This is a genomic window from Streptacidiphilus anmyonensis, assembly GCF_000787855.1.
GTDB classification, from domain to species: Bacteria; Actinomycetota; Actinomycetes; order Streptomycetales; family Streptomycetaceae; genus Streptacidiphilus; species Streptacidiphilus anmyonensis.
Genome location: NZ_BBPQ01000007.1, coordinates 151891 through 208854, shown reverse-complemented (window position 1 = coordinate 208854; position 56964 = coordinate 151891). Strand labels below are relative to the sequence as shown.

51 protein-coding genes (1 of these 51 only partly in view) are annotated in these 56964 nt (G+C 72.2%); 24 read left to right on the top strand and 27 right to left on the bottom strand.

Translation table 11 applies throughout. The annotated features are described in order from the left end of the window. A protein-coding gene (locus TR50_RS10680; protein WP_042418257.1) for an MOSC and FAD-binding oxidoreductase domain-containing protein crosses the window boundary here: on the top strand, positions 1-1790 show its 3' portion. 4 nt of this gene lie to the left of the window's left edge; the window shows 1790 of its 1794 coding nt (coding positions 5-1794); the start codon falls outside the window, past its left edge; the stop codon is at positions 1788-1790. A gap of 109 nt (positions 1791-1899) precedes the next feature. On the opposite strand, the gene TR50_RS10675 is transcribed toward TR50_RS10680, so the two are convergent. The 4 genes from TR50_RS10675 to TR50_RS10665 form a co-directional block, all read right to left on the bottom strand. Further along, a complete protein-coding gene (locus TR50_RS10675; protein WP_152648342.1) occupies positions 1900-2412 on the bottom strand; it encodes a hypothetical protein in 513 nt (170 codons plus the stop codon). Positions 2413-2663: 251 nt separating this feature from the next. After that, positions 2664-2909, bottom strand: coding sequence for an MMPL family transporter (locus TR50_RS10670; RefSeq protein WP_042418248.1), 246 nt, complete (start codon positions 2907-2909; stop codon positions 2664-2666). Between the two features lie 27 nt (positions 2910-2936). Next, a complete protein-coding gene (locus tag TR50_RS48635; protein ID WP_269084789.1) occupies positions 2937-3089 on the bottom strand; it encodes a cytochrome ubiquinol oxidase subunit I in 153 nt (50 codons plus the stop codon). Between the two features lie 148 nt (positions 3090-3237). After that, a complete protein-coding gene (locus tag TR50_RS10665) occupies positions 3238-3741 on the bottom strand; it encodes a MarR family winged helix-turn-helix transcriptional regulator (protein WP_042418244.1) in 504 nt (167 codons plus the stop codon). Positions 3742-4125: 384 nt separating this feature from the next. Between TR50_RS10665 and TR50_RS10660 the strand changes: the two genes are divergently transcribed. Continuing rightward, a complete protein-coding gene (locus TR50_RS10660) occupies positions 4126-4431 on the top strand; it encodes a hypothetical protein (RefSeq protein WP_042418242.1) in 306 nt (101 codons plus the stop codon). Positions 4432-4494: 63 nt separating this feature from the next. Further along, entirely contained in the window at positions 4495-4749 is a 255-nt protein-coding gene (locus tag TR50_RS10655; protein WP_052440909.1) for a hypothetical protein, read from the top strand. Between the two features lie 188 nt (positions 4750-4937). On the opposite strand, the gene TR50_RS10650 is transcribed toward TR50_RS10655, so the two are convergent. After that, complete coding sequence (locus tag TR50_RS10650; protein ID WP_042418239.1) at positions 4938-5546, bottom strand: membrane protein; 609 nt, start codon at positions 5544-5546, stop codon at positions 4938-4940. A 271-nt stretch (positions 5547-5817) separates the two neighbouring features. Between TR50_RS10650 and ppdK the strand changes: the two genes are divergently transcribed. Continuing rightward, positions 5818-8505 carry a pyruvate, phosphate dikinase gene (gene ppdK, locus TR50_RS10645; protein ID WP_042418236.1) on the top strand — a complete coding sequence of 896 codons (2688 nt, stop codon included), beginning with the start codon at positions 5818-5820 and terminating at the stop codon, positions 8503-8505. A 17-nt stretch (positions 8506-8522) separates the two neighbouring features. Here the strand turns inward: ppdK and TR50_RS10640 are convergent, their stop codons facing one another. Further along, a complete protein-coding gene (locus TR50_RS10640; RefSeq protein WP_042418231.1) occupies positions 8523-10298 on the bottom strand; it encodes a sensor histidine kinase in 1776 nt (591 codons plus the stop codon). Positions 10299-10440: 142 nt separating this feature from the next. Beyond that, entirely contained in the window at positions 10441-12045 is a 1605-nt protein-coding gene (locus tag TR50_RS10635) for an oleate hydratase (protein WP_042418229.1), read from the bottom strand. Between the two features lie 375 nt (positions 12046-12420). On the opposite strand from TR50_RS10635, the gene TR50_RS10630 reads away from it, so the two are divergent. The 7 genes from TR50_RS10630 (at position 12421) to TR50_RS10600 (ending at position 19016) form a co-directional block, all read left to right on the top strand. After that, complete coding sequence (locus tag TR50_RS10630; protein ID WP_084700058.1) at positions 12421-13938, top strand: amino acid permease; 1518 nt, start codon at positions 12421-12423, stop codon at positions 13936-13938. 45 nt (positions 13939-13983) lie between these two features. After that, positions 13984-15204: an arginine deiminase gene (locus TR50_RS10625; protein ID WP_042418226.1), complete on the top strand. Its 1221-nt coding sequence runs from the start codon at positions 13984-13986 to the stop codon at positions 15202-15204. Between the two features lie 50 nt (positions 15205-15254). After that, a complete protein-coding gene (gene argF / locus TR50_RS10620; RefSeq protein ID WP_042418389.1) occupies positions 15255-16259 on the top strand; it encodes an ornithine carbamoyltransferase in 1005 nt (334 codons plus the stop codon). Position 16260: 1 nt separating this feature from the next. Next, a complete protein-coding gene (locus TR50_RS10615) occupies positions 16261-17220 on the top strand; it encodes a carbamate kinase (RefSeq protein ID WP_042418223.1) in 960 nt (319 codons plus the stop codon). Between the two features lie 156 nt (positions 17221-17376). Continuing rightward, complete coding sequence (locus TR50_RS10610; RefSeq protein WP_042418220.1) at positions 17377-17643, top strand: universal stress protein; 267 nt, start codon at positions 17377-17379, stop codon at positions 17641-17643. 184 nt (positions 17644-17827) lie between these two features. After that, positions 17828-18559 (top strand): response regulator, encoded by a 732-nt coding sequence (locus tag TR50_RS10605; RefSeq protein WP_042418217.1) that lies wholly within the window; start codon positions 17828-17830, stop codon positions 18557-18559. Between the two features lie 88 nt (positions 18560-18647). Continuing rightward, positions 18648-19016, top strand: coding sequence for a pyridoxamine 5'-phosphate oxidase family protein (locus TR50_RS10600; RefSeq protein ID WP_052440908.1), 369 nt, complete (start codon positions 18648-18650; stop codon positions 19014-19016). 256 nt (positions 19017-19272) lie between these two features. Here TR50_RS10600 and TR50_RS10595 read toward each other — a convergent pair whose 3' ends face one another. Continuing rightward, positions 19273-19824 (bottom strand): flavodoxin domain-containing protein, encoded by a 552-nt coding sequence (locus tag TR50_RS10595; protein ID WP_042418214.1) that lies wholly within the window; start codon positions 19822-19824, stop codon positions 19273-19275. After that, complete coding sequence (locus TR50_RS42445) at positions 19821-20567, bottom strand: CBS domain-containing protein (protein ID WP_052440907.1); 747 nt, start codon at positions 20565-20567, stop codon at positions 19821-19823. Before TR50_RS42445 ends, TR50_RS10595 begins: the two co-directional genes overlap by 4 nt. Before the next feature lie 483 nt (positions 20568-21050). On the opposite strand from TR50_RS42445, the gene TR50_RS10585 reads away from it, so the two are divergent. From TR50_RS10585 to TR50_RS10575, 3 genes are all read left to right on the top strand, one after another. Continuing rightward, the gene (locus tag TR50_RS10585; RefSeq protein WP_042418211.1) at positions 21051-22031 is read left to right on the top strand and encodes an Acg family FMN-binding oxidoreductase; all 981 of its coding nucleotides are present in this window, start codon (positions 21051-21053) and stop codon (positions 22029-22031) included. Between the two features lie 120 nt (positions 22032-22151). Continuing rightward, positions 22152-24902, top strand: coding sequence for a bifunctional acetate--CoA ligase family protein/GNAT family N-acetyltransferase (locus tag TR50_RS10580; protein WP_042418208.1), 2751 nt, complete (start codon positions 22152-22154; stop codon positions 24900-24902). A 51-nt stretch (positions 24903-24953) separates the two neighbouring features. Then, entirely contained in the window at positions 24954-25808 is an 855-nt protein-coding gene (locus tag TR50_RS10575) for a universal stress protein (protein ID WP_042418205.1), read from the top strand. Positions 25809-25915: 107 nt separating this feature from the next. On the opposite strand, the gene TR50_RS10570 is transcribed toward TR50_RS10575, so the two are convergent. After that, positions 25916-26611: a CBS domain-containing protein gene (locus tag TR50_RS10570; protein WP_042418201.1), complete on the bottom strand. Its 696-nt coding sequence runs from the start codon at positions 26609-26611 to the stop codon at positions 25916-25918. 48 nt (positions 26612-26659) lie between these two features. Continuing rightward, positions 26660-27115 (bottom strand): universal stress protein, encoded by a 456-nt coding sequence (locus tag TR50_RS10565; protein WP_042418199.1) that lies wholly within the window; start codon positions 27113-27115, stop codon positions 26660-26662. Positions 27116-27513: 398 nt separating this feature from the next. Between TR50_RS10565 and adhE the strand changes: the two genes are divergently transcribed. The 3 genes from adhE to pflA all read left to right on the top strand — a co-directional run bounded on the left by adhE (position 27514) and on the right by pflA (position 33427). Further along, positions 27514-30228 (top strand): bifunctional acetaldehyde-CoA/alcohol dehydrogenase, encoded by a 2715-nt coding sequence (gene adhE / locus TR50_RS10560; protein ID WP_084700056.1) that lies wholly within the window; start codon positions 27514-27516, stop codon positions 30226-30228. 26 nt (positions 30229-30254) lie between these two features. Further along, on the top strand, positions 30255-32522 hold the full coding sequence (gene pflB / locus TR50_RS10555) for a formate C-acetyltransferase (protein WP_042418196.1): 2268 nt from the start codon (positions 30255-30257) through the stop codon (positions 32520-32522). 185 nt (positions 32523-32707) lie between these two features. Further along, positions 32708-33427 carry a pyruvate formate-lyase-activating protein gene (gene pflA / locus TR50_RS10550; RefSeq protein WP_063775050.1) on the top strand — a complete coding sequence of 240 codons (720 nt, stop codon included), beginning with the start codon at positions 32708-32710 and terminating at the stop codon, positions 33425-33427. A gap of 223 nt (positions 33428-33650) precedes the next feature. Here pflA and TR50_RS10545 read toward each other — a convergent pair whose 3' ends face one another. The 8 genes from TR50_RS10545 to TR50_RS42440 form a co-directional block, all read right to left on the bottom strand. Then, complete coding sequence (locus TR50_RS10545; RefSeq protein ID WP_042418190.1) at positions 33651-34745, bottom strand: baeRF2 domain-containing protein; 1095 nt, start codon at positions 34743-34745, stop codon at positions 33651-33653. Between the two features lie 62 nt (positions 34746-34807). Beyond that, positions 34808-36433, bottom strand: coding sequence for an FAD-dependent monooxygenase (locus tag TR50_RS10540; protein WP_063775047.1), 1626 nt, complete (start codon positions 36431-36433; stop codon positions 34808-34810). A 75-nt stretch (positions 36434-36508) separates the two neighbouring features. Then, complete coding sequence (locus TR50_RS10535; protein WP_042418185.1) at positions 36509-36961, bottom strand: CBS domain-containing protein; 453 nt, start codon at positions 36959-36961, stop codon at positions 36509-36511. A gap of 7 nt (positions 36962-36968) precedes the next feature. Then, positions 36969-37640, bottom strand: coding sequence for a CBS domain-containing protein (locus TR50_RS10530; protein WP_042418182.1), 672 nt, complete (start codon positions 37638-37640; stop codon positions 36969-36971). 465 nt (positions 37641-38105) lie between these two features. Beyond that, positions 38106-38810, bottom strand: a complete 705-nt coding sequence (locus TR50_RS10525) for a helix-turn-helix domain-containing protein (RefSeq protein ID WP_042418179.1) — start codon at positions 38808-38810, stop codon at positions 38106-38108. Between the two features lie 268 nt (positions 38811-39078). After that, positions 39079-39339: a dsRBD fold-containing protein gene (locus tag TR50_RS10520; protein ID WP_052440905.1), complete on the bottom strand. Its 261-nt coding sequence runs from the start codon at positions 39337-39339 to the stop codon at positions 39079-39081. A gap of 154 nt (positions 39340-39493) precedes the next feature. Next, positions 39494-39736 carry a hypothetical protein gene (locus TR50_RS10515; RefSeq protein ID WP_042418177.1) on the bottom strand — a complete coding sequence of 81 codons (243 nt, stop codon included), beginning with the start codon at positions 39734-39736 and terminating at the stop codon, positions 39494-39496. 252 nt (positions 39737-39988) lie between these two features. Beyond that, on the bottom strand, positions 39989-40738 hold the full coding sequence (locus TR50_RS42440; protein WP_052440904.1) for a hypothetical protein: 750 nt from the start codon (positions 40736-40738) through the stop codon (positions 39989-39991). Between the two features lie 201 nt (positions 40739-40939). On the opposite strand from TR50_RS42440, the gene TR50_RS10505 reads away from it, so the two are divergent. Both TR50_RS10505 and TR50_RS10500 read left to right on the top strand, forming a co-directional pair. Further along, the gene (locus TR50_RS10505) at positions 40940-41935 is read left to right on the top strand and encodes a daunorubicin resistance protein DrrA family ABC transporter ATP-binding protein (protein ID WP_042418371.1); all 996 of its coding nucleotides are present in this window, start codon (positions 40940-40942) and stop codon (positions 41933-41935) included. After that, positions 41932-42762: an ABC transporter permease gene (locus TR50_RS10500; protein WP_236654362.1), complete on the top strand. Its 831-nt coding sequence runs from the start codon at positions 41932-41934 to the stop codon at positions 42760-42762. Before TR50_RS10505 ends, TR50_RS10500 begins: the two co-directional genes overlap by 4 nt. Positions 42763-43402: 640 nt before the next feature. Here TR50_RS10500 and TR50_RS10495 read toward each other — a convergent pair. From TR50_RS10495 to TR50_RS10480, 4 genes are all read right to left on the bottom strand, one after another. Next, positions 43403-44284, bottom strand: a complete 882-nt coding sequence (locus tag TR50_RS10495) for a universal stress protein (protein ID WP_042418174.1) — start codon at positions 44282-44284, stop codon at positions 43403-43405. A 287-nt stretch (positions 44285-44571) separates the two neighbouring features. Then, positions 44572-45198 carry a CBS domain-containing protein gene (locus TR50_RS10490; protein WP_439654211.1) on the bottom strand — a complete coding sequence of 209 codons (627 nt, stop codon included), beginning with the start codon at positions 45196-45198 and terminating at the stop codon, positions 44572-44574. 22 nt (positions 45199-45220) lie between these two features. Next, positions 45221-45451, bottom strand: a complete 231-nt coding sequence (locus tag TR50_RS10485; protein WP_052440903.1) for a DUF1918 domain-containing protein — start codon at positions 45449-45451, stop codon at positions 45221-45223. Positions 45452-46229: 778 nt separating this feature from the next. Continuing rightward, entirely contained in the window at positions 46230-46529 is a 300-nt protein-coding gene (locus TR50_RS10480) for a hypothetical protein (protein WP_042418168.1), read from the bottom strand. 642 nt (positions 46530-47171) lie between these two features. On the opposite strand from TR50_RS10480, the gene TR50_RS10475 reads away from it, so the two are divergent. Continuing rightward, positions 47172-48272 (top strand): glycoside hydrolase family 19 protein, encoded by a 1101-nt coding sequence (locus TR50_RS10475; RefSeq protein ID WP_042418165.1) that lies wholly within the window; start codon positions 47172-47174, stop codon positions 48270-48272. Positions 48273-48353: 81 nt separating this feature from the next. Here the strand turns inward: TR50_RS10475 and TR50_RS10470 are convergent, their stop codons facing one another. Together TR50_RS10470 and TR50_RS46645 are read right to left on the bottom strand one after the other, a co-directional pair. Then, on the bottom strand, positions 48354-49106 hold the full coding sequence (locus TR50_RS10470) for a maleylpyruvate isomerase family mycothiol-dependent enzyme (RefSeq protein WP_042418163.1): 753 nt from the start codon (positions 49104-49106) through the stop codon (positions 48354-48356). A 166-nt stretch (positions 49107-49272) separates the two neighbouring features. Further along, on the bottom strand, positions 49273-49446 hold the full coding sequence (locus TR50_RS46645) for a hypothetical protein (RefSeq protein ID WP_160311102.1): 174 nt from the start codon (positions 49444-49446) through the stop codon (positions 49273-49275). Positions 49447-49719: 273 nt separating this feature from the next. On the opposite strand from TR50_RS46645, the gene TR50_RS10465 reads away from it, so the two are divergent. Next, on the top strand, positions 49720-49971 hold the full coding sequence (locus tag TR50_RS10465) for a hypothetical protein (protein ID WP_042418160.1): 252 nt from the start codon (positions 49720-49722) through the stop codon (positions 49969-49971). Positions 49972-50002: 31 nt separating this feature from the next. Here TR50_RS10465 and TR50_RS49715 read toward each other — a convergent pair whose 3' ends face one another. Together TR50_RS49715 and TR50_RS10455 are read right to left on the bottom strand one after the other, a co-directional pair. Further along, the gene (locus TR50_RS49715) at positions 50003-51460 is read right to left on the bottom strand and encodes an Ig-like domain-containing protein (protein WP_052440902.1); all 1458 of its coding nucleotides are present in this window, start codon (positions 51458-51460) and stop codon (positions 50003-50005) included. A gap of 158 nt (positions 51461-51618) precedes the next feature. After that, positions 51619-52281 (bottom strand): deoxynucleoside kinase, encoded by a 663-nt coding sequence (locus TR50_RS10455; protein ID WP_042418157.1) that lies wholly within the window; start codon positions 52279-52281, stop codon positions 51619-51621. 361 nt (positions 52282-52642) lie between these two features. Here TR50_RS10455 and TR50_RS10450 point away from each other — a divergent pair, with 361 nt between their 5' ends. From TR50_RS10450 to TR50_RS10440, 3 genes are all read left to right on the top strand, one after another. Then, positions 52643-54346: an alpha-keto acid decarboxylase family protein gene (locus TR50_RS10450; protein ID WP_042418154.1), complete on the top strand. Its 1704-nt coding sequence runs from the start codon at positions 52643-52645 to the stop codon at positions 54344-54346. Between the two features lie 288 nt (positions 54347-54634). After that, positions 54635-55738: a right-handed parallel beta-helix repeat-containing protein gene (locus tag TR50_RS10445; protein WP_174514824.1), complete on the top strand. Its 1104-nt coding sequence runs from the start codon at positions 54635-54637 to the stop codon at positions 55736-55738. A 122-nt stretch (positions 55739-55860) separates the two neighbouring features. Next, positions 55861-56889, top strand: a complete 1029-nt coding sequence (locus tag TR50_RS10440) for a methyltransferase (protein WP_042418153.1) — start codon at positions 55861-55863, stop codon at positions 56887-56889. Positions 56890-56964: the final 75 nt, after the last annotated feature.

The following is a 56964-nucleotide window of genomic DNA, read 5'->3' as shown; positions in this document are numbered from 1 at the left end:
CCACCTTGGTGTCGGTGAACGTCGGCCTGCCCAGGGACGTGGCCTGGCACGGCCAGACCGTGCACACCGGCGTGTGGAAGCATCCCGTGACCGGCCCCCGTCTCGTGCGCCGACTGAACATCGACGGCGACGGACAGGGCGATCTCGCCGGCCACGGAGGCGAGCAGCGCGCGGTGCTGGTGTACCAACTGGACTCCTACCGCCACTGGCAGGAGGAGTTGGGGCGCGACGACTTCGAACTGGGTCAGTTCGGGGAGAACTTCACCGTCGACGGGCTGCCCGACGACGAGGTCTGCATCGGGGACCGGTATCGCATCGGTGATGCCGTGTTCGAGGTCACCCAGCCGAGGGTCACCTGCTACCGCGTCGGGATCCGGTTGCGCGAGCCCCGGATGGCCTCACTGCTGGTCTCACACGGCAGGCCCGGCTTCTACTTCCGCGTGCTGACCGAAGGGAACGTGCGGGCCGGGGACGAGATCGTCAAGCTCGGGACGGGGCCCGAGGCTCTGAGCGTCGCGGAGATCAACGCCCTGCTCTACATGCCCGGCCACCCCAGGGAGCTACTGGAGCGGGCACTGCGGATCGACGCGCTCAGCCCCGGCTGGAAGGGCTCCTTCCAGGCGTTGCTCGACGGTGCAGGGGCCGGGGGCAACGTGGGCCTCGGCAACGTGGGCCTCGGCAACGTGGGCCTCACAGCCGCCGCGGCCGGTGGTCCGCCGGCCTGGACGGGATTCCAGCGGCTGCGCGTCTCCCAGGTCACGGCCGAGAGCGACACCGTGTTCTCCTACACGCTCGCCACCACGGACGGACGTGCCCTGCCCGCCGCATCGGCTGGCCAGTTCGTCACCGTGCGACTGCCCCGCACCGACGCGAGCGCGCCGCTGATCCGCACCTACTCCCTGTCCGGGGCACCCGGCACGCCCGAGTACCGCATCAGTGTGAAGGCCGAACCCCACGGCGCCGCCAGTGGCTGGCTCCACGACCACGCCGCCCCCGGCCTCGAACTCGACGTCGCCGCTCCCCGAGGCGTCTTCACCCTGGCGGGCGGCTCCGGCCCCGTGGTCCTGGTCTCCGCAGGGGTCGGGATCACGCCGGTCCTGGCCATGCTGCACCAGCTCGCGGCCACGCGGGCGCAACGCCGCGTCTGGTGGCTGCACGGGGCCCGCAACAGCGCCGACGCGATCTTCGCCGAAGAAGTCCGGGAGCTGCTGGCCCAGCTCCCGGACGCCCAAGCCCGGGTCTGCTTCAGCCGCCCCCTGCCCACCGACCGCATCAGGGTCGACTACACCGATCCCGGACGGCTCAGCGCCGACCTGGTCGAGGCCCTCGGCCTACCGCCGGACGCCACCGCCTACGTGTGCGGACCGGCGACCTTCATGGACGACATGGTGCAGGCCCTGGCCGGCAGCGGCCTGGACCCGGCCCGCGTGCGCACAGAGGCATTCGGTGCACAGGCGGCCTTGACCCCCGGAATCGCTGCCGGCGCTCCCGACCGCGCCCCGCACCCACCGGAAGACCAAGGCGACGGGCCGGTGCGCGCGACGGTGTCGTTCAGCCGCAGCGGACTGACCGTGCCATGGCGCGAGAACGGACCGACCCTGCTGGAACTCGCCGAAGCCTGCGACGTCCCGGTGAGGTGGTCGTGCCGCACCGGGGTCTGCCACAACTGCGAGACGGCGGCCCTGTCCGGCACGGTGGACTACAACCCCGAACCGGTCGACGATCCCGCAACCGGAAACGTTCTGCTGTGCTGCTCACGACCGCTGACCGACGTCGTACTCGACCTCTAGAACCAGCGCGGGGACGTGCCAGGCCTGTGGCCGGAGCCGGGGCCTGGCACGTCCACGTATCGGCGAAAGCGTCTGAGTCACCGAGCTTGTGAGGGCCAGGCGGCGCCGGTCAGACCTTCCGGGCGAACTGCCGGAAGAACTGGTGGCGTTTGCGCTCACTGAAGCCGTTCACCTGCACCATACCGGCGACAAGGTGCGCAGCCGCGAGGAGCAGTTCAGTGACGTCTTCGACCTTGGTGAACGCGTCCGCCAGGGGGGCCGGGATCTCCTCCTCCCGCGCCAGAAAGGCGGGGATGGAGTCGATCACGGCCCCCGCGCACAGCTCCCACTCTGCGGCGGATTCGCCCATCTGGGGCAGGATGGCGTCGATGAAGCGGGTGCGCCACCTCGCCGCGATCTGCTGCGATGAGTCGCCGGAGTCCTCCGCCTGGGCCTGCATCAGCCCGGCGAGGGTACCCATCATGTCGGTGAGCAGCCGGGATTGCTGCTCCGGATCGGTGCGGTCCAAGAACCCCTCGACAGCCTCCGGGGTGTCCGCGTCCACGGCGATCAGCAGGTCGAAGTAGAGCTGCTGGTGCGGGTTGAGGGGGTCGCTCTTCCTGAGTCCGCCAAGTATCGCCATGGTGGGTAGCGTAGCGATCACCAGTGACGGCCGAGCACGCTACGCCGCCAACACCCGTTCTCCGGCCAGCACTTGCGCGTTCCAGGCCTGTCCGGTCCTCGGGGTCGGCGCGGTGGCGCCAAGTCTCGGCGTGCACGCCCACCGCACCTGCCCATCCGCCCGGTCACCGCCGGCGTGACCCTCGCCGCGCCCGTCAGCTGGATCCCCGCAGGCTGCGGCAGGTTCACCGCCAAGTCCCGCCTGACGCCCTTTCAGTGGTTGAAGTAGAAGCCCGCGTCGAGGGGAACCGTGGGCGCGCTGGTCGTGCTGCGCGGGCGGGGGCGCAGCCGGTTGCCGAACAGGGCCAGCACGGCGGGGACGAGGCTGATCGCGACAAGCACGGCCAGCAGCACGGTCGCAGCGGCGGAGAGGCCCATGATCGTCAGGAACGGGATGCCCGTGACCGCGAGTGCGGCCAGCGCGATGATCGTCCGGTCGCCTACGGAGAAGTCGGGCATACCACAACCCTGCCGGTTCTTCCCTGCTCAGGGGCGTGTCGCACGCTCCGCGGCCGGCAAAAAGTCAGCGCCGGTCGCGGAGGTGTCCCCGAGCAAGGTCATCACGGTCCCGGCGACCACGCCGAGGCCGAAGCCCACCGCGAAGATCTTCCGCCAGAAACGGAAGATCTGCTGGTACAGCGGGTTGCCGGTCGTTCAGAGCGGAGCAGCCCGCAGGAGATCCGCGTACCAGTCATCAAAGCCAGGACGCTACCCGGATCCTCGCAGACGTCTCTACTGCCGTTCCTGCCGGTTGAAGGTCCGCCTGGATTGGTGCACGATCGCCAAGTCAGAGCGGCATACCGGAGTTCCCGCCGCCCTCGACGTTGGCGACCATCTTGCGCAGCACCTTGAGCGCGGCCGCGTACTCCTGGTCGCTGATGCCCTGGTGGACCAGGGCTCGCACCTCGGTCACCAGCTCACGCAACCGCGCTCGGGCAGTTTCCCCGGCACCGGTGAGGCGAAGGCGCTGCCCGGCATCCATCCAGAGCCATTCGCGGTGGAGCAGTTGATCGACGACCCGACTGATCTCGTTCTGCCCGTCGGCAAGAGGCGCCAGCTGGGCGATCACCTCCTCGCGGCTGGGTGCCGCGGTCCCGCCGTTCACGCGATTGAGCACCCAGTACTGGGGCTGTGTGACGTCTACCCTGGCCATGGCGTCCCGCAGATGCCCGGTCACGGCCGCGAGCGCCCGGCCGCTCCAGTAGCCGACCGGCTGGGTGGCGAGCATGTCGTCCGTGGCGGCCGGATCTGCCGGCGCCTGGTCGGTGGTCGTGCCATTCAGCGACTTCATGATCGCGACGCTACCTCTCCCTGACGCCCGAACACGACGTCTTCTACGAGAAGGGCGCCCCGAAGCCGATGGGTGCCGACTCCCTCGGGATCGCGGTCTCCCCCGGCTGAAACCGAGTGCCCGTGGCGCCGACGGGGCCCGAGTGGTCGGGGCGATCGCACCGTCCACCCCGGAAGACCTGCACGGCCTCGCTCAGGACCCTCGTGACGGGGAGCAGCGCAGGGCACGCCGGCCGGTGGGAACGCGGGTCGAGGAGCCGGGCCGCCTGCCGTGTGTTCGCCGCCTCTCGGCCCGGTCCAACGGCATCCACGAGGGACCTTCGGCCCTATCGCCGTCGCCGGCGAGCGATGGACCGTGAGGTGAGGTCCCGGAAGGCGGTGCGACATGGACACCGACATCGACCGTGTGATGACCAGATACTTCGCTGCGGCACTGATCGAAGCCGGCGGCCCCGACGCATCGACGACCGCAGCCGAATACCTGCGGCAGCGACAGACGCTCTGGCGGGAGCGCGCGGCCATGGAGCCGTCCACCGCCGCGCAGGCCCTGCGGTGGGCCGGCCACCGCGTCACCACGGCGAAAGACGCAGCACACCGGGAGGCCCTGGAGGACCGCGCCGCCCTGGAGGAGTGGATGGCCGAGCGAAGGATCAACGGGTTCCGTCATGTCGGACGCTCCCTGCGGGTCTGAGGGGACGCACAGGCCGTAGGCAGCGGCGGAATCCGGAACGTCGAAAAGTGGAAGGTGAACAGCATGCTGATCGGAGTCACTCACACCATCACCGACCCGCAGAAGTTCTTCGCGGGCGCCCAGGAGCTTCTTGGGAACCTCCCGACGGGCCTGGCGTGCCACCAGGTGCTCCCGGCCGTGGACGGGAGCCACGCCCATTGCCTGTGGGAGGCCACATCGGTCGACGAGGTCCGCAACCTGATCGACCCGGCCACCGTCGGGATCGCCGACAACGACTACTTCGAGATCAACACCGAGAGCGCCATCGGACTCCCGTAAGGGACGTCCCCAACGGCGGCCCTTGCCCGCTGCCGGCTCGCTCTCTGACAACGGCGAGCTCGGCTTCGCTGATCGCCCCGCCCCGCCCCGGGGCCTCGTGCCGGACATGTCGGTCTGGCCCGTCGCAGGGCAGTGCCTTCATGTCCGGTCACCCTTCGAGGCTGGTGCGGTCGCGGTGTGGCGGGACGTCAGCGCAGCCAGGCGTGGTCGCGGACGACGGGCAGGCGGGCCCACAGGCGGCCGAGGCCCAGCTTCGAGCCGGTGGTGGTGGCGGCGACCGCGACGAGGGCGGCGGCGTAGGCGACGTGGTAGTCGACGAAGGGGTTGGAGGACATGCTCGGCGCGCCGGTGGCGAGGTGCTGCGCGGGCGGGAACTCCGCCAGCCACATGAGGCCGAGGAGAACCGTGCCCGCGAGGGCGGAGACGCGCAGCGCGACACCGCTCATGACGGCGAGTCCGATGCCGAGCAGGCCGAGCATGAACAGCCAGTCGGCCCAGCCCTGGCCGGCCCAGCTGTGGAAGGTGGACTGGAGTGGGCCGACGGCGACGCTGCCGAGGAAGCCCTTGGTCGGCGAGCCGCCGTGGATCCACGCCTTCGCGGAGGGGGTGGCGTAGCCCAGGCCGAAGGCCTTGTCCAGGAACGCCCACAGGAAGACGAACCCGACGAGCACACGGAGCGCCGCGAGAGCGCAGTCCGCGGCGGACAGGGTGGTGACAGCGCTCGTCTCCTGGGTGTGCTGCCTGCGGGCGAGGGCCGGCAGGCGGAAGCCGCGGGTCGCGTGGGAGTGCATGGACATGGCTGTGGTTCCCTTCTGGCAGAACGGGGCGGAGCAGGACAGGTGCGGATCGGTGCACGGGCCCGAACGGGTGCGGCGCTGCGGGCGGTCAGGGCGCGGAGTCGAGGGCGAAGGCCCCGTCGACGAAGCCGCCTTGTCCCTCCAGGGTTCTCCGGCGGACGCACCGGGTCCTGAGCCGAACCGGCCCTGCCGCCGGGGCCGATCGGCCCTTCGCCCGGGACGGCCGGGAGCGGAGAGTTCGAGGAAGGAGAACGGACGGAGGGAGGCGACCATGAAGCGCTACGTCTACGACTTCGCGGACGGGAGGGCGGAGGAGGCGGATCTGCTGGGCGGCAAGGGCGCCGGGCTGGCGGAGATGACGCGCTTGGGTCTGCCGGTCCCGCCCGGCTTCACGGTCACCACCGAGGCCTGCCGGTTCTTCCTCGCGCAAGGGCACGTCCCCGAGGGCCTGGACTGGGAGATCGACGACCGCCTCGCCACCCTTGAAGCAACGATGGGGCGCGATTTCGGGGATCCCGACGAGCCGTTGTTGCTGTCGGTCCGTTCCGGCGCCCGCTTCTCCATGCCGGGGATGATGGACACGATCCTCGATCTGGGCCTCAACGACGTCACGGTGACCGGCTTCGCCAAATCCCTGGGCCAGGAGCGCGCCGCCTGGGACTGCTACCGCCGCCTCGTGCAGATGTTCGGAGCGACCGTCCTCGGCGTCCCGGACCGGCTCTTCGACGACGCCATCACCGCTCAGCGCAAGCGGCGCGGCGCCGCGAGCGACATCGAGCTCACCACGGAGGACCTGCGCGAGCTCACCGGGATCTTCCGCCGCATCCTGTGCGACGAGGTCGGCCGCGACTTCCCGCAGGACCCGCGCGAGCAACTGCGCCTGGCCGTGCGCGCGGTCTTCCGTTCCTGGCAGGGCGAGCGCGCCCGTGTCTACCGGCGCCGCGAGGGCATCCCGGAGGACCTCGGGACCGCCGTGAACGTGCAGGCCATGGTCTTCGGCAATCTGGGGCCCGACTCCGGCACCGGTGTCGCCTTCACCCGTGACCCGGCCACCGGCCGCCCCGGCGTCTACGGCGACTACCTGGCCGAGGCGCAGGGCGAGGACGTGGTGGCCGGCATCCGCAACACCGTGCCGCTGCAGCGACTCGCGGAGCTGGATCCCAGCTGTCACCGCGAGCTGCTCGGGCACCTGCACGTCCTGGAAGAGCACTATCGTGACCTGTGCGATGTGGAGTTCACCATCGAGCGCGGCCGGTTGTGGATCCTGCAGACCCGGATCGGCAAACGCACCGCCGAGGCCGCCTTCCGGATCGCGGCGCAACTGGTCGTCGAGCGGACGATCAGCCTCGACGAGGCGCTGCTGCGGGTGAACGGCGAGCAGTTGACCCGCCTGATGGTCCCCCGGTTCACCGCAGCCGCGGACCACGCTCCGCTGGCCACCGGCCTGGCCGCGTCCCCGGGCGCGGCCGTGGGCGCGGCGGCGTTCAGCTCCGCCGAGGCTGTGCGGCGGTCCGCCGCGGGTCAGCGCGTCGTGCTGGTGCGGCCCGAGACCTCGCCGGACGACCTGCCGGGCATGCTGGCGGCCGAGGCCGTGCTCACCAGCCGCGGCGGACGGACCAGCCACGCCGCCGTGGTGGCGCGCGGCCTGGGCAAGGTCTGCGTCTGCGGCGCGGAGTCGCTGCGCGTGGAGCCCGGCCACGAGCGCTTCACGACGGCGGACGGCACCGTGGTGTCCGCCGGGGACGTGATCTCCGTCGACGGCACGCTCGGCACCGTCCACCTCGGCGCGCTGCCGCTGACGGACTCACCGGTCAGCGCTCATCTGCTCGGCGGACTGCCGGAGGTCGAGGACAGCGACACCGTCGACCTGGTCGGCGCGGTCGGCATGATGCTGCAGCACGCCGACCGCTCGTCCCGGATGCAGGTCCGCGCGAACGCCGACACCCCCGAGGACGCCGCCAAGGCCCTCACGCTGGGTGCACGCGGCATCGGGCTGTGCCGCACCGAGCACATGTTCCTCGGGGAGCGCCGGCAACTGGTCGAGGACATGGTCCTGGCCGACACCGCCAGTGGACGCGACGCGGCCCTCGCGCGCCTCCTCCCGCTGCAGCGCGGCGACTTCGAGGCGATCCTGGCTGCGATGGACGGCCTTCCGGTGACGGTGCGTCTGCTGGACCCGCCGCTGCACGAGTTCTTGCCGGACCGCACCGCGCTGGCCGTCTCCGTCGCCGCCGACCGCGCGGCCGGCCGGCCGGTCTCCCCCGACCGCGAAAGGCTGCTGGCGGCGGTGGAGCGCATGCATGAGGAGAACCCGATGCTGGGCCTGCGCGGCGTTCGGCTCGGGCTGCTCGTCCCCGGCCTGGTCGCCATGCAGGTGCGGGCGCTGGCCGAGGCGGTCGCCGCCCGGCGGCTGGTCGGCGGCGACCCGCACGCGGAGCTGATGGTTCCTCTGGTCGACACGGTCGAGGAGCTGCGCCAGGTCCGCAAGGAGGTGGACCGGGTCCTGGCCGAGGTGTCCACCGAGACCGGCGTCCCGGTGGACCTGCCACTCGGCACGATGATCGAACTGCCGCGAGCCGCCCTGACCGCCGGAACCATCGCGGCCGAAGCCGAGTTCTTCTCCTTCGGCACCAACGACCTGACCCAGACCACCTGGGGCCTGTCCCGCGACGACGCTGAGGCGGCCTTCCTCACCGCCTACCTGGAACGCGGCATCCTGCGTGTCTCCCCGTTCGAGACGCTGGACACCGAGGGCGTCGGACGCCTGGTGGAGCTCGGCGTCCGCGAAGGCCGCGCCACCAGACCCCACCTCGGTACGGGTGTGTGCGGCGAACACGGCGGCGACCCGGCGTCGATCCGGTTCTTCCACCGCGCCGGGCTCGACTACGTCTCGTGCTCGCCGCTCCGTGTGCCGGTCGCCCGCCTGGAGGCGGGCCGCGCGGCGGTCAGCGCGTCCTGAGTGGTCCGCCCGAGCGGTCACACGGTCGTCGACAGCGGCACCCGCCACACCAGGCGGGTACCGCCCCCGGTCGGGGTCCCGGTGTCCAGCGTTCCGCCGTGCTTGGCGGCGCGCTCCGCGAGGTTGACCAGTCCGCTGCGGCGGCCGCCCTCCGGCAGGCCGACGCCGTTGTCCGTCACGATGAGCACGACCTCGGGGGCGGCTCCGCCGGTGACCTTGGCCGAGACCTCGACCGCCTTCGCCGCCGCGTGCCGCGAGGCGTTGCTCAGCGCCTCCTCCAGCACGCCGAGCACGTCCTCGGCGATCTCCACGGGGACGTCGGTGTCGAGCAGCCCCTCCAGGCGCAGCGCCGGCGTGAAGCCGAAGGTGGGGACGAAACGGGAGACGACGTCGACAAGGCGCGCGCGCAGGCCGGCGGACTCCTGCGAGGAGGCGCGCGAGCGCAGACCGAAGATCGAGGTACGGATGATCTTCACCGTCTCGTCCAGGTCGTCCACGGCGCGTCCGACCCGCTCGGCGGCCTGAGGGTGGGTGATGAAGCGCTGCGCGCTCTGCAGGGTCATGCCCGTGGCGAAGATCCGCTGGATGGCGAGGTCGTGCAGGTCCCGGGCGATCCGGTCGTGGTCCTCCAGCAGCGCCAACTGCTCGGCGTCGCTGCGGCGCGCCGCCAGTTCCAGGGCCAGCGCCGCCTGGTCGGCGAAGGACTTCAACGGCGCCACGTCAAGCGCCGAGAAGGGGTAATGGCCCGCGCGGCGGGCGAGCATCAGCACGCCGCGCGGCCCTCCTGGGCCGGAGCCCATGGGCACGGCCACCGCCGGACCCAGCCCCTGCCAGCGTGGCGGTCCGGCGGTCACCCTCTGGTCAGTGGAGATGTCGGTGCTGGTCACGGGGGCCTGTTCGCTGTAGGCCGTGCCCATGAACGTGCCCTCCAGGGGCAGCAGCAGGCCGCGGTGCGAGTCGGCGTCGACGCCCTGGGCGAGCTGGACCGCCAGACCCGTGCCGCCTGCGGCAGGAAGCGCCAGGGCGATGACGCCGAGGTCGGCCTCGAGGATCTCCAGCGACGCCTGGACCAGCTCTGCCAGCACATCCTGCTCCGCCGCGCCGGACAGCAGCCGACCGGTGATCTCGCCGCTCGCGAGCAGCCAGCGCTCGCGCAGCCGGGCGTCGCGGTACAGGCGGGCGTTGTCGATGGCCACTCCGGCGGCGACGGCGAGGGTCTGCAGCACCGACTCGTCCTCGGCGTCGAAGTCGCCGCCGCCGCGCTTCTCGGTCAGGTAGAGGTTGCCGAAGACCTCGCCCCGGACCCTGATCGGCACGCCGAGGAAGCTGTGCATCGGCGGGTGGTCGGCCGGGAAGCCGACGGAGGCGGCGTGCTCGGCGATGTCGTGCAGGCGCAGCGGCTCCGGATGCCGGATCAGCTCGCCGAGGATGCCGTGCCCGGTCGGGAACGGGCCGATCGCCTTGACCTGCTCGTCGGTGAGGCCGGTGGTGAGGAACTTCGCCAGCATGGCGTCGTCGCCGATGACGCCCAGCGCCGCGTAGCGGGCGTCGACCAGCGTGGCGGCGGACTCGATGATCTGCTGCAGCGCCTGGTCCAGGTCGAGTTCACGGCCGACGGTGAGCACCGCCTCCAGGAGCGAGTGCACTCGATCGCGGGTGCCACGGGCCGCGTCCAGCCGGGTTTGGAGCTCGGCCAGAAGCTGGTCCAGGCGCAGGTCCGGAAGCCCCAGGGCTCCCTTGTCCGTCGCCGGCGATTCCTCGGGCACGGGCCCCTCCACCCCAGATGGCTTCATCTGACTTTCCCCCGGTCAGGGCCACGGTACCGATCCCGCGAGTGTTGCGCGAGCAGCACCGTCCGCCGTCGCGCCCGGAGACGGTGATCGTCGGGCACGGCCGGGGTGGGAGTCCGGACCTCCGTGCGCCGCCGGACACGCTTCAGCCGGGACAGACCCCGGTGAAGGCCGTCTCCAGGGCGTGGAAGGCCACCTTCGGGTCGCCCAGGGCGTGGTAGACGGACGGGATGGGCCGGTCCACGCCCAGCAGGCCGTAGACGGCGTGCATGGCGCCGCGCACGGAGTACTCGACGGTGAAGACCACGTCCTCGGGAATCTCGACGAACTGCCCCAGGAAGGCGAAGTTGGTCGAGCCGACCGGCACCACCTCGGGGCGGTCGTGGGCGGAGCGGCGCAGGAACTGGCTGGTGATGTAAGGCATCATCACGGTCGTCACCGTGGTGGTGGCACGGACCTCGTCGGCGATGTCGTCGAAGCCGAGGTGGCCGAGCAACTCGTCCAGGATCTCGCGGCCGGTGGCCTCCGCCATGCGCTTGGGCACGTAGTCGCCGACGGTGTCGGTGAACAGGCTGTACCCCCACAATGTGAAAACCCCGTCGGGCTGTCCGTCGAAGTGCGGCTGGTGCGGGACCACGACGGACAGCAGCCAGTTGGAGTCCTTGAAGGTCATCAGCGCGCCGGTGCCCGGGGCGTTGCCGGTGTACTCCTCGATCCGCTTCAGCAGCGCCGGGCTGCGCATCGTCAGCGTGAACGACTCCCACTTCGCCTCGCCGATGTTGCCGTTGAAGACCCCGGGCCGACCGAAGTCCGGGGCTTTGCGCGAGATCGTCTCCCACAACTCCCAGCCGCCGTCGCGCTTGTCGCGGATCAGCTCGGGCACGGTGTCGTCGCCGCCGTAGCCGGCGTCGGCGGTCATCGAGCCGAGGGTGAGAAAGACCAGGTCGGTGCGGCGCGGCTCGATCGTGTCCGGCACGCCCTCGCGCAGCAGGCGCAGCCGCTCGCAGCGACGGCCGTACTCGTCGTGCGTGAAGTCCGCGTCCACCACCCGCACGCCGTGCTCGATGCGGACGCCCTGCTCGCCCAGCCATGCCTGCAGCGGGCGCACGATCGAGTCGTACTGGTTGAACCTCGTCCGGCGCACTCCGGCGAGGGTGTGAATGCGCGGGAACTCCTGGAGGAACCGCAGGAAGTAGCGCTTGAGCTCGATGGCGCTGTGCCAGTTCTGGAAGGCGAACGTGGTGCGCCACATCGCCCAGAAGTTGGTGGCGAAGAAGTGCTCGGAGAAGAACTCGTCGATGCGTCGGGCACCGATGGCGCTCTCCGGCAGGGCCAGCAGCCGGGCCAGCTCGATCCGGTCGCGCTGGTCGAAGCCGAGGCGGGAGGCGTCGACGATCGTGTGGTCGGCGTCGATCAGCCGGGCCTGGGCGTGGGTGGGCCAGCGCCGGTTGAAGTCCAGGATCTCCTGACGCACCGACACGGTGCGGTCGGTCAGGGTGGGGACGCTCTCCAGCAGGTCCCACAGGCAGGTGTAGGCCTCCTCCTCCAGCATCCGGCCGCCGCGCGTCACGTACCCCCGCTCGGGACCACCACCGCCGTCGAGTGATCCGCCGGTGAGGGGCAGCTCCTCCAGGATCGTGATGTTCCCGGCCGGAAAGCCGGCGTCCCGGATCAGGAAGGCGGCTGCGGCGAGCGAGCCGATCCCGCCGCCGACCAGGTAGGCCCTGTCGGTCCGCTGCGCGTGCTCCATGACGACTCCTCAGTGGTGCGGGTGGGGCCCGCCGGTGACCTGACTGTGCCTCCAACCCTTGTGCGCGCCGTACGGCCGATGCAGGGCCGCCCGGGACCGGTATCGGGGCCGATGGTCCCCAACACGCCTCGGTGCCGCCTGGGGAAGACAGCCAGGCCATGCCTGTGGCCTGCGGTGACGCTCCCCCGGCCTGCGGCCGGGAGGTGCCCGCACGAAGGCCGGATCGGGTCAGGGCCGACCGGCGCGGGACAGGGACCTTCGGGCCCTGCTGCCGGCGACCCGTATCGACCGACGATCATCACGGCCACCCCGGCTCCGGTACTGACCGGCGAGACCGGGGTCGCCTTGTGCCCGTCCCTTGTGTGAGGAGCAGCCATGTCCCCCAGCGATCCCGCGTCCCGGGCCGGGACCGATCCGGCCGATCCGGCCGACCGACGCTCGACCTTCGGCCTGCCGGCGGCCACCGCGCTCGTCGTGGGCAGCGTCATCGGCACCGGCGTCTTCGCACTGCCCTCGGCGCTCGCGCCGTTCGGGCCGATCGCGCTCGTGGCCTTCGTGGCCGTCACCGTCGGCGCGCTCGCGCTGGCGCTGACGTTCGGCTCCCTCTCGCGCCGGGTGCCGGGCAGCGGCGGTCCGTACGTCTACGCCCGGCAGGCGTTCGGCGAGTTCGCCGGCTTCCTGACCGCCTGGTCGTACTGGATCACCGCGTGGGCGGGCAACGCGGCCATCGCGGTCGCATGGGTGGGCTACGTCGAAGTGTTCGTCGACAAGGGCCACCACACCGCCGGTTCGATCGCCGTCGCGCTGGCCGGGCTGTGGCTTCCCGCCGTCGTCAACCTGACCGGGATCCGGAACATCGGCGTGGTGCAGGTGGTCACGACGGTGTTGAAGTTCGTGCCGCTGCTGTTCATGGCCACGATCGGCCTGCTGTTCATGAAGTCCGGCAACTTCGGGTCGTTCAACGCCACGCACGGCTCCGCGTTGAGCGCGGTCTCGGCGGCCGCGGCGATCGCCCTGTTCAGCTATATCGGCCTGGAGACAGCCTCGGTCGCCGCAGGACGGGTCCGCAACCCACGCCGCAACGTCCCCCGGGCCACCGTCTACGGGACGCTCGCCTGCGCGGTCATCTACCTGCTCGGCACACTCGCCGTCTTCGGCACCGTCTCCCACAGCGGCCTGCTCACCTCGACGGCGCCGTTCACCGACGCGGTGAACAACATCGTCGGCGGCAGCTGGGCCGGCGACCTCGTCGCCGTCGCCGCGATCGTCTCCGGCCTCGGCGCACTGAACGGCTGGACGCTGATCTGTGCCGAGATGCCGATGGCCGCCGCCCGCGACGGCCTCTTCCCGGCAGCGTTCACCCGGACCACCGGGGCGAGCCGCGTCCCCGCCTTCGGCATCGTCTCCTCGACCCTGCTCGCCTCGGTCCTGACGGTGGTCAGCTACACCCGGTTCACGAACGTCTTCACCGAAATCGTGCTGCTGAGCGTGCTGACGGCCGTCGTGCCCTATCTCTTCTCCGCCGCCGCGCAGTTGTTCTGGCTGCTCGTCAACGGGCACGGCGCGCTGTCGCCCCGTCGCCTGGTCCGGGACGTGGCGATCAGCGGTGTGGCACTGGCCTTCTGCTACTGGTCGATCCAGGGCAGCGGCTACCAGACCGTCTACTACGGCCTGTTCGCGATCCTGCTGGGCGTTCCGGTCTACATCTGGCGCAAGCGCGGCCAGGGCGAGTACGGCGAGGCCGCGACGCCGGAGCCCACGACCGCGGACACGGTCGCGACCCGGCCGGTGGAGGCGGCGTCACCGCTGCCCCACGGCCTGACGGCGCGTCGCGCGCGCCCGGTGCGCCTCACGACGCTGCTGCGCTCGCTCGCCCTCCACGTCCGCCACTGAGCCCAGCCCCTCACCCGCATCATGCGCACCCGCGCAGGAGGAACCATGAACGCCCTCAACGTCGCCTCGGAATCCGGCCGCCTGCGCCAGGTCGTGCTGCACAGGCCCGGCCTGGAGCTGACCCGACTCACGCCGGGCAACGTCGACGCCCTGCTCTTCGACGACATCCTGTGGGCCAAGCGCGCCCGCGAGGAGCACGACGCCTTCGCCCAGGCACTGCGCGACCACGGCGTCCGGGTCCACCACTACGCCGCGCTGCTCGCCGAGACGCTGGACCAGCCCGCGGCCCGTGCCTGGCTGCTGGACCGGGTCGTCAGCCCCGGGATGGTCGGCCCCGCGCTGGTCGACCCGGTCCGCGAGCTGTGCGAGCAGCTCGACGGCGAGACCCTCTCCGGCTACCTGATCGGCGGCGTCCTCAAGGACGACCTGCCCTTGACCCACCCCGACAGCCTGGTCTGGAAGACCCTCGGCGACCAGGACTTCGCCCTGCCGCCACTGCCCAACCACCTCTTCCCCCGTGACAACTGCTGCTGGATCGGCGACCGCTACTCGCTCAACCCGATGGCCAAGCCGGCCCGCCTGCGCGAGACCGTGCACACCGCCGCCATCCACCGCTTCCACCCGCTCTTCGCCGAGACGCCCCCGCCGCTGCTCGACGGCACCGCGCCCATCCCCGGCACCACCCTCGAAGGAGGCGACGTCCACGTCATCGCCCCCGGTGTGGTCATGGTCGGCATGGGCGAGCGCACCACCCCCCAGGCGGTCGAGCAGCTGACCGCCGCCCTCTTCGCCACCGCCACCGCCCACCGCGTGATCGCGGTCCGGCTGCCCAGCAGCCGCGCGTTCATGCACCTGGACACCGTGATGACGATGATCGACCGAGACGCCTTCGCGCTCTACCCCGGCCTCGCGGACCGTCTGCGGTCCTGGACGCTGACCCCCGCACCGGAGCGGCCCACCGGCTTCGCCGTCCGCGCCGACGCCGACCTCGGCTCCTCCCTCGCCGAGGCACTGGGCCTCGACAAGGTGCGGTTCCTGTCCGCGGCGCAGGACGTGCGCGCGGCCGAGCGCGAGCAGTGGGACGACGGCAGCAACTTCCTCGCCCTGCAGCCGGGCGTGGTCGTCGGCTACGAGCGCAACGTCACCACCAACACCTACCTGCGACGCCAGGGCATCGAGGTCGTCACCATCGCCGGCTCCGAGCTCGGCCGCGGACGCGGCGGCCCGCGCTGCATGTCCTGCCCGATCCAGCGGGACCCCGCATGACCGCCCCCGCCGACTTCTCCCGCTCCTCTCAACCGATCCGAGGCACCGTCATGACCATCGACCTGCACGGCCGCTCGTACCTTCACGAGCTGGACTACACCGCCAACGAGATCCGCTACCTGCTCGACCTGGCCGCCGAGCTCAAAGCGGCCCACCACGAGCAGCGCGAGACCCCGCGCCTCACGGGCTTGCGGATGGCCCTGGTCTTCGAGAAGAGCTCGACCCGCACCCGCTGCGCCTTCGAGGGCGCCGCTGCCCACCAGGGCATGACCACCACCTACCTGGACCCCTCCGGCTCGCACATCGGCCACAAGGAGAGCGTCGCCGACACCGCGCGCGTGCTCGGCCGGATGTTCGACGCGATCGAGTACCGGGGCTACGACCAGGGCGTCGTCGAGGAGTTGGCTCGCCTGGCGGGGGTTCCGGTCTACAACGGCCTGACCGACACCGCGCACCCCACCCAGAGCTTGTGCGACGTCTTCACCATGCGCGAGCACAGCGGCCGCCCCCTGCACGAGATCTCGTTCTGCTACCTCGGCGACGCCTCCGACAACACAGCCGCCTCCCTGCTGGCCATGGGCAGCCTCCTCGGCATGGACGTCCGGCTCGCGGCGCCGCGCGAACTGTGGCCCGACGAGGCCCTGCTGGACCGATGCCGAGTGGTCGCCGAGGGCAGCGGCGCCCGGATCACGGTGACCGAGTCCGTCGAGGAGGGCGCGGCCGGCGCCGACTACCTCTACACCGACGTCTGGGTCTCCATGGGCGAGCCCGCCGAGCTGTGGAAGGACCGGATCACCCAGTTGCTGCCCTACCAGGTGAACGCGAAGACGCTGGCCGCCACCGGCAACCCGGACACGGCCTTCCTGCACTGCCTGCCGGCCCTGCACGACCGCCGCACCGAGCTGGGCGCGGACCTGTACGAGCGCTACGGGCTGGACGGCCTGGAGGTCACCGACGAGGTCTTCGAGTCCCCAGCCTCGCTCGTCTTCGACCAGGCCGAGAACCGCCTGCACACCATCAAGGCGATCCTCGTCGCGACCCTCGGAGGGCAGTGAGATGCGCATCGTCGCAGCGTTGGGCGGCAACGCCCTGCTCCAACGCGGGGAGCACCCCGACGCCGACATCCAGCTCCGCCACGTGCACGAGGCCGGCCTGTCCCTCGCCGAGCTGGTGCTGGCTGGGCACGAGCTGGTCGTCACGCACGGCAACGGGCCCCAGGTCGGACTGCTGGCCCTGGAGAGCGCCGCTGACGCCGACCTGACCGCGCCCTACCCGCTCGACCTGCTCGGCGCCGAGACCCAGGGCCTGATCGGCTCCCTCCTGGTCCGCGAGCTGCGCGACCGGCTGCCGGACCGCGAGGTCGCCGCCCTGGTCACGCACACCGAAGTCGACCCCGGCGATCCCGCGTTCGACCACCCGACCAAGTTCATCGGCCAGCAGTACACCCCGGAGCAGGCACAGCGGCTCGCCGCCGAGCGCGGCTGGACGCTGGCCCCGGACGGGGACTCCCTGCGCCGGACCATCCCCTCCCCCGCGCCCGCACGGATCCTCGAACTCCCGGTGGTGCGGACCCTGCTGGCAGCGGGCGACGTGGTGGTCTGCGCCGGAGGCGGCGGCGTCCCGCTGATGCGCGACCCGGCGACCGAGCGGCTGCGCGGCGCGGAGGCCGTGGTCGACAAGGACCGCACAGCCGCGCTGCTGGCCGAACAGCTGGACGCGGACGCACTGCTGATCCTCACCGACGTCCCCCACGTCTACCGCCGCTTCGGCCACAGCGACCCGGGACCACTCACCCACACCACCCCGGCCGAACTGCGCTCGTTGACCCTGCCCGAGGGCTCGATGGGCCCCAAGGCCGAGGCTGCGGCGTCGTTCGTCGAACGTACGGGCGGCCTCGCGGGCATCGGGCCGCTCGACGACGCACTGGGCATCCTGCTCGGCACGGCGGGCACACTCGTGCGTCCCGACGGCGCAGGGGTCACCGTGCCCGGGCGCGCCGCCGATTCCGTGCGCTGACGGCGTCGGCGAGGGCCCGGGCCGGCCACTGCCCGGCAAGGGCCGCCCGGGCGCCCCGGGCCGACCGGCCCCGCGGCCAGGTCCGCTCAGCCCTCGGCACCAGCCGACAGCGGTGCCGACCTGAAGGCGAAACCTTGCTACACCGCAGTCCCGCCGATGGACCAGGTCCGGCATGAGGCGGACGAGGCCACCGAAGTGGAGGAGCTGCTGGCCCCGTGGCGCGCCGCGCACCCGGACGTCACGGTCAGCGTCCAGATCGAGCTGGGTCCGGCGAAGGAGGCCATCGTGAACGCGTCGAAGGACGCGTCGCTGGTCGTCGTCGGCGCACACCGCGAGCACACCCGCTTCGGCCTGCCTGTCGGCCGCGTCTCGCACCGCGTCCTGCACCTCGCCCACGCCCCGGTCGCCGTGGTCCCCCACTGACCCGGGTTGGTCGGAGCACCGCGCCCGACCGGCGGGCTGTCCCCGCAGGCGGGACCGCGCCATGACGGGACCGTCATGATGGGACCGTTCGGCCCTATCGAAGTCCTGGGGCCGACGCGACGATTCTGTGGATCACCCGCGCTCACAAGAAGCAGGGCCGGGACCGAGGAACAGGGGCAGTGGGATGACGGGCGAATCCTCCGGGGCGGACACCACCGGGACGATCAGGGTCTTCCTGCTCGACGACCACGAGGTCGTCCGCCGCGGCGTGCACGACCTGCTGGAATCGGAGGAGGGCCTGGAGGTCGTCGGCGAGGCCTCGACCTGCGCGCAGGCACTGGCCCGTGTGCCCGCGCTGCGCCCCGACGTGGCGGTGCTGGACGTCCGCCTCCCTGACGGCGACGGCGTGACCGTCTGCCGCGAGCTGCGCTCGCAACTGCCCGAGCTGGCGTGCCTGATGCTCACGTCCTTCGACGACGAGGACGCGCTCCTGGACGCGATCATGGCCGGAGCCTCCGGCTACGTCCTCAAGCAGATCAGCGGCACCGACTTGATCTCCGCCGTGCGCACCGTCGGTGCGGGGCAGTCCATGCTGGACCCCGGCGCGGCCACCCGGTTGATGGCCCGCCTGCGCGGCCAGGCCACGCAGGCGCCGCAGCAGGCCGACGCCCTGTCCGAACTGACGGACCGGGAACGGGACATCCTGGCCCTGATCGGCGAGGGGCTGACCAACCGTGAGATCGGAAAGCGGCTCTATCTGGCCGAGAAGACGGTGAAGAACCACATCTCCCGTCTGCTGGCCAAGCTCGGCGTCGAACGCCGGGTCCAGGCCGCGGTCATCGCCTCCCAGGCGGCCGAGCACACGGCGGGCGGCGGCTCGGGCAGCGCCGGCGGCGCGCGCCTCTCTCGGCGGTGACCTGTCCGTGTGTCGGGGCCGGTCGGCCGGGGCGTTCGGGCCGTTGGTCTCCTCCCGCCCCGGACTCACGGCGACGACGATCGAAGGCATGACGACGTCGCCAGCAGAGCATCTCGACCGCGGCAGCGCGCTGAACCTCCTGGCCGACGCGCGGACCGGCCGTGTCATCTACACGATCGCCGCCATGCCCGCCGTCTGGCCGTCCCCGTTCCGCGTCGCCGCGGATGGGGGCGTACTGCTGCGCACGGCCGCCGGCTCCGAACTCGCCCGGGCCGTCAACGGCGCCCTCGTCGCCTTCGAGGCGGACGAGCTCCATGACGCGCACGGCACGGGCTGGGCGGTCACGCTGCTGGGCCACGCGGTCGTCGGCGCCGCAGACCCCGCGACGGGCACAATCGAGATCCGCATCCTCCCCGAGGCCGTCCACGGCCGACGTTTCGCGCTGCCGACCGACTGAGGACGCCAGGCGTCGTTCCGGGCCGACCGGCCCCGGCGGGTCCGACGGACCCGGTCCGTCCGATCCGGGCTCACCCTCGCCCTCGCCCTCGCCCTCGGGCGCTCACCCCAGCGTGACGGCCGTGCGGAACTGGACCCATGTGCGCGCGTCCTTCGAGCCTGGCTCTTCTCCGGCACGAACGGAAGGCGGAGGTGGCCTCGAGCGCGCGGGCGCGCCGAGGCCCACCGGGTCGGGCCTCGACGCGCGAAGCCGGGGGTCAGGCCGCCGGGCGGCGGTGCCGGGGCAGCATGGAGAGTTCGCCGGCGATCTGGTCGGCGTAGGCGTCGATCCGGGCGCGATCGCGGAAGTCGCCGCCGTGGCCGCCCTCGACCATGGCGTGGGCGAGCCAGCCACGGGAGTCCGGGGCGAGGCGGCCGCCGAAGGTGACGTGGTCACGGGCGAGCAGATGGCGGGAGGCGCGGTCGGCACTGTTGGTCGCGGCGATGTCACACGTGCTCGCCGAGTCGTCGAGCGGGCCGCTGCTGAAGGTCCAGACCCAGGCGTGGTCCAGGTCGTGGCGGTGGCGGCGGGCGAAGCGCGAGGCGGAACGCAGCCAGCGGCCCTCGTAGAGCGCGGAGCCGAGGACGACGACGTCGTAGCCGCTGGGATCGAGGGCGTCCGAGACCTCGGCGACAGTGACGTCGAGAGCCTCCCCTTCACTGCGCAGGCGCTCGGCCAGCCACTGCGCGATCTCTGCGGTGGCGCCGCTGCGGCTGGCGTAGGCGACCAGGACGCGCCTGGCCTGCGGGGCGGCGTCGGGTGTGGTCATCGCGTGTTCTCCTTCGGGGCTCCGGGGCGAAGCGTGTCGTCGATCTCCCAGCCCACGGTGTCGGCGAGGCCGACCAGGCCCTCGACCGTGCGGACCCGGGCCGTCAGGCGCTCGGCCTGGCTGCGCAGGGAGGTCCGGGCGGCGAGCAGGACGCGGCCGCGTTCACAGGTGACGTGCAAGGTGGCGGCCTTGACGCCGAACTCGTAGCCGAGCGCCACGATGCGGACCTCGGCCTCGATCTCGGCGTCGGTCCGGCGCAGGGCGTCCAGGAGGTCGTTCAGCGTCACAAGGCCGACCAGGCGCTGGTGGTCGTCGAGGACGGGGAGCTGGTGGATCCGGTGGCGCAGAGCGAGCAGGGCCGGGTCGGCGGCGGTGTCCCGGGCGGTGACGGTGCAGACCGGGGTGGTCATCAGCCCGGAGACGGTGACGGCCCCGGCGCGGCGGCGGATGTCGCGGCTGCGGCGGGTCTCGAAGAGGGACGCCTCGGGCAGCGCGATCGCAGCGAGCTTGGCCAGCAGGTCGGGCGCGCAGACGATGCCCACCAGCCGGTTCTCTGTGTCGACCACCGGCAGGTCCTCGTGGCCGGTCTCACGCAGGGCCGCGAGGGCGGCCACGAAGTCGGCGTCGGGCTCGATCGCGAACACCTGGTCTGTCATCAGCTCGCCGACCCGGCGGCGCCGGGGAAGAGACGTCCGGGGCAGCGGCGGGCTGTCGTGCACGGGCCGGTTCACGGTCCTGGTCATGACCTCGCTCCTCCTTCCAGGAGGGTTCCTGTCTCAAGACTGTGCCGGGCGCGGCCTGCCGGTCGTGGGCCGCGAGGTCCGCTCCCGGGGGCCGACCGGCCCTGGTCCGCGGTCGACGTGACGGTCCGTTCAGCGGACGAGCACCCGCTCGCCGGAGCCCGGAACGACGGCGTTCCAGCCCGGCACGCCGTGCGTCCGGTCGCGCAGCCGCTCGGACCCTGACCGGGCGGACCCGCTCCGGACGCCGAACGGCCCCCTGGGCGGGGGCTGTGGGCCGGTCGGCCCAGTCCGGGCGGCGTGGCCGCCGCCACGGTGGACGGGAGGAGCCCTCGCCGGCACTCCCGGACGGGGAGCCGAAAGCAGCCCCGTCAGGGCCGTTCAGCGGCCCAGCCGGCCCCGAACGGCCCTCCGCGTCGTCCGCGCATGCGAGCAGGCTCGGGGACAGGCGGCGTCCCCGCCGCCCCGCTTTCGCAGGAGCGCGCCATGACCACCATCACCGCCCTGGACGCCGCCGTCCTCGAGGAGCTCGTCTCCGCCGCCGTCGCCGCGCCGTCCATGCACAACACCCAGCCGTGGCGCTTCCGGCTGGAGCCGCGTACGCACACCGTCGAGATCCGGGCCGCTCTCGACCGGGAGCTGCGAGCCGAGGACCCCGAGGGACGCGGGCTGCACGTCTCCGTCGGCGCCGCCGCGTTCAACCTCCGGCTCGCCGTTGCCCACCGCGGCTGGGAGCCGGTGCTGCGGCTGCTGCCTGACCCGCACGAGCCGCAACTGCTGGCCTCCGTCCGCCTCACCGGCCGCTCGTCGAGCGCCGCCGGCACCCGCGCGCGGGATCTGTACGACCAGATCTGGCGCCGACACTCCAGCCGCCAGCCGTTCTCGCCTCAGGCGATCCCGCGTGCACTCCGCGCCGAGCTGGTCGACGCCGCCCACACCGAAGGCGCCCTTCTCCACCTGCCCGACCTCGACGAGTCCCGTCGGTTGCTCGCACTGACGCGCGAGGCCGAAGTCCGCACGACGACCGACCGGGCCCGACGCGAGGAGAGCCGCCGCTGGGTCCGGCCGCCTGCAGCGACCGGCTTCGGCATCCCGCCCGAGGCACTCGGGCCGCAGGACGCGGCCGGCCATGTCCCGATGCGGGACTTCACCTCGCTCCAGCCGTCGACGCGCCTGCCCTCGCTGCCGTTCGAGCCGCGTCCGCAGGTGGCCGTCCTTTCGACCGCGCACGACCGCCGCGCCGACTGGCTGCGCGCCGGCCTGGCCCTCCAGCACGTGCTGCTGCTGGCCACCCGCGACCAGGTCCGAACATCGCTGCTGCACCAGGCGATCGAGTGGCCTGACCTGCGCTGGATGCTGCGCGACACACGCAACGGCCCCGAGCACGTTCAGATGCTCATCCGGCTGGGCTACGGGCCCGACGGCCCGACGACCCCGCGAGCCGCCGCAAGCAGCACCGTCGACTGAGCCTGATCGGCCTCGGCCTCGGGGCCGAACGGCCCTCCAGGGCGGCGCTCCGCGAGGAGCAGAGTGCTGTCCGTCCCCAGGCGGCTCGCCCGCTGTCCCCTGCCGAGAAGGCGGCGCACGATGGTCACCTCACCCGAACTCCCCAGCAGCGCCGAGGCGTTGCTCGCCGACGGCACGGTCGTCACGATCCGGCCGCTCGCCCGGGGCGATCACGACGCGGTCGCGGACCTGCACGCGCGCCGGATGTCTCCGGAGAACCAGCGGCTGCGATTCTTCGGCATCAGCCGCCGCGCTCCGGAGCTCACCGCGGACCGGCTCTGCGCCCCGCCGCGCCGCGGCTTCGTCGCCCTCGGCGCGTTCGATCCCACCGCCGGGCAGTTGGTCGGTGTCGTCGAGTGCGAGACGGAGGCCGAGGACGGACGCCGGGCGGAGCTGGCCGTGGCTGTCGCCGACGACTGGCACCACCGCGGGGTCGCCACCCTCCTCATCGAGCACCTGGTGCACGCCGCCCGCGCTCAGGACATCCACGTCCTGGTCGCCGACGCCCTCGCCGACAACCACGCGATGCACCGGGTCTTCACCGACCTCGGGCTCGCCACGAACCGCCGTTGGGCCGACGCCCAGGTGCGGATCGAGGCCGTCCTGGACGAGACCGCGTCGCCGTACCTCGACGCCGTCGAGGCGCGCGGCAGCCGGGCCGACATCGCCAGCCTGCGGCCGCTGCTGCGGCCCCGCTCCGTCGCCGTCGTCGGCGTGTCCCGCCGACCGGGCACGGTCGGGCACAGCCTGCTGCTGAAGATCCGTCACGGCGGCTTCACCGGTTCGCTCTGGCCGGTCAACCCGCACGCCGGGCAGATCGACGGTCTGCTGTGCTTCCCCTCCCTCGACGCCCTCCCCGGCGTGCCCGACCTCGCCGTCCTCGCCGTGCCCGCGAACCAGGTCGCCGCCGTCGCCGAGGAGTGCGGACAGCGGGGCGTCCGGGCCCTGGTGGCACTCACCTCCGGCCTGTCGCGCACCCAGTCCGGTCGGCTGCTGCGCGCCTGCCGCCGCCACAGCATGCGTCTCGTCGGCCCGAACTGCCTCGGCCTGGCCGTCACCGACCCCGGGACCAGCCTGGACGCCGAGTTCGGCCGCACCACCCCGCGGCCCGGCGGCGCGGGCGTCGCCGTCCAGTCCGGCGGCGTCGGCATCGCTCTCATGGAGCAGTTGGACGCCCTCGGCATCGGCGTCTCCGACTTCGTCTCCCTCGGCGACAAGTACGACGTCAGCGGCAACGACCTGCTCCAGTGGTGGGAGCAGGACGGCCGCACCCGCCTCGCCCTGCTGCACCTGGAGTCCTTCGGCAACCCGCGCGCCTTCTCCCGCACCGCGCGACGCGTCGCCCACCGCATCCCGATCCTCACCGTGGACGCGGGCCGCTCGGTCGCCGGCCGGCGCGGCGCGGCCTCCCACACGGCCGCGGCGGCCACCCCGACCGTCACCCGCCAAGCCCTGTTCACCCAGGCCGGGATCACAGCCACCCACTCGATCGCCGAACTCGTCGAGACCGCCGCCCTGCTGGACTCCCAGCCGCTGCCCGGCACCACCGGCACCGTGGCCGTCGTCTCCAATGCGGGCGGCATCGGCGTGCTGGCGGCCGACGCCTGCGTCGACCACGGTCTCACCGTCCCCGAGCTCCCCGCACCGCTCGCCCTGCAGCTCGCCGACCTGCTGCCGGAGGGCGCTGCGACGGCCAACCCCGTCGACGCGACCGCCGCCGCCCCCGCCGAGACCCTGGTCGCGGCCGTGGACGCGCTCGCCGAGAGCGGCGCCGTCGACGCGGTGCTGCTCTGCCTGGCGCCGACCGCGCTCGGCACGGCGCAGACCACCGACGAGGCCCTGGCCCCGCTCCTCGCCGCCCCGGGCCGCCGGACCCGACCGGTCGCCGCCGTGCTGCTGGACCAGCGCGAACCGGTCCGGTACCTCGACTGCGCCGACGCTTCCCGCATCCCCGCCTACGCCGAGGCCCAGTCCGCCGCACGCGCCCTCGCCCAGGCCCTGAGCCGGTCCCGCTGGCTCGCCCAGCCGCTCTCGACCGAGCGGGAGACCCCCGGCTGCCGCCCGACCGACGCCGCGGCGCTCGTCGACCGCTACCTCGGGCAGCACCCCGACGGCGGCTGGCTGGAACCACCCCTCGTGGCCCGGCTGCTGGACTGCTACGGCCTGCCGCTGGCGGACGCGGTCTGGTGCGACGGCGAGGAGGCCGTCGTCCAGGCCGCCGCCGTGCTCGCCCGCGCCGGCGAGGGCGGCGAGGTGGTACTCAAGGCCCACTGGCCCGGCCAGATCCACAAGAGCGAGCTCGGCGCCGTCCGCGTCAGCACCGCCGCCGAAGACCGGATCCGAGCCGCGTACACGGACTTCGCCGCCCGCTTCGGCGACCGCCTGGACGGCGTGCTCGTCCAGGCCCGCCGGGCCGCCGGGGCGGAACTGCTGGCCGGCGTCGTCCAGGACCCGGTGTTCGGGCCACTCGTCGTCTTCGGCGCCGGCGGCACCACCGCCGACCTCCTCGACGACCGCACCGCCCGGCTCGCCCCGCTCACCGACGCCGACATCGGCGCGATGCTCACCTCGCTGCGCACCACCCCGCTGCTCTTCGGCTACCGCGGCGCCCCGCCCGTCGACCTGGACCGCATCGAGGACCTGCTGGCCCGCCTGGGCCGGATGGCCGCCGACCTCCCGCAGTTGGCCGAGGCGGACCTGAACCCGCTCATCTGCGGCCCCGACGGCGTGGTCTGCGTCGACGCACGGATCCGGCTGGAGCCCCGCCGCGCCCCCGACCCCTACCTGCGCCGTCTGCGCCGCCTTCCCGACGCCCCCGGCGAACCCGCCTGACCGTACGGTCAGTGGCTCTCGCTCCCCCTTCCACGGAAAGGTTCCACCGTCATGGCACTCCCGCTGGTCGTCGGCTTCGACGGCTCCAAGCCCAGCCTGGCCGCCGCCGAATGGGCCGCGACCGAGGCCGCGCTCACCGGGGCCCCGGTGCGGCTGGTCCTCGCCCACTTCCCGCACCGCGAGGGCACGCCTGTCCCGGACGCCTACGTCCAGCTCCAGAACGAGGCCGTCGACCTGCTGACCCGGACCGCCGAGGACCTGCGCTCGCGGCACCTGGGCCTCCGGGTCGACTGCGAGCTCCTCGCGGGCGAGGCGCCGACCCAGCTCCTGCACGCGGCCGAACCCGGCAGCACCCTCGTCCTCGGCTCGCGGGGCACCGGCGGCTTCGCCGGCCTGCTGCTGGGTTCCACCGCCCTGGCTGTCGCGGCCCGGGCCGAACACCCCGTCGTCCTGGTCCGCGATCACGCCGACCCCCGCCTGCCGCGCCACGAGGTCGTTCTGGGCCTGGAGCTCGGTGAGGGGCGGGCACCGGTCATCGAGTTCGCCCTCGCCGAGGCCGAGAGCCGCCGCACGGCGCTGCGCATCGTGCACGCCTGGCTGCCGTCGATGTGGTGGGCCGCCGAACCGATCCCGCCCGGCGAGACCGAGCGAACCGCCCTGCGGGAGGACGTCGAAGGGAAGCTGCGCGAGTTCGTGCGCCCGGTGGCGGAGAAGTACCCCCAGGTGCGGCTGCACTTCCAGGTGCGCACCGGCAGCGCCGCCCACGTCCTGGTCGACGAGGCGAACCACGCCGGGCTGCTGGTCCTCGGCCGGCGTCGGCAGCGCGCCGTCTCCGCGCTCGGCCCCGCCGCCCACGCGGCCATCCACTACGGCCACAGCGCCGTCGCCGTCGTCCCGCACGCCTGACCCGTCCTCATCCGCCCGACATCCGCCCGACAGGCTGATGGATGGCCCGACCAAGCGTGAGAGCGCCGCCGCCAGGAAGTGGCGCGGCGCTCTCGCGTCGTGTCCGGTCAGGACGCCGGGTGTGCTGTGGCCCGCTGCGGAGCAGGGGTGTCGTCGGTTCGGTGGGCCAGCTGGTCCGCCACGTGGACCACACCGTCGACGCCCTGGCACAACCGGACGAGGGCCTCTCGCCTGCTGCGCAGTTCGAGGGTGCCGGTGAGGGTGACGTTGCCGTCGACGACGTCGACGCGGGCCGCGCCGGAGGGCAGCTGCAGGGTTCGGGCCATGATGTCCTGTCGGATTTCCTCGCCGATGGCCCGGTCGTGGCGCAGGAAGACACGCAGGAGGTCGCTGCGGCTGAGGATTCCGACTAGACGGCCGGCCTCGTCCACGACCGGCAGCCTCTTCAGGTGCTTGTCGTGCATGACGCGAGCGCCCTCGACGACGGTCCATTCCGGCCGGGCGCACGACGCCGGGGCAGTCATCAGCTCCTGAGCCGTCCTGCCGTTGCTGCGTACCAGCTCCTGCGGCGCCAGGTGGGCGGGCGGCAGCAGGCCGGCCGGGTCGTCCATACCGGCCTGGTGGCGCATCAGGTCGGCTTCGGAGACGACGCCGAGGGGGCGGTCCTGGTCGTCCAGGACCGGCAGCGCGCTGACGTCGTTGGAGGCCAGCAGCCGGGCGATGTCCTTGAACGGCGTGTCCGGTCGGGCGCTCACCACATCGGTGGTCATGAGCTCCCCGACCAGGCGGTGACGAAGCGTCATCTCGATGGTCCTCTCCAGGTCTCGTTCTTCACGGAATGCGGTGCCGGCTCAGCTGTCGTGACGGACGATCACCACGGGGCACGGCGCGTGCTGGACGCAGTGCTGGCCGACCGAGCCCAGCAGTGCTCCGGCGAAACCGCCGTGGCCGCGATTGCCGAGCACGAGCAGCGCCGCGCCCCGGGCGGCTTCCAGGAGCGCCTGCGCGGGATGCCCCTCGACGACCCGCTGGTCGATCTCGACTCCGACGCCGCCGTCTAGGGCCTGCGCGACGCTGTCGTTCAGGACCTTGGCGACGCCTTGGTCGAGGTCGCTGTCGGCGACCGGCGGCACGTAGTAGCCGGGGCCGTAGACGAGGGCGGGCTGCTGCCAGGTGGCGATCGCGTCCACCACCGCACCGGTCGCCCGTGCCTGTCCGACGGCCCAGCGCAGCGCGTCGAGCGAGGACGGGGAGCCGTCCACTCCGACGACGATGCGCGAGCGCTGCTGCGGTGCGGACTGGGTCATGTCAGTTCCCCTCTCGAACTCATTTCTGCCGACGTCAGACTGTCTGCTCGTTCCGGTCGGGCGGCAGGGCCGTGAGGGGCACCGGTACCGGGACCATCAGCCCCGCTCCAGGTGCTGTCAGCGGCTGCCCGCCGACACGACGAACCCGAGGACAAGGCGCCGTCAGGTCGCGGCACCACAGCGAGGACAAGCGTTCGGCGCCGCGGAAGGGCGGCACCGCTCGCTTGGGGCCGATGCGTCGCGGTCCCGTTCGGCCGTCGGAAGAGGGACGGTCGGCCCCGGAACAAGGACCCGATGGGCGGCCTTCCGCGCCGCAGGAACGCGGGAGGCTCCCAGGGGAGGCCGGATGGCCCCCGGACGCGCCTGAGACCGGATGACGACCCGAAAGGTGGTCCACCATGCCCCGCCGCTCGAAGACGCTGGAGCTGACGCGGCCAGAAGGTGATGCGGCCTTCGCCTCGGCCGCCGACCGGCCCGAACCCGTGGCACGCACCACGCCGTCCGTCGGCGCCGTCGTGAACGCACAGGCCGAGGTCGACGCGCTGGTCTGCGACGCGCGGACGGCCCTCGACTCGTACGACTCGTTCACCCAGGAGCAGGTGGACCACATCGTCAGGAAGGCCTCACTGGCCGCGCTGGCCGCGCACACCGGGCTCGCGGTGTCGGCGGTCGAGGAGACCGGGCGGGGGGTGTTCGAGGACAAGGCGGTCAAGAACGTCTTCGCCTGCGAGAACGTCACCCACGTGATGGCCCGGACGAAGACGGTCGGGGTGGTGCGCCGGGACGAGATCGACGGCATCGTGGAGATCGCCGAGCCCGTCGGGGTGGTCGCGGGCATCACCCCGGTCACCAATCCGACCTCGACGACGATCTTCAAGTGCCTGCTCGCACTGAAGACACGCAACCCGGTCGTCTTCGCCTTCCACCCCTCGGCACAGCGCTGTTCGGCTGAGGCCGCAGGGATCGTCCGGGACGCCGCGATCGCCGCCGGCGCTCCCGAGCACTGCATCCAGTGGATCGACGCACCGTCGATGGAGGCCACCCACGCGCTGATGCGCCATCCGGACGTGGCCACCATTCTCGCGACCGGCGGCAACGCGATGGTCAGGGCCGCGTACAGCTGCGGAAAGCCGGCGCTCGGCGTCGGGGCCGGCAACGTGCCCGCGTACGTCGAGCGCAGCGCGGACGTCCGGCGCGCCGTGAACGACATCGTGCTGTCCAAGTCGTTCGACAACGGGATGATCTGCGCCTCCGAACAGGCGGTGATCCTGGACAGGGAGATCCGCGACACCGCGCTCGGGGAGTTCCGCGCGCTGAAGGCCCACCACGCGAGCGCCGAGGAGAAGGCGCTGCTGGAGCGGTACCTGTTCGGGGTGGGCGAGGGGAAGGACTGCGCCGACGACCGGCTGAACAGCGAGGCGGTGGGCCGGTCCGCCGCGCGGATCGCCGAGGCGGCCGGCTTCGAGGTGCCGGCCGACACCTCGGTGATCCTGGCGGACGTGGACGGTGTCGGCCCCCGTGAGCCCCTGACCCGCGAGAAGCTCTGCCCGGTGCTGGCCGTGCTGACCGCCGACGACCGCGCTCAGGCGGTCCGACTGGCCTGCTCGATGGTGGAGTTCAACGGTCTGGGCCACTCGGCCGCGGTGCACACCGAGGACCCGGAGTTCGCCGAGGAGTTCGGGCACGCGGTGAAAGCGTGCCGGATCATCTGGAACGCCCCCAGCTCCCAGGGCGGCATCGGGGACGTCTACAACGCGTTCCTGCCCTCGCTCACGCTCGGCTGCGGCAGCTACGGGCACAACTCCGTCGCCGGGAACGTCTCGGCGGTCAACCTGATCAACATCAAGCGGATCGGGCGGCGCAACACCAACATGCAGTGGTTCAAGGTCCCGCCGAAGATCTACTTCGAACGCGACTCGATCCGCTACCTGGCGAGCATGCCCCGCGCGCACCGGATCGTCATCGTGACGGACAGGACGATGGTGGAGGTCGGGCATCTGGAGCGGATCAGGAACATGCTGGACCGACGCCGCGAACCGGTCGAGGTGCGGGTGGTCGACCACGTCGAGCCCAACCCGAGCATCGACACCGTACGCAAGGGCGCCGAGCTCATGCGCGGTTTCCAGCCGGACACGATCATCGCGCTCGGCGGCGGGTCGCCGATGGACGCCGCCAAGGTGATGTGGCTGATGTACGAACACCCGGAGGTCGAGTTCGCCGACCTGAAGGAGAAGTTCTTCGACATCCGCAAGCGCGCCTTCACCTTCCCCGACCTGGGCGAGAAGGCGAAGCTGGTGTGCATCCCGACCACGTCGGGCACGGGCTCGGAGGTCACCCCGTTCGCCGTCATCACCGACACCGCGACAGGACAGAAGTACCCGCTGGCCGACTACGCGCTCACACCCAGCGTCGCGATCGTCGATCCGGCCCTGACCACGCACCTGCCCAGGGACGTGACCGCCGACTCCGGCTTCGACGCGCTGACCCACTGCATCGAGACGTACGCCTCGGTCTACGCCAACGACTTCACCGACGGCCTCGCCCTCCAGGGCATCCGGCTGGTCTTCGAGAACCTGGAGCGGGCCGTCACCGACGGAGAGCACGACCCCGTCGCACGGGAGAAGATGCACAACGCCGGGACCATCGCCGGCATGGCGTTCGGCTCCGCCTTCCTCGGCGTGGTGCACGCGATGGCGCACACCCTCGGCGCGACCTTCCACATCGCCCACGGCCGCACCAACGCCCTGCTGCTGCCGCACGTGATCCGCTACAACGGCTCCGCGCCGGCCAAGGTCACCAGTTGGCCCAAGTACCGCAGCTACATCGCACCCGAGCGCTACCGGCAGATCGCGGCCATGCTCGGTCTGCCCGCCGCCACCGCCGAGCAGGGCGTCGAGTCGCTGGCGGCCGCGGTCGAGGACCTGCGGGACCGGGTCGGCATTCCCCGCTCGTTCAGCGACGCGGGAGTGGACGAATCGGCCTTCCTGGAGGCTCTGCCGCAGCAGGCCATGAACGCGTACGAGGACCAGTGCGCCCCGGCCAACCCGCGCATGCCCATGCTCGCCGACATGCAGCAGCTGATGCGCCAGGCCTACCACGGCGACCAGTCGTGAGCGACAACGGAACGGGAGCAGGAGACATGAGTGTCCAGCAGACGCAGACGACCGGACGGAACCCCTGGGAGGGCTTCAAGGGCGGCCTGTGGCGCGACGCGGTCGACGTGCGTGACTTCATCCAGCACAACTACACGCCGTACGAGGGCGACGGCGCCTTCCTGACGGGACCGACCGAGCGCACGACGGCCGTCTGGCGGCAGATCACCGAGCTCTTCCCCGAGGAACGCGCCAAGGGCGTCCTCGACGTCGCGTACGACGTGCCTTCAGGCATCACCGCGCACGCGCCGGGCTGGATCGACCGGGAGCGGGAGTTGATCGTCGGCCTGCAGACCGACGCCCCGCTGAAGCGGGCGATCATGCCGAACGGGGGCTGGCGGATGGTCGCGAGCGCCCTGCGCACCTACGGCTACCCGGTCCCGGCCGACCTGGAGAAGGTCTTCACCCGCTACCGCAGGACCCACAACGACGGCGTCTTCGACGCCTACACGCCCGCGATCCTCGCGGCGCGCAAGGCCGGCGTGATCACCGGTCTGCCGGACGCCTACGGGCGCGGCCGGATCATCGGCGACTACCGCCGGGTCGCACTCTACGGCGTGGACCGCCTGATCGAGGCCAAGCGGGTGGAGAAGGCCGAGCTGGACGCACCTCCCGGCGACCCCGCCCGGCTGGAGGAGGTCATCCGGGAGCGCGAGGAACTCGCCGAGCAGATCCGGGCGCTGGACGAGCTGAAGCAGATGGCCGCCGGCTACGGCCACGACGTCTCCGGGCCGGCCCGCACCGCCCGCGACGCGTTCCAGTGGCTGTACTTCGCCTACCTTGCGGCGGTGAAGGAGCAGAACGGCGCGGCCATGTCGCTGGGCCGCACCTCGACCTTCCTCGACGTCTACCTCCAGCGTGACCTGGACGCCGGCCTGCTGTCCGAGACCGAGGCGCAGGAGCTGGTCGACGACTTCGTCATCAAGCTCCGCATCGTGCGGTTCCTGCGTACCCCGGAGTACGACGAGCTGTTCTCCGGTGACCCGACCTGGGTCACCGAGTCGATCGGCGGCATCGGCGAGGACGGGCGGCCACTGGTCACTCGCACCTCGTTCCGCTACCTGCAGACGCTCTACAACCTGGGCCCTGCCCCCGAGCCCAACCTGACGGTCTTCTGGTCTCCTCGGCTGCCGCGGGGCTTCAAGGAGTTCTGCGCCAAGGCGTCCATCGACACCTCCAGCATCCAGTACGAGTCCGACGAGCTCATGCGCCCGCGCTTCGGCGACGACACCGCGATCGCCTGCTGCGTCTCGGCGATGCCCGTCGGGAAGCAGATGCAGTTCTTCGGCGCCCGGGTCAACCTCGCCAAGACCCTCCTCTACGCGATCAACGGCGGCCGCGACGAGGTGAGCGGCGCCCAGGTCGGCCCCGACACCGGCGTCCTCGCCGGCGAGGCCCTCGACACCGACGCGGTGACGGCCGCTTTCGACCGGCAGCTGGACTGGCTGGCCGAGACGTACGTCCACGCGCTGAACGTCATCCACTACATGCACGACAAGTACGCCTACGAGCGTCTGGAGATGGCCCTGCACGACCGCGACGTCCAGCGCACCATGGCCTGCGGCATCGCCGGACTGGCGGTCGCGGCCGACTCGCTGTCGGCCATCAGGTACGCGAGGGTCCGGCCCGTACGCGACGGGCGCGGACTGGCCGTCGACTTCGTCGTCGAGGGCGACTACCCGGCCTACGGCAACAACGACGACCGCGCCGACCAGATCGCGGTCGGGCTCGTGGAGACCTTCATGGACAAGGTGCGCCGCCACCCCACCTACCGGGGCGCCCGGCACACCCAGTCCGTGCTCACCATCACCTCCAACGTCGTCTACGGCAGGAAGACAGGGGCCACCCCGGACGGCCGCCGCGCCGGGGAGCCCTTCTCCCCCGGCGCCAACCCCATGAACGGCCGCGACCGCCACGGCTACGTCGCCAGCGCCCTGTCGGTGGCCAAGCTCCCGTACGAGCACGCCCAGGACGGCATCTCCCTGACCAACACCATCACCCCCGACGCGCTCGGCCGCACCGAGCAGGAGCGCATCGCCAACCTCGCGGGCGTGCTGGACGGCTACACCGCCTGCGGCGGGTTCCACATGAACGTCAACGTCCTGGACCGGGCCACACTCCGGGACGCCATGGAGCACCCGGAGAAGTACCCGCAGCTGACGATCCGGGTGAGCGGTTACGCCGTCAACTTCGTGCGCCTCACCCGCGAGCAGCAGCTCGACGTGATCGGACGCACCTTCCACGACGCGCTGTAGGCGCGACCACCGACGTGGTGCCGGCGCGCCTTCCCCGACCACCGGCGCCGGCACCCGCCCTCTCCCGGAGGCAGTCCATGTCCGAACCCCTTCCCCACGGCCGTCCGGCAGACGGCACCGGGGCGGCGTCCAGCACGACGGCCGCGACCCCGGCGGCTGCCGCCACCCGGCGCCCCGTCACCGGCATGCTCCACTCGTGGGATCTGTCCACGGGCGTCGACGGCCCCGGCACCCGCTTCGTCGCGTTCCTCGCCGGCTGCCCGCTGCGCTGCCTGTACTGCCACAACCCGGACACGCGCCACATGCGCGACGGCCGCCGCACCTCGGCCGACGAGATCGTCGGCGAGGCGGCGAAATACGTCCAGTTCATCCGCGCCGGTAAAGGCGGTGCCACCATCAGCGGCGGCGAACCGCTGCTCCAGCCGCTCCTGACCGGCGAGCTCCTGCACCGCTTCACGCACGAACTCGGCCTGCACACCGCGCTGGACACCTCCGGCTTCCTCGGCGACCGCGCCACGGACGCGCTGCTCGCCGACACCGACCTCGTCCTGCTCGACATCAAATCCTGGGACCGTGCGCTGTACCGGCACCTGACCCACCAGGAACTGGCTCCGACGCTGGACTTCGCCCGCCGTCTGGCCGACCTCGGCACAGAGGTCTGGATCCGCTTCGTCCTCGTCCCCGGCCTGACCGACGCCACCGAGAACATCGAGGGCGTCGCGTCGTTCGCCGCGTCCCTCGGCAACATCACCCGGGTCGACGTATTGCCCTTCCACAAGCTCGGCGCGGAGAAGTGGCGTGCCCTCGGCCTCGACTTCACCCTCGCAGACACCCCGACGCCTACCGCTGACCAGACAGCCGCCGCTCGAGCGGTCTTCGCCGCGCACGGCCTGCACGCCGTCTGACGCCGTCGGGCCGGGCTTCGCTCATCGCGCGCGGCGCCCGCACGCCCGCGGAATCGTGCGGATCCCGAAGAGGCCGGCCGGTATCGGCGCCACCGGGACTTCGGCGCCGGTGGAGGTACCTCTCAGCTGTGAGCGGCCCGTCCCATCCCGAGGCCGAGGTCGACTGCCTTCGTGTGGACCAGGCCGACCCCGATGTACTGGGCTCGGTCGACACCGGGTCCGGTCACGCGTCCCGCCCCGATGGCCGGCCGCGCAGGAGTGCGCCGATGCCGTCCCTCAGCGGGAGTTCGCCGCGTGGCATCGCGAGGAGTTCGCCCCCCTCGCCGACCAGGGCCCGGAGCACGGCAGCATCGGCCGGCGCCGACCAGCAGGCCGAGGCCTCAAGCGGTTCCAGCTCCTCCCGGGTCGTGCCGACCCGGCTGGTGGCCGCGCCCACCCAGAGCCGTTCCCGGTCCAGCTCGCTCGGGGTGTCGACGAGCAGCACCGCCACCGTGCCCGCGCGCAGCGCCCGCGTTGTCGCGGCCAGGCCCTCCACCGCCTCCCCGTGCCGGGCCCGTTCCTCCAGGAAGCGGTCCAGTTGGTGCTTGTCACTGCTGCTCAGCCGGCCGTCCAGCAGGTGGCCGAGCTCCTCCTCGAACATCGGTCGGCCCGGCTCGACCGGTTCCGCCTCGACGACGATGCGCACCACGCGTTCGCGGAGCCGCGGCGGCATCGCCTCACGCAGCACGGAACAGCCCCATCGGTCACCGGCCAAGACAAGGACCTCGCTGCCGAAGCGATCGGTCCCGGCCGCCAGTTCGGCAGCCAGGGCCCGGGCTTCCTGGCGCCACTCCCCCGCGGCCGCCTGCCGCACCTCCGACTCCGGCGGTGCGACGCGCGCGAGCGGCCAGCGACCGGTCTGTGTCTCGGCCACCAGCCGTGACACGCCGTCCGGCTCATGGACCCGCCTCACCTGAACAGCCGTGTAGGGGATGTCCGGTGCGTGCTGCAGAGCCAGCGGCATGGCGTCCGGCACGAACGCCACCGTCGCCCGATCACTTCCGGGACGCTCGGGCAGGGGTTCGGCCAGCGCCAGTCTGCCGTGTGCGGCGAACAACGCCATGCCACGACCGGACATGGCCGGGTCGTCCGGGGTCATGCCGTGCCCGAGCGCTCCGACGGTGGCCACATCGGCGCCCTCCGCGACCAGTTCGTCGCGCACTGGCGTCCAGCGGGCCGGAAGGGTGCGCCGCCCGTCACCGTCACCGGTCGCTTCCAGATAGACGCACGCGAAGGGCCCAGGGCGGGCGTAGAGCGGGCTGAGGAAGGAGAGATCCACGGCGCGCCTCCTCGGTTCCGACGCAGGCAGAGCGGCCATGTCCCACGCTACGCGCCGGACGCTCACGGGGTAGGGCCGTTCGGTCCCGGCCCGCTGTCCGGCATCGCGGGCCGCCGTCGCCCGGTCCCCGGCAGAGCGGCGGCGAGCCTGAGCCAGGCGCCCAGCGCTGCCGTATCCGCGTCGTCGCAGCGAAGCCCGATGTAGCCGTCCGGTCGGACGAGGGTGAGGCCCTCGCCGGGCAGCCCTTCGAGGCGGTGGACGTTGACCTGTGGCCCCAGCGCGGGCAGGCCCGGCGGCGCCGTGCGCGGGTGCAGCAGCAGATGGACGCCCGGAGTCGCGAGCAGCGCGTGGAGACAGGTCGTACGGCCACGGACGGTGACGGGAAGGTCCGGAAGACGGTCGCCCGCGCGCCAACCGGCGGGCCGGGGCGACGCCTCGACGGACAGCTCGCTGCCGCGGTAGTGGACCCGCAGCTGCGAAATGGTCCGGATCCCCTGCGCGACCAGGCGCCGCCGGCGCAGCAGCAGCGGCGCGGCCGGCGCGGCCAGCGGTCCGACGGTCCCGCGCAGCCAGGAGGGCAGCGGGGCGGTGGACGCCTCGCCCCAGAAGGCGGCGTGGGCCAGCAGCAATCGGCTCAGCGCCACGGGCCGGCGCTCCGCGCCGTAGCTGTCGAGCAGGACCCGCAGGCCCCTCGGCGGTGCCTCGGAGACGGCTGCGAAGGCGAGCTTCCAGCCCGGGTTGGCGGCGTCCTGGATACCGGCGTTCATACCCTGCCCGGTGGCGGGTGAGTACGCGTGCGCCGCATCCCCCGCCAGGAACAGCCGCCCGTGCCGGAAGCGGGGAGCCAGTCGGTGCTGCAGCGGCACGCGGGCCGACCACGTGACCTCCGCGATCGGCTTGTCGAAACCAGCGTCGCGCAGGAGCCGGTCGAGCTCGGCCGCCTCCACGGGTGGGCCGGGCTGCCCGAACGCGGGAGTAGGCCCCTCGGGTGTGCGCCGGGTGGCGAGCATCCGCCAGGTGGCGGACTCGCCGAGCGGGAAGAGGAACACGAGGCCCTGTCTTCCGGCCACCACGTGCGTGCCGGTGTCCCGGTTGCCGACCGCGAACTCCAGGTCCGCCAGGACGACCTCCTCCGCATACGGGCCGCCGCGCCAGCCGATCCCGGAGAGGGCGCGTACGGTGCTGGCCGGTCCGTCGCACCCAGCGACGAACCGGCAGCCGACCTCTTCGAGGCCGAGCGGGGTGCACAGTTCGGCGACCGCCCGGTCCGCGCCGTCGGCGACACCGAGCAGCTCCGTGCCGCGCTCGATCCGGACCCCACGTTCCTCCACCGCCGCGCCGAGCACCGCCTCGACGTCCGCCTGGCGCACCAGCGTGAGATGCGGGAAGGCCGTGTCCGGCAGGGCCAGGTCGGCGAGGCGTTCCTCGACGACGTGGGACCCCAGGTGCACGGCGGCTGCCGGGGCGGTGTCCGCCCGTGCGAGCAGGGAGTCGGTGACGCCGAACGGGCGCAGCACCTCCAGGGTCCGCGCATGCGTGATGAGCGCGCGGGAGGGACGGAAGGCCCCCGGCCGACGCTCCACCACCCGCACGCGGGCACCGTGGTCGTGGGCCGACAGAGCGAGCGCCAGGCCGGTCGGCCCGGCGCCGACGACCAGCACGTCCGGCTCAGGGATGGTGCGGCTCACGGCGGACCCAGTGCGACGTGCGCGTCATCCGAGCGGCCAGGACTCGCCTGTGGGTGGCGGTCATGTGTCACTCCCTCACGCGGGCTGCCCCAGCGGCCCCTCGTCCAGCGGCTCGTCGGTGAGGGTGCTCCAGGAGACGGGACCGAGCAGGTCCGCGTAGCGCTGGAACACGTCGAGGAAGAGGTCGTCGACGGCCAGAAGCCCGACCGTGCGCCCCTGGACGACGACCGGGAGCCGTCGGCGTCCGCTGCGTCGGAAGGCCCGGTAGGCGTCGGCGAGGTCCGCGTCGGCGTCGAGAGTCACCACGGGCTCGGACATGATCGTGGCCACCGGCGCCCCCATGTCGTGGCCGGGGGCGACCGCCCGCACGGCGATGTCGCGGTCGGTGACGACTCCGAGGGGCGCCCCGTCGGCCGTGACGAGGACGCAGCCCACGTCGTGCGCCCGCATGGATTCCGCGGCCCGCCGGATGGAGTCGTCCGGTCCGACGGTGACGGTCGGGGCGTTCATCACATCGCGGACGCGCACGGCCGGTTCACCCCACCGCGTGGGTGGCGCGCGAGTCGTCCTCCACGAAGCCCAGCTGGGAGTCGAGGCCGACCACTCCGTCCACGCCACGGCACAGGCGCTCGACCACGGGCACGAGGCTGCGGCGCGGCACGCGGCCCGCGAGGGTCACCACGCCGTCGACGACGTGGACCTGGACCGCGCCGGGGTCCAGCGCCAGCGTCTCGCGCAGCACGTCGTACTCGATCTCCTCGCGGATGGCGCGGTCGGTGCGGACGAAGACGCGCAGCAGGTCGCGACGGCTGACCATGCCGATCACGCGGTCCGTGTCGTCCACCACGGGCAGCCGCTTGACGCCGTGCAGCTTCATGGCGCGGGCCGCCTCCACCACGCTCCAGCCGGAGTGCGCGGTGAACACGGGTGCGGTCATCACGTCCTCGGCTGTGGCGGCGACACCGGGTTCGAACTCGGAGGCGGAGCGCGGCGCGGGGCCGCGGCCCTCGGGCTCGGCCTGGGCGGCCTGCTTGCGCAGCAGGTCCGCCTCGGAGACCAGACCGACCAGCCGCCCGGAGCCGTCGAGGACCGGGGCGGCGCTGATCTCCCGCTCGGTGAGGATCTCGGCGATCTCCTTGAACGGCGTGTCGACCTGGACGCTGGTCACCTCGCGCGTCATCAGGTCGTCGACGATGCGGTGTCTCATGTCGCTCTTCCTTCCCGAACGCAAGCAGCCGTGCCCTGCCCAGGGACGGGTCGCCCCGATCCGGGGAGACTCTCGTCCATCTCCAGCGTCGCTCCCGAACCAGGGGTGACGCAGTGGCCGGGCGGGCCACACCCGCGGGCCGATGGTCCCGCTCCGCGCGGGCTTGGCCCCCCAGGGACCCCGAGGGCTCAGCCCGAGCCGAACTGGACGCCCACTGCGAACAGGTGTCCGCGAAGTACCGCGCGTTGATTCCTGATCCGCCGCAGTGGACGGGGCCCGGGCCCGAACCGGAAGCCGAGCGGGCACGGACACGGGCCGTGTCGGACGCGGAACGAGCGAAGACAGCCCGGTTGCGGCAAGCCGCTATGGAGGCCTCACTCCTGCTGGCCAGGGCTCGCGTCGCGGCGAGACTCGAGGGCGGCGGCCGAGTCGACCGGTGATCCGTGGCCCGTCGCGGGAGTCCTCTCACCCGGCGCCAGGCGGCGGCTCCGGCATCCCGGTGCGGGGCCTGAGTTCCCGCCCGGTGATCTTCGAGGCGTGGATGCGGACCAGCAGTTCGCGGGGCCCTTCCGCCCAGGGCTGCGGTTCCTCCTGCTGCGCGCCGGGTCGGTCGATGTCCCGGCGGTCCTCCTCGGCGACGCCCGACACCAGTACGCTCCAGCCTTGGGCCAGCGCCTCGTCGAGACGGTCGACCTCCAGCACGACCCGCCGTCCCACGACCCCGGCCAGCACTCCGCCAGGCTGCGTGCGGAAGAGGACGGAACCGTCCACCACCCGGTAGTTGACGGGCCTGACGATCAACGCGTCGCCCATCTGGAAGACCACACGACCCACCCCCTGCTGCCCGAGGCGACTGCGGCACTCCTGGTCGGTCAGCTCGGCCAGAACCGCGCGCCGGTCCGGTCCGGTGCGGCCCGGTGGGGCGCCAAGGTCGCCGCCCAGCAGTTCCTGCCGGGAGGTGTCGAGGGCGGCGGCGATGCGGGCGAGGCTACCTGTGCCGAGTTCGGCCGGACGCGTCTCCACCCACTCCAGGAAGGCGGGCGCCATGCCGGCGCGTTCGGCCAGTTCGTCAATCGAGAGGCCGAGCTCCTGGCGTCGGCGAGTGATCCGGCGACCGAGGTCACCAGGGCGGTGAGGAACATCCGCTCTGTCGTTGGATGCCGCGAACATGGTCAGGCCTCCTTCTCGGTCCGTCACCAGCGCGGGACGACGGCGACGCGCCAGCGGGTGCGGCAACGGCCGACGCCCCGGGCTTCCTTCCCTTCCAGCGTTCGGCACGGTGCAAGCGGAGGACAGGGCCGACCGGCCCCGACTCCCGCTCTTCCCGTCGCAGCGTCCACAGTGCGGCAGGCATCGACGGACGCGTCCGGAATCTCGCGCCACCAGCAGTCCCCGGCGAGCGCCCGGCCGGAATCCACCTGCGGAGCACTCGCGGCGTTCACTTCGGGACGTCGACGGTGTTGTCAGAGGAGTCCGAGTTGCCCGCGCGCAGCAGTCGGTAGCCGAGGTCGACGAGCGCGCGGCCGGCGGCGAACTCGTCGCCGATCTCCGGAACGGGCCGGTCGACCGGGTCGCGCCGCGACGCCGAGGTCGCCTGGAGACGGTTGTCACCGGTGTCGAGCGCACCGCCGGCTGGATCACACGGATCGGCACAACCCGTGCCCTCGTCGTGACCTGCGCCGGCCGCCGGGCATGGCACGACCTCCTCGGCCTGCCGCTGGCTGACCTCTGATTCGTCGGCGGTCGTCGACGACGCAGACGCCGGCGGATGCGCGAGGAGGCCCCGGACCCGTTCTCCCGACGGCGCCTCACGACATGGCGAACGTCGGCTGTCACGGCACCAGGTGGCCGATCTAGATCTGAGCGATCTCACTGTCGGACAGGCCGCTTCGGCGCAGCGCCTCCTCGAGGCGAAGCATCCGACCCTCCAGTCCGTGAGGTTCGAGATCGTCCTCGTCATCGACCATCCTGGGGCTGTACTGCCCATGACCGATCGCGATGCCCCAGGCTCGCTGAACGAGTTCGCGAACGTCGTCACGCTCGATGGGCTCAGGCCACGTGTCGATCTCGGTCAACAGGTCGTTGAGAGTGCTCATGCCTTCATGCAACGGCCGTAGCAGACGCAAGGCCACCCGGGGCGTCCTCGGGAGGTAGTCAGGCAAGCGGAAAGCCGCCGGGACAGCAACCGGTCACCGACGCGATCCCGAGAAGGGGCCGGGTGCGGGCACGATGTCGCCCAGGTGTGCTCAGCGACGGGCCCGAGCGCGTTGCGAGTCGTCGTCGACGCCGGGCCCCGGAGCTTCGGAGGGAAGGTGGTCTCGTCCGCAGCTCCAGCAAGGCTACGGGTTTCAGCCGTGACCGACGTCGCGGCTGAGCTCGATGCCGAGTACCTGGTCCAGCCACACGAACGCCTCGAACCTGGCCCCGTCAGGCAGGCTCGTATCGTCGGCCACCTCACGCAGCAGCGCCAGCAGTCCCGGGGTGTCCAGCTCTGCGTCGAGCAGCCCGCGGGCACGATCCCGGACCGTCGGCGGCACCGGCGCGGACGGGGCATGCGACCAACTCGCCACGTAGGCGCGCCAGCCCGCCAGCGCGACCGCGGCGTCCATCAGGTCGGCCGCGCCCGCAGCAACCGGCTCGCGCCAGGGAGTGGCGAGCAACGCGCACCGTCGCACCGACGCGTCGTGGTCCGTCGGTTCTCGGGGAAGCGGCGGAATCTGTGCGGCGACGCTCGTCGGCCCCACCCGCAGCGCGACGCCCGACCCACGCGGAGGGCGGGCTGTGCTGGTCAGCACATGGACATCGGCGTTCGGTTCGTCGTCCACCTCAGGCACACGGACGCCGTAGCAGGCCAGCAGCCGATCAAGGCGCCTCAGCTCCGGAGACGACAGGTCCGGCACCGCGAGCGAAGGGAAGACCTGCGCTCCTTCCATCTCCACGGCGCGCATCAGCACGTCCGCGACGACCAGCGCCCGCACCTCCGCCCACCCTGCCACCAGACCCGGGCAGGCCAGATGCACACGCAGCCGCAGCGCGCGCCGCCCCGGCGGCGGCAGCGCCACCGCGTGTCCCTGGGCCACATCGACGACGTGCACCATACGGCGACGCTACCGCGGCTCACCCGTCGTCGCAGTCGATGCCCGCCTGACCCGGGAATCGGGCGAACCCGGCGAACTCGCCACGTGGGGCGCCGGTACATCGGTGGGCGGGCGTCGAAGGAGGGGCGGAGTATGGAAACCGGGCACCGGGCCCGAACAGCCCTGAGGATCGGCGCCTGGCTACGGGGCAGGTGGGTGCGCTTGGTTTCGTCGGCAGCGATCAGTACTCAGGGCCTGACCAAACGGTTCGGTTCACTGACGGCCCTGGACGGGGTCGACCTCACGGTGCCGGCCGGAGTGGTCTTCGGCCTGCTCGGCCCGAACGGCGCGGGCAAGACCACGGCGATCCGGATCCTCACGACCATCCTGCGCCCCTCGACCGGCAGGGCCGAAGTCCTCGGCCACGATGTCGTGCGTGAACCCGCCGTCGTCCGCGGACTGATCGGTCTGGCCGGCCAGTACGCGGCCGTCGACCCCAACCTCACCGGCCGAGAGAACCTGCGGCTCATCGGCCGTCTCACCCGGCTTCCCAGAAGGAGGTTCCGGCCCCGGGCGGACGAGTTGCTCGAGCGTTTCGGTCTGGCCGAGGCCGGCGACCGGACGGTCCGCACCTACTCGGGCGGCATGCGCAGGCGGCTGGACGTGGCGGCCGCCCTGGTCCCGCACCCTCCGGTGCTCTTCCTGGACGAGCCCACCACCGGGCTGGACCCGGCCAGTCGGCTGGCCCTGTGGGAGATGATCCGCGAACTGGTGGGCACCGGTACGACCGTGCTGCTGACCACCCAGTACCTGGAGGAGGCCGACCGCCTGGCCAGCCGGGTGGCCGTCATCAGCGCGGGTCGGCTCATCGCGGACGACGAGCCCGCACGGCTCAAGGAACGACTCGGCAACACTGTCATCGAGCTGCGGATGCCCGACGAGAACCGTGCCCGGCAGGCGACAGGAATGATCGCTCAGCAGCTCTCCCGGAGTCCGGAACGGGAGGGCGCCGTCCTTCGGATCACCGCCCGGGACGGCTCCCGGCTGTTGCTGGACATCCTCCATCTGCTGGACCAGCACGCGCTGACGCCGCGCGGCGTCGCCGTCCACGAGTCCAGCCTCGACGACGTGTTCCTGGCCCTGACGGGTCATCGCGCCGAAGCCGCCGACCAGGAGGAGCCACCGTCGTCGGCCGCCGGTCCGGACGGCGCGCCGTGACCGCCGGAGAAGTCACCCGGCAGTCCGCCGCCACGCGCGCGACAGGCAGGGCGCGGGAGCGCCTGGAAGCCCCGGTCCGGGACGGGCTGGCGGTGGCCTGGCGCAATCTCGTCGGGCTGGTGCGGGTGCCGCAGCTCCTGGTCTTCTCCACGATCCAGCCGCTGGTCTTCGTGCTGATGTTCCGTTACGTGTTCGGCGGAGTCATCGGCAGGAGCGTGGTCTCCGTGCCCTACGTCGACTACCTGATGCCTGGGATCTTCGTGCAGACCGCTGTGTTCGGGGCGATGAACACCGCCATCGGACTGGCGACCGACATGCAGACCGGCCTGATGGAACGCTTCCGTTCGCTGCCGATGTCCCGCTCCGCGGTGCTGTCCGGCCGCACGCTCGCGGATCTGGCCCGGAACGTGTTCGTGGTGGCCCTGATGACGGCAGCCGGTTTCGCGGTCGGGTTCCGGCTGCACAGCTCGGTGGCGGCGTTCCTGGCGGCCGTGCTGCTGGTCATGGCGTTCGGCTTCACGATGTCCTGGATCTTCGCCGTGGTCGGCCTGTGGGTCGGCGACCCGGAGACCGCCCAGGCCGCCGCCTTCCCGCTCCTGGTCCCCTTGGTCTTCGCCTCGGGAGCGTTCATCCCGGTCAGCACGATGCCCGGCTGGCTCCAGGCGTTCGCCCAGCACCAGCCGGTCACCCGGACCGCTCAGGCCGTGCGGGACCTGGTCCTCGGGACCCCGGCGGCGAGCGACATCTGGCTGGCGCTCGCATGGGACGCGGCCATCATCGCCGCCTTCGCCCCGCTGGGGGTCTGGCTGTACCGCAGAGTGGTCTGACCGCCCGGTAGGCCATACGGTCGGCGGGTTGCCACCGCGCGGATGGCCCGGGGTCGGGGACCCCGACCCACCGACGTCATTCGCCCCGCATCGACGGCGACGACGCGGGCTGCCGTCCCAGCCGGGTCCTCGTCGATCGACATCCTCGGGTGGCCGCCTCGGCCGTCGCCTCCCGCTGCACCGTGTCGAGGGCCCTTCGGGCACCGGTCGTGCCGCCCGGCCGCGGCGACCTGGGCCGTGCGGACCTCCCCCGCCGCACTGACCGGGCGGCATGGTGGACGCGTCGGGGTGACGAACCGGCCGGTCGGAGGGTGGAGAACGATGAACGTCAAGTACCGCCTCGTGGCGAGGCGCCGGGCCGCCCGCCGGCGTCGGAACGCGGCCGTTCCCCGCGACCCGGAACTGCTTGAGCTGTTGCGGGCGGCGGCGGCCATCGCACGGCCGCGGCCGGAGCCCGATCCCTCTGCACGGCGGGCGGACCGCACTCCGTCGGCCGCACTCAGAAGTCTCTGAGGCGACCGGACACGTGCGCCGGGTCGCCCGCGCGGCCCACCACGCTCGCCGTGTCGCGACCGGCGCTCCACCGGCGGCACGCAGGAGGTCCTGGAGCCGTCCCGGGCGACGGTCGATGGCGGGGACGTCACAGCCTTCCGGTGTACTGCGGCGGCACGACGACGAGCGGGCTGGGCGTGTGGTGGACCAGGGATCGGGTGGTCGACCCGAGCAGCGCCTCGTGCCAGCCGCTGCGCCCGTGGCTGCCGACGACGAGGCAGCGGGCGTGCCGGGCGAGTTCGGCGAGCAGAGCCGCCGGGTAGCCGGTGAGGACCTCGCGCTCCGTCTCGACCTGGGGGTACTTCTCGTGCCAGCCCGCCAGCGCCTCGGCGAGTTCCAGCCGGGCCTCCTCGTAGAACCCCGGGCGGGCTGCGCTGTGCGGCCTGCGGACCTCGGCGGCGAGGAGACGGGAACGGGTGAGGGCCGCTTCCTCGAAGGCGTAGGCCACTGCGGCCTCGGAGGCCGCCGATCCGTCCACCCCGACCACCACCGTGCCGCCGTGCTCCGGCTGCGGCCCCGCCGGTTGCGGCACCAGCACCACCGGGCAAGGCAGTCGCCCGAACAGTCCCGCGCCACGGCTGCGGACGAAGGGCGCCTCCACGTCGCCCAGGCGCCTCGTCCCCAGCACCACCTGGGAGACCTCCGCTCCGAACCGGAGCAGCACGTCGTGCGGCTTCCCCTCGGCCAGCGCCAGGCTGATGTCCAGTCCGGGATGGAGTTGCAACGCCTCCGCGCGTGCCGTGTCCACGAGCGCCCGACCTGCGGCGCGGAAGTGGGACGCCCACAGGTGGCCGCTCTCTCCCGGCTCGACGGCCGGCGGGACCGCCGACGGCCACTCCTGCGCGTGCACGATCAGTAGCGGCAGCCCGTGCAGGTCCGCCTCGTCGGCGGCCCAGCGGATCGCCCAGACGGCGGCTTCGGAGCGGGACACACCCACGAGAACGGGCAGGCGTCCGTTCGGAACGGTCATGGCGGGCTCCTCACTGGTTCGACGGGGCCCCTCCCCTCGAGCGTCGCCTGCGCCGTCCCGACGTCCCAGGGCCGTTCAGCCCGCCGACCGGCCCGAGTCCAGGCCGCGCCCGCGGGCCACCGGTGCCCTACTGGCCGTGTGATCGGAATCGACGGCCCCGCCGGTTCGGTCTTCGACACCGACGGCATGCTCACCGACACCGCCGCGCTGCACGCGATGGCATGGAAGGCGGCCTTCGACGACCTGCCGGGCCGACTTCCGGACGACACCCCGCAGGACGCCCGGGTTCAGCGATCGACGAGCGTCTGTCCGCTGACGTCCCACTGGACGTCGACCACGCCCTCCACCGCGCGCGCCAGCCGTGCCGCGACAGGGACGAGCGTGGTGTCCGCCAGTTGGCCGGTCAGTGTCACGACGCCGTCGGCGACGTGGACGACGACGCCGGTGGCGTCCCCTCCGAAGAGGTAGGCGACGACCTCCCGGCGGATCTCCTCCGCGATCTCCTCGTCCGGGCGCAGGAAGACCTTCAGCAGGTCGGCCCGGCTCACGATGCCCGCGAGCATGCCCCACTCGTCCACCACCGGCAGCCGCTTGACGTGGTGCTGCGCCATCTCCCGCGCCGCCTGGGCGAGGGTCGCGTCAGCGCGCACGGTGACCGCGGGCGCGGTCATCAGCTCGCCCGCAGTGAGCGCGCCCGCCTTGGCCATGTCGCCGAGGCGGCGCAGTTGTTCGGGGCGGCTGGGTTCGCTGTCGCGGAACTCCTCCTTGGGCAGCAGGTCCGCCTCGGAGACGACGCCGACGACGCGGCCTTCGCCCGCGGTCACCGGGACGGCGCTGACCTGCCACTGGTTCATCAGCGCGACGATGTCCTTGAAGGGGGCGTCCTGGCCCACCGAAACAACGGTCTGCGTCATCACGTCACTGACGACGTGCGGGCTACCGCTTCCATGCATGGCTGCGGCCTCCGTTCCTGTCGGGGTGGACGAAGTGAACGAGGTGCGCGTCCGGCCCGGGGCAGAAGACGGTGGTCCGGCCGTCGTCGGACCAGCGGACGTCGAACGGCGGGCTGCCGTCGGGGTGGTGCAGGCCGACGACCTCACCGTCCGGCCGCACGACGCCCGGCAGAGTGCCGTCCACGACGATCTGGTCTCCGAGTGCCGCGTGCATGGCGGGCTCCTCTCACTGCTCGTTCCCGGTCGGCCCCGTGCCGCTGGGCCGCAGCTCGCGCCCGGTGATCCGCTCGGGACGGATCCGTATCAGGAGGTCCCATGGTCCGGCCGTCCATGGCCACCTCTCCTCCTCCTAGCCGTTGACGTAGCCGTTGACGGGTCGACGTCCCCGGGGGTCCGCCTCGGCGACGCCGGTGACCAGCCCGCTCCGTCCGCGGGCGAGCAGGCCCTGTCGGCCTCGTCGGCGAGGACCACGATCGTTCATCCCCCAGCGTTCGCTCCGTCCGGGGCGTCGGCCAAGGGCCGACCGGCCCCTTGTCCGCCTGCCGTCGTGCCGTCGCCGCAGGTACGGCAGGGGCCACTCGGTCCGGCCCGACGGGCCGAGAGGCTCTCGAAGCTCAGCGAGCCCGGCACGGACTCTGAAACCGGCACGTGCGGGTCCGGTCGGTGGTGCGGCTGTGCCGCTTTCGAAGGGTGCGTCCTGTGTGGTTCCAGGACGAGCCGGCCTCGCGGGATCACCGTGCGCGGCCCGCAGGGCGTGGGCGCCTGCGGGCGCGAGCCGGACGTCCGTCCCGAGACTCGGGGACGGCGGGGTGCACACCGGCACCGACCTGAGTGCGCCAATGGTCGGCGTCCCGGACGAGCGCTCGGGTGAGGCCGTCCGGGTCGTCGTCCTGTGCGGCGAGCCCGGATGGGCGGCGAGACGTCATCGCGTCCCGCGCCGAGCAGCTCGAACGCTGCCTGCCCGAAGCGCGCCGCGATCGGCACGTCCCGGTTCAGGTGGTGCCGGTAACGCCTGGAGGGATCAACCGGCGGTGGAGCGGGGCGTAACTGGTCTCGGGCGCCCCTTCGAGGCCTGCCTCCTTGATCGCAGCCCCCAGCCGGTCGGCCAGGTAGCGTTCGAAATCCTCACGGCTCTCCCAGACGTCGGTCACGTGCAGGGCGCCGTCCGCGAAGGAGGCCACGTGCAGGACGAGTCCGTTCGGGACATCGCCCTCCAGATCCACCAGCTCGCTGACGCGGTCGTACTGCTGAGGCGTGGCACCAGGCCAGCGCATGGTCATCACGACGGGCATGCGGGTTCCCTTTCCTGTTGCGTTGTCGGTTGGTTGACGCGAATCTGCCGAATGGCGGCGGCACCGCGGCCGGCCGCGGACCGGTGCCGCCCGAGCGACGCACGCACAGCCGTTGACTCTCCTGACCGCGCCGAGGCCGGCCGGACTCGGATCCCACCCCACCCGACAGCCCGGACCCGAGGCTGCCCCGTGCTCAGCAGCATCCCGTCACCACGGCCGAGACCGCCAGGGCGCACGTCGCAAGCGCGCGAGGCGCGCCCGATCCGAGCCGCACCCGTACACGCCCATCCGCCTGACCAGGAGTTCGCGCAAGAACTGGTCTGGGTGAGAGAACCCTGATGCACCCCTGGGACGCGATCCTTCAGACCGGACCGCTCCGGTCCCGACCTCCCTCGCACGCGCCCAGACCATGTGCAGGTTGAGGTCGCCGTAAGCCTGGGCCGAGGCGGCGGCCGCAGTGCCCGCCAACGCGAGCCCGGCGGTCCCGATCACGGCGCCCAGCACGCGCCGCATTGTCTTGAGTGACTGGTGACTATTGGTCATGTTCAGCCAGAAATCTCATCGCAGCCCTTGACTGGTCTGGACCAATGACGCTTTGCTGCTGTGGGTCTTCTCCACTCACCCCCACATCCGGAGTGGCACATGCGACTCAACCCCCCAACACCCCACCGCGGCAAGCGCATCGCGGCGCTGCTGGCCGTCCTGGTCGGCATCCTCGGATCGTTCACCGTCCTCGGCGCCGCGAGCCCCGCGATGGCCGCGGACTGCGCCGCGCCCTGGAGTTCCAGCGCGGTCTACACCGGCGGGATGACCGCCTCCTACAACGGCGACAACTGGCAGGCGAAGTGGTGGACGCAGGGCGAGACGCCCTCCACCGGCGGCTCCGGCGTCTGGGCCGACCAGGGCGCCTGTGGCGGTTCCGGCGGCGGAGGTACCGGCGGCGGCTGCAACTACCCCGCCTGGGTGGCCGGACAGTCCTACGCGACCGGCGCCATCGTCCAGTACACCCCCAACGGCCAGTACTACATCGCCACCCATGACAACCCCGGCTACGACCCCACCATCAGCACCTGGTACTGGTCCCCCTACAGCTGCAGCGGCGGCTCCGGCGGGGGAGGCACCGGCGGCTCCGGCGGATTCGTGGTCAGCGAGGCGCAGTTCGACCAGATGTTCCCGAACCGGAACTCCTTCTACACCTACAGCGGTCTGGTGGCCGCGCTGAGCGCCTACCCCGGCTTCGCCACCACCGGCAGCGCCACCGTGCAGAAGCAGGAGGCCGCGGCCTTCCTCGCCAACGTCGACCACGAGACCGGCGGTCTCGTCTACGTCAACGAGGTCGACCAGTCCGGGAACTACTGCGCGAGCGAGTCCTACGGCTGCCCCGCCGGCACCTACGCCTACTACGGCCGCGGTCCGATGCAGCTGAGCTGGAACTTCAACTACAAGGCCGCCGGTGACGCTCTCGGCATCGACCTGCTGGACAACCCCGGCCTGGTCGCGTCCGACCCGGCGACCTCCTGGAAGACCGGCCTGTGGTACTGGAACACCCAGACCGGTCCCGGCACGATGACCCCCCACAACGCCATGGTCAACGGCGCGGGCTTCGGCGAGACCATCCGCAGCATCAACGGCAGCATCGAGTGCAACGGCGGCAACACCGCCGAGATGCAGGACCGCGTCAACGACTACCAGTCCTTCACCTCCATCCTCGGCGTCCCGGCAGGCTCCAACCTCACCTGCTGACGGCAGGAAAGGCAGCGACGGCGGCCCTCGAGGGCCGCCGTCGCTGCCGCGTTCCGCCCGTGGGGCGCCGTCCGCGGCCGGTCAGAACTGCGAGTGGGCGAACCAGTGGTCGAGCAGGCCCTGGTCGCCGGAGAGCTCGAAGGCGTCGGCGGTGCGGTCGTAGCGGCCGTAGAGGAGCAGCAGCAGGTCCGCCGCGGTCGCCGCGCGGACGGAGGCGTCGGCCGGGCCGTCGGCGTCCGGCTCCACGCCGAAGCCGTCGGGACGCAGCCGGACCAGCCAGCCGCCGTCGGGGCAGCTGAACCGGACGGCGCGGTGCTCGGCGCGCAGTTCGGCCGTCTTCGGCGCGAACCCGGCGGCGTTCGGCAGGTTGACCAGGAACTCGTCCACGCCGTCCAGCGCGAGCGCGGGCTCGATCTCCGGACGCAGGCCCAGGGCGAGTTCGGCGTCGGTCCGGTGCACGAGGGTCTCGAACAGCATCCGCCGCACCCAGAAGCGGGCGTGCTGGTCGACGCCCCAGGCCCACATCGGCTCGTCGAGAGCGCCCGCGTCGATGGCGCCGGTGGCCTCGGCCAGGCTGTCGGCCAGCCACTGCGGGTAACCGGCGACCTCCTCGGGCAGCTTGAGCTCGACGTCGCGGCTGGTCGGCGGCTGCTGGATGCGTCCGCGCAGCAGCACCGCGAACCAGCGCTGGACGCTCCCGGCGTGCCGGATCAGGTCGCCCAGTGTCCATCCGGGGCAGGTCGGGACCGGAGTCGACAGGTCGGCGCACTCCACGACGCCGACGAACCGGGTGGTCTCGGCGGCGACGGCCGCCCGGTGGTCAACAGTGCTCATGAACTTCCTTCTGCGAGGGGAGATGCCGCCGGTGCGGAGACGCTGATGGCGAGCGCGCGCCTGCGGCCGGGACTCCCCTATTCTGACGCCTTCGACGTGGTGCTCCGGGCCGCCGTCGGCGCCCGCCGCCGATCCCGCATGCCGTTCGGTCGGCGGACCGTGGGAGTCATCCTGCCGTGGAGGGGGCCGGCCGCTCCTGCACGTGGAGCGGCTCGCCCGCCGGAGGGACCGGCTGCGCGGCGGGCCGGGCGCGTCTGCGGGCGGCCCAGCTTTCGACGGTCATCCACCCGAGCAGGACGAACAGCGGGACGAGCAGGACGGACAGGACGACGACGATCAACAAGGGAGGCTCTCCGGGGGCTGGTGCGCGGGGTCCGGCCCGTGTGCCGGGCTCGTTCAGCCTGGCGCAGGCGGTGGGCGTGGGCATCCGGGCGCAGAGGGTCGCCACTCGTATGCCCCCGTGAATCGGGGCCCTTCGGGTGACGGGGCGGGCAGCCGGGCCCTTGTCGGTCCCCGTCACCAGAATCAGAGCTCAGACTGCGTACTGGATACTCGGGCATGGTAGGTGTGCATCCTGGGCCACACGGTGTGCCCCGCACTCGATGGAGCGTACATGGCAACGGACAGGGAGCGCCTGGCGGAGGAGTTCCTCGACCTCGCCGCGCGCCTGGAAGGCCTGCACCAGCTCAAGCCCAAGAACGTGGTCGACCCGGTGCGACTCAAGCGGTGGCAGAAGCAGCACGGCAAAGAGGTCCACAAGATCCTCGCGAACAGGGCCGCACTGGCGAAGGAGCCCGCGGTCGTGTCCAAGGACGAGCTGAAGCAGTGGATCGCGGAGGCCCGCAGCGCGCTCACGGCTATCTGAGACGGAGGCTGGTGGTGGCGACCGCGGGCGGCTACCGCACCGTCTGGGTCAACGGCGCGCTGGTGCTCCCCTGGTGGGTGCCGTCTCCGCTGTAGACGGCGGTGACGGTGTGCGTGCCGGCCTGGGAGTACCTGTGAACCAGGAAGGCCTCGCCGCCGGGCAGCAGGCGTACCGGGACCCCGATCGGGGTGCCGGAGTCTTCGAAGGTCACCGTGCCGGTGGGGACGGCGCCGCCTGACACGGTCGCTGTGTAGACCACCTCCTGTCCCACGTCCGAGGGGTCGGGGTGGGAGGTGAGCGTCGTGGTGGTCGCGTCCTTCACGGTGTAGGAGACGGTCACCTGCCCGTCGCCCGTCAGCCGGCTGGCCGAGTACGTGGCAGTGGAGGAGCGGCTGAAGCTGCTGCCGCCGCCACCGCCACCGCCGCCACCGCCGGTCGCGGCCGAGTTTCCGCCCAGTCCACCGCCACCGCCGCCACCGGCGCCTCCGCCGTAGTAGCCCCCGCCTCCCCCGCCGCCGCTCCCGCCGCTGCCGCCGTCGTCGAAGACGTCGCCGCCGTGCTGCCCGGCGCCGCCCCGGCCGCCGTCGCCGCCGACGCCGAGCCCGCCCGGGCCGCCCTCGACGCCGGGGTGCGAGTGTGAGAGGGGCGCACCGCCGGCGATACCGCCCCCGCCGCCGACGCCGGCGGCGGTGTCACCGGCACCGGTGCCGGCGAGACCCCCGCCGCCCTGGCCGCCCTTGTGCGTGTTGCTGTCGTTGCCGGCGAGGCCGTTGGTGCCGGCCCTGCCGCGCAGGAAGTCGGCGCCGCCGGCGCCGCCGAGACCGCCGTGGCCGCCGTTCTTGAAATAGGCGCTGCCGCCGTTGCCGCCACCGCCACCGCCGCCCGCGGCGACGATGATCCGGTCGTTGGCCGTGTAAGGCGCGATACGGACGTCGGACGCTCCGCCGCCGCCACCGCTGCCACCCGTGCCGCCCCTGGCGGCGGAGGAGTTGTCGATGCCGTCGGCACCGGTGCCGCCGCCGTTGAAGCCGCCGGTGATGAGGCCGCCCGCCCCACCCACGGTGATCCGGAAGACCTGTCCGGGCGTCACCCCGATCGTGGTCACCACCCTGCCGCCGACGGCGCCGAAGTTGCCGCTGCCGCCCCCGACCCCGGCGCCGTTTCCGCCGTGGGCGCCGTCGAGGGCGAAGGTGGCCTCGGCAACGCCCGCGGGCACGGTGAACAGGGCGGTGCCGGGCTGCTCGTAGACGCAGGCCCGGTGGATGCCCACGACCACGGGCGTGCCGAGCCCGCAGGGGGAGGCCGCCGATGCCGGGGTCACCGTCGCGATGAGACCGGCAGGAGCCAGCGTCACCGCCGCGACCAGGGCGGACACGGTCCGTCGGCGCCGCGACCGGGGAGCGGACGAGGTCGTGCCGGCGCCGAGCGCGCCGACGGCGCGGCGATCCTCGGTCCGGTGGTTCCGGAGGGTCGTGCGGCCGTCGTCCATGAACGCGTCTCCGCTCGTGTCGTGGATCTTTCGGTGGCCTGTCCTTGGCCACTGTGGGTCACCTGACACCCGGCCGCGCCTCCGCGGCCGTCTGACACACCGTCGGTTCACACCACTGGTCCCGGGGCGGGCCCTGCGGAGCCGAGGTCACACCGTGCTCAGGCGCGGCGGGCCACCGCCGCCAGGGCGTCCTTGACCTCCTGCACGACCCGGGCCGCGTCCTCGGGGCTGTTCACCACATCCGTCCGGTTCATGTCCACGACGAGGACCTCGCTGGCCGAGTAGTGCTTCTGCACCCAGTCGTCGTACCCCGACCACAGCGTCCGGTAGTACTCGACGAGGCTCTCATCCTGTTCGAAATCCCTGCCCCGCAGCCCGATGCGATGCAGCACCGTCTCGAAGTCCGCCTTGAGGTAGACCATGAGATCGGGAGCCTTGCGGTACGGCAGGCCCTCGATCTCGCGCATCATCTCGTCGAGGAGCCCTTCGTAGACCTGCATCTCGAGGGAGCTGATCCGGCCCAGCTCATGGTTGACCTTGGCGAAGTACCAGTCCTCGTAGATGGAGCGGTCGAGGACGTTGTCGCCCTGCCGGTAGGCCTCCTTGATCGAGGCGAACCGGGTCCGCAGGAAATGGAGCTGGAGCAGGAAGGGGTAGCGCTTGGCCTGGATCTCCTCGGGGCTCGCCGTGTAGAAGAGCGGAAGGATCGGATTGTCCTGCACGCTCTCGTAGAAGACCTCGCTGCCCAGCGCCTTGGCAAGGACCTCGGCAACGCTCGTCTTGCCGATCCCGATCATGCCTCCGACGCAGATCACCGGCATACCTCGCTTCTCCCTCAGGGTGTCATCCGTTCGCGCGCTCGTGGTCCTGACGGACCCAGCCACACGCACACCGGCACCCACCGGAGTCCCAGCGACTGACCGCTCTACGCCTACGCGCACCGCGCCCGACAACCGCCCCGCGGCCACCGGGAAGCATAGATGATGACGCGCCCCGGCCCGCCCGGGGGCACAGCGACTGGAGCGGACCTCACGTGGGCGGCTCCTCCCGACCTTCCGCCGGTCGAGGGGCCGCCGAGGCGCCGGTCACCCGGCTGGGTCCTCCCCCGCGCGCCCGTGTCGGCCGAGCCCTAGCGTGACGCTGCGGCAGCGTCCCAACCCCCACGCATCGGAGAACGTTGTGATGCCTTCGGCTCAGACCAAGCGGATGACGATCGGTGACTTCCTGCTCCGCCGGATGGCGGAGGCCGGGATCGGCCACATGTTCGGCGTCCCCGGTGACTACAACCTCGAACTGCTCCAGCAGATGCAGGACAGCGGGGTGATGACGTGGGTCGGCAACTGCAACGAGCTCAACGCCTCGTACGCCGCCGACGGCTACGCACGGCTGAACGGAATGGGCGCGTTCCTCGTGACCAACGCCGTGGGCGCGATGAGCGCGATCAACGGAGTCGCGGGCTGCTACGCCGAGCACGTACCGGTGATCGCGATCTGCGGGTCGATCCCCCTGCGGTCCATCGACCGGAGCCAGGGGATGCACCACACGATGGCCGACGGCACCTGGGACCGCTTCCTGGCGGCCTTCGCCCAGGTGACCGTGGCGCAGGCCCGGCTGACTCCGTACAACGCCGCGATCGAGATCGACCGGCTGATCCTGACCTCGTGGCGGGAGAAGCTTCCGGTGTACATCGAACTGCCCTCCGACATCGCCTGTCTCGAGATCGAGGTGCCGGCGGAGCCGCTCTCCCTCGAGCAGCCGCCCAGCGACCCCGAGCGCCTGCGCTCGTGCGTGTCGGCGATCGCAAGCCACCTGTCCGGCGCGAAGTCGGCCGCGATCCTCGTGGACCTGGACGTGGACCGGTTCGGCGTGGCCGACGAGGTCCTCGAGCTGGCCGAGAAGATGAAGCTGCCCGTGGCGGCGTGCAGCACCGCGAAGGCCGTGATCGACGAGACCTCGCCCTGCTTCGTCGGCACGTACAACGGCAAGGCGAGCGCGCCGGAGACCGTCGCGGCGGTCGAGGACAGCGAGTGCCTGCTGACGATCGGCTACCGGCCGATCGAGGTGACCACGGGCGACTTCTCGGCCCAGCTGCCGGCCGACACGATTCGCCTCCGCAGCCACTCGGCCGACGTCGGGATCGAGAACTTCCAGGCGGTGACGCTCAAGGAGGTGCTGCGGGGGGTCATCGACGCGGTGTCGCCGGTCGCGGAGCGGACGATCCGCCGACCGAGCATGCCGGCGCTGCCGGAGACCGACGGCTCGGCGCAGCTGAAGCAGACGGCCTACTGGAAGGCGGTCCAGGAGTACGTGAAGCCCGGGGACGTGCTGCTGGTGGACAACGGCACGTCGTACGCGCTGTTCGGTCTCCAGCTGCCGAAGGGCTGCACCTTCGTCGGCTCGGTGAACTGGGGCTCGATCGGCTACGCGGTCGGCGCGCTGCTCGGCACGCTGACCGCGGCTCCGAAGCGTCGCCACCTGCTCTTCATCGGCGACGGCTCGTTCCAGGAGTCCGCCCAGGAGCTGTCGACCATCCTGCGGCACGATCACAAGCCGGTCATCCTGCTGATCAACAACGGCGGCTACACCATCGAGCGCGGTTACCTCGGCAGGGACGAGCACTACAACGACGTCGCCAACTGGGCGTACGCGCAGCTGCCGAAGGTGCTCTGCCCGGAGACGACGGCCCGCTCGTTCGTCGTGAGGACCGGCGACGACCTGCGGAAGGCGATGAGCGCGCCGAACGACACGATGATCTTCATCGAGTCGGTGATGGACCCGCACGACATCCCCGCCATGATCGCCGCCAGCAGCAACCACGGCGCCGACATCGACTACGGCCCCCGCGGCCCGCACCACCGCAAGGGCGTCCAACTCCTCGCTGACTGACGGGATTACTGACGGGACTGTCGCGTGTCGACCCGCCGGCGCCAGTCCCGCCCTGCGCACCGAGCCCCTCACACCGCTTCTTCGGCTACTCCGAGCGGCGCATGAGGCTGCGTCAGCAGGGGGAACTCCTGGGCTCTCGACGTGCGCGAACCGATGCGTTCTCGTACGTTCGACAGGACGCTCACGCGCGCCGGCGGCGCGGACGTCACGCGTCAGCGGGGCGGTTCCCGGACCGGCGGCCGAGCGCGGGAACCCCCGCCGGATCCTCCTGGGAAAGCGGGTTGAGAGATGGTCGCAGGACGGTTCCATGGTCTGACCGGCGCCGCCGTCGCACTGCTGGGCGGCATCACGGCCGTTCCCGCGGCCGGGGCGACGGCGCAGACGACACACGTGGTCCATCCAGGGGAGTCGATCCAGGCCGCGGTCGCGGAGGCCCGGCCCGGGGACACCGTGCTCGTGCTTCCGGGGCACTACCGCGGGAGCGTGACGCTGACCACGTCGGGCGTGACGCTTCGGGGCGCCGGGCCGCTGACGGTCATCTCCCCCGCAACAGCAACAGCAACGGCAACAGCAACCGCGACGGCGGCCAGGACCGCCGCCGCCGACGACTGCGCTCGGGCCGGCAACGGCATCTGCGTGTCGGGGACGCCGGAGCAGCCCGTGTCCGGCGCCCGGATCGAGTCGCTCACGGTGTCCGGGTTCGCGACCGACGGGATCTTCGCCTCCGGCACCGACGGCCTGACGGTCAGTGACGTCCTCGCCGAGGACAACGGACAGCAGGGCATCGACCAGGAGAAGTCGACCCGGGGAGAGTTTCACGACGACACGGCCCACGGCAACGGGCAGGCCGGGATCTTCCTGGCGAACGTCATGGAGGGCAAGGGCGGCGCGATCGACACCGAAGGCGCCCGGATCGCCGGCAACCGGGTCTTCGGCAACCGGTTCGGCATCGTCGTGCGGCGTGCCCGGAACCTGAGCGTCGAGAACAACACCGTCGACGGCAACTGCGGCGGGATCTTCGTGGTCGGCGACGACACCCGGCCGCGCGCGGGCGCGCTGACGGTCCGGAACAACCTGGTGACCTCCAACAACGCCTACTGCCCGGCGACCGACCGGCTGCCCTACGTCCAGGGCAGCGGCATCGTGCTGACCGGGGTCGAGCAGACGCTGGTGACCGGCAACGACGTCACCGGAAACGTGGGCGCCTCCCCGCTGTCGGGCGGCATCGTGCTGTTCCGCAGCTACGTCGGAGGGCCCAGCACCGACAACACCGTCCGCGGCAACGTGGCGGTGGACAACGGCTCGGCCGACCTCGCGGACCGCGACGGCGGGCCGCGCAACCTCTTCACCGCGAACGTCTGCCGCCTCTCCGAACCGGTCGGACGCTGCTGACCGGTCGCAGCGCCCGGCAGCCCGGCACTCGGGGCGGCCCGGCCCGTGCCCGGCCCCGGCCGAGGACCTCAACGAACGTCAACGATCCCCGCCCGACACGGGCCAGGCAGGAAGGCTCCACCATGACCACCACCGCCCCCACCGAGCATCCGTCCATGAGACTGCGCGAACTCGTCTTCGGCGCGGCCTGCGCCGCGGCGGTCCGGGCGGCCGCCCGGCTCGGCGTCGCGGACGTCCTGGGCGAGACCCCGGCGAGCGCGGAGGAACTGGCCGCCGCCGTGGGCGTCGAACCCCGGGCGCTGACCCGGCTGCTGCGCGCCCTGTCCTGCTACGGGATCTTCACGGAGGACGAGGAGGGGCGGTTCGGCCACACGGAGATGTCCCGGCTGCTGCGCGAGGACACCCCGAACAGCATGCGCTACATCGCGCTGTGGTGCACCGAGCCGTGGACCTGGCAGGCGTGGCCGTGCCTGGACGACGCGGTCCGCTCCGGCCGGAGCGTCTTCAAGGACCTGTACGGCAAGGAGTTCTTCGAGTACCTGCACGACGAGGCCTCCGACTCGGCCCGGGTCTTCAACCTGGCGATGACGCATTCCTCGCGGCAGTCGGCGCAGGACTTCGCGCGGGCCACGGACCTGTCGGGAGCGTCGACGGTGGTGGACATCGGCGGCGGCCAGGGCCACGTGCTGGCGGAGCTGCTGGAGAAGTACCCCCGGCTGGAGGGCACGCTGCTGGAGCTGCCGGGCGTGGTGCGCAACGCCGACCCGCGGCTGCGCGAGGGAGGCGAGCTCTCCGCGCGGGCGCGGCTGGTGGCCGGGGACTGCCGCAGCGCGGTGCCGGTGAAGGCGGACGCCTACATCATCAAGAACGTCCTGGAGTGGGACGACGACAGCACCCGGCGGACCCTGCGCAACGTGGTGGAGGCCGCCCCGCCCGGCGCGCGGGTGCTGGTGGTGGAGAACCTCGTCGACGACAGCCCCTCGATGCGGTTCACCACGGCGATGGACCTGATGCTGCTGCTCAACGTCGGCGGGGCCAAGCACTCCACCGGGAGCATGACCTCGCTGATGACCGAGGCCGGCCTGGAGATCACCGAGATCCGCCCGGTCAACGCGTACCTGCACGTGTTCGACAGCCGCGTGGCCGGATAGCGCACGACAGCGCCGACCGGACAGCGCCGGGGAGGCGGCCCCGGGCCGGGCCCGCATGCCCGGCCCGGGGCCGCC

Coding starts and splice junctions, on each gene's coding strand:
- TR50_RS10470 (WP_042418163.1), bottom strand. CDS start 49,106: ATGAGCACTGTTGACCACCGGGCGGCCGTCGCCGCCGAGACCACCCGG.
- TR50_RS10595 (WP_042418214.1), bottom strand. CDS start 19,824: ATGACCACACCCGACGCCGCCCCGCAGGCCAGGCGCGTCCTGGTCGCC.
- TR50_RS10475 (WP_042418165.1), top strand. CDS start 47,172: ATGCGACTCAACCCCCCAACACCCCACCGCGGCAAGCGCATCGCGGCG.
- TR50_RS10615 (WP_042418223.1), top strand. CDS start 16,261: ATGCGCATCGTCGCAGCGTTGGGCGGCAACGCCCTGCTCCAACGCGGG.
- TR50_RS10515 (WP_042418177.1), bottom strand. CDS start 39,736: ATGAGCACTCTCAACGACCTGTTGACCGAGATCGACACGTGGCCTGAG.
- TR50_RS10640 (WP_042418231.1), bottom strand. CDS start 10,298: ATGAAGCCATCTGGGGTGGAGGGGCCCGTGCCCGAGGAATCGCCGGCG.
- TR50_RS10625 (WP_042418226.1), top strand. CDS start 13,984: ATGAACGCCCTCAACGTCGCCTCGGAATCCGGCCGCCTGCGCCAGGTC.
- adhE (WP_084700056.1), top strand. CDS start 27,514: ATGCCCCGCCGCTCGAAGACGCTGGAGCTGACGCGGCCAGAAGGTGAT.
- TR50_RS10650 (WP_042418239.1), bottom strand. CDS start 5,546: ATGTCCATGCACTCCCACGCGACCCGCGGCTTCCGCCTGCCGGCCCTC.
- pflA (WP_063775050.1), top strand. CDS start 32,708: ATGCTCCACTCGTGGGATCTGTCCACGGGCGTCGACGGCCCCGGCACC.
- TR50_RS10575 (WP_042418205.1), top strand. CDS start 24,954: ATGGCACTCCCGCTGGTCGTCGGCTTCGACGGCTCCAAGCCCAGCCTG.
- TR50_RS10455 (WP_042418157.1), bottom strand. CDS start 52,281: ATGCCGGTGATCTGCGTCGGAGGCATGATCGGGATCGGCAAGACGAGC.
- TR50_RS10440 (WP_042418153.1), top strand. CDS start 55,861: ATGACCACCACCGCCCCCACCGAGCATCCGTCCATGAGACTGCGCGAA.
- TR50_RS10530 (WP_042418182.1), bottom strand. CDS start 37,640: ATGAGACACCGCATCGTCGACGACCTGATGACGCGCGAGGTGACCAGC.
- TR50_RS10490 (WP_439654211.1), bottom strand. CDS start 45,198: ATGACGCAGACCGTTGTTTCGGTGGGCCAGGACGCCCCCTTCAAGGAC.
- TR50_RS10525 (WP_042418179.1), bottom strand. CDS start 38,810: ATGTTCGCGGCATCCAACGACAGAGCGGATGTTCCTCACCGCCCTGGT.
- TR50_RS10480 (WP_042418168.1), bottom strand. CDS start 46,529: ATGCCCGTCGTGATGACCATGCGCTGGCCTGGTGCCACGCCTCAGCAG.
- TR50_RS10600 (WP_052440908.1), top strand. CDS start 18,648: ATGACGACGTCGCCAGCAGAGCATCTCGACCGCGGCAGCGCGCTGAAC.
- TR50_RS10655 (WP_052440909.1), top strand. CDS start 4,495: ATGCTGATCGGAGTCACTCACACCATCACCGACCCGCAGAAGTTCTTC.
- TR50_RS10450 (WP_042418154.1), top strand. CDS start 52,643: ATGCCTTCGGCTCAGACCAAGCGGATGACGATCGGTGACTTCCTGCTC.
- TR50_RS42445 (WP_052440907.1), bottom strand. CDS start 20,567: ATGACCAGGACCGTGAACCGGCCCGTGCACGACAGCCCGCCGCTGCCC.
- TR50_RS10675 (WP_152648342.1), bottom strand. CDS start 2,412: ATGGCGATACTTGGCGGACTCAGGAAGAGCGACCCCCTCAACCCGCAC.
- TR50_RS10605 (WP_042418217.1), top strand. CDS start 17,828: ATGACGGGCGAATCCTCCGGGGCGGACACCACCGGGACGATCAGGGTC.
- TR50_RS49715 (WP_052440902.1), bottom strand. CDS start 51,460: ATGGACGACGGCCGCACGACCCTCCGGAACCACCGGACCGAGGATCGC.
- argF (WP_042418389.1), top strand. CDS start 15,255: ATGACCATCGACCTGCACGGCCGCTCGTACCTTCACGAGCTGGACTAC.
- TR50_RS10580 (WP_042418208.1), top strand. CDS start 22,152: ATGGTCACCTCACCCGAACTCCCCAGCAGCGCCGAGGCGTTGCTCGCC.
- pflB (WP_042418196.1), top strand. CDS start 30,255: ATGAGTGTCCAGCAGACGCAGACGACCGGACGGAACCCCTGGGAGGGC.
- TR50_RS10495 (WP_042418174.1), bottom strand. CDS start 44,284: ATGACCGTTCCGAACGGACGCCTGCCCGTTCTCGTGGGTGTGTCCCGC.
- TR50_RS10660 (WP_042418242.1), top strand. CDS start 4,126: ATGGACACCGACATCGACCGTGTGATGACCAGATACTTCGCTGCGGCA.
- TR50_RS10630 (WP_084700058.1), top strand. CDS start 12,421: ATGTCCCCCAGCGATCCCGCGTCCCGGGCCGGGACCGATCCGGCCGAT.
- TR50_RS10465 (WP_042418160.1), top strand. CDS start 49,720: ATGGCAACGGACAGGGAGCGCCTGGCGGAGGAGTTCCTCGACCTCGCC.
- ppdK (WP_042418236.1), top strand. CDS start 5,818: ATGAAGCGCTACGTCTACGACTTCGCGGACGGGAGGGCGGAGGAGGCG.
- TR50_RS10445 (WP_174514824.1), top strand. CDS start 54,635: ATGGTCGCAGGACGGTTCCATGGTCTGACCGGCGCCGCCGTCGCACTG.
- TR50_RS10485 (WP_052440903.1), bottom strand. CDS start 45,451: ATGCACGCGGCACTCGGAGACCAGATCGTCGTGGACGGCACTCTGCCG.
- TR50_RS10585 (WP_042418211.1), top strand. CDS start 21,051: ATGACCACCATCACCGCCCTGGACGCCGCCGTCCTCGAGGAGCTCGTC.
- TR50_RS10635 (WP_042418229.1), bottom strand. CDS start 12,045: ATGGAGCACGCGCAGCGGACCGACAGGGCCTACCTGGTCGGCGGCGGG.
- TR50_RS10565 (WP_042418199.1), bottom strand. CDS start 27,115: ATGACCCAGTCCGCACCGCAGCAGCGCTCGCGCATCGTCGTCGGAGTG.
- TR50_RS10665 (WP_042418244.1), bottom strand. CDS start 3,741: ATGAAGTCGCTGAATGGCACGACCACCGACCAGGCGCCGGCAGATCCG.
- TR50_RS42440 (WP_052440904.1), bottom strand. CDS start 40,738: ATGGTGCACGTCGTCGATGTGGCCCAGGGACACGCGGTGGCGCTGCCG.
- TR50_RS10610 (WP_042418220.1), top strand. CDS start 17,377: ATGGACCAGGTCCGGCATGAGGCGGACGAGGCCACCGAAGTGGAGGAG.
- TR50_RS10670 (WP_042418248.1), bottom strand. CDS start 2,909: ATGCCCGACTTCTCCGTAGGCGACCGGACGATCATCGCGCTGGCCGCA.
- TR50_RS10570 (WP_042418201.1), bottom strand. CDS start 26,611: ATGACGCTTCGTCACCGCCTGGTCGGGGAGCTCATGACCACCGATGTG.